This window comes from Flavobacterium sp. AK-301, from assembly GCF_058310215.1.
Map to the genome: position 1 here is coordinate 158,944 of NZ_JBZEES010000004.1, position 57,671 is coordinate 216,614.

Here is a 57,671-nt window from a genome sequence, read left to right on the forward strand (position 1 = left end):
GACTCGATAGCTCAGTTGGTAGAGCACATCACTTTTAATGATGGGGTCCTGGGTTCGAGCCCCAGTCGGGTCACAAAAAGTTATTTGCCTCAGCGAATAACTTTTTTTTGTTTAAGGCTACGTGGAGAAATGGTAGACTTGCCACCTTGAGGTGGTGGTGTTCGAAAGAACGTGCTGGTTCGAGTCCAGTCGTAGTCACTTCTCAAGACAAATCGGAAAATTTCTGATTTGTCTTTTTTATTTTATATCCACCCTGTTCTTTTAAATCAAACCAATCAGAACTCCCCTACTTTACAGGAATAAACGACTCTTTTATTCAATTAATTTTCCAAAATAAGAAAATACTGTATTTCTTATCATAGATCAAGTGCCACGAGATCTCTGCTACTTAATTTTACACTACTTAAACGTCATGAAACACTTATTATAACAACTGTCTCTCTTTAAGTTTTAAAAAATAAATAATAATCTGTAAAACAAAAAATTATGAGTAGTTTACCTATCCGCAATCAGAAAAATGATCACTTATTAACACCTGAAAATGCAGCATTGATAATCATAGATTATCAGAAAGTACAAGTCAATTCTATTGCTTCAATGGACAGACAACAATTAGTAAACAATATTGTCGGATTAGCTAAAATGGCTAAATTATACAATTTGCCGATTATACTTTCTACTGTTAATGTTGAAACGGGATTCAATACAGAAACCATACCTCAACTAAAAAGGGAACTGGACGGAGTACCTTCTTATGACAGAACAACAATCAATTCCTGGGAAGACAAGGAATTTGTGGAAGCTGTTAAAGCAACGGGAAGAAAAAAATTAATTATGACTGCTTTATGGACGGAAGCATGTCTTTCTTTTCCTGCTCTTGATGCATTAAAGGAAGGTTATGAAGTATATCCTGTAGTGGATGCTGTTGGTGGAACATCATTGGCTGCTCATGATGCGGCATTACGCAGAATGGAACAAGCAGGTGCTCAACCAGTAAGTGTTGTACAGTTATTCTGTGAGCTACAACGTGACTGGAATCGTGCTGAAACATCTGAAGAATTTATGAAATTATTTATTCATACTGGTGGAACAGCAGGAATCCAATTTGGATATGATGTAGCGGAATAAATTTGTTCATCATATATTAAAAAAACAGTGTTACTATTCATAGATAGTAACACTGTTTTTTTAATATATGATGTTTTTTTTATAAAGTCAATCTGTCATATCATTAATCTTTACATCTGCAACACAATCTTTTGACATTTTTTAAAGTCATAAAATCTGTCAGATTAGGTAAAAACGAGATCTGGAATGCTTTTTGTAATTTTCAAACATTCTGAAATTTCCTAATTATAAAATAAATGAAAAAAATAATAAAACGAATAATGACTATACTACTTTCACTAATCCTTATACTATCTATTGCTGTATTTGTATTCGTTCAGCAACCTAAGTTTGGGAAAACTCCGGGTAAAGAACGTTTAGAAATAATAAAAAAATCACCTAATTATAAAAATGGAAAGTTTCAAAATTTAAGCCCTACCCCCAGCCTCACGGAAGGAGCTAATCCTTTATCGGTTCTTAAAGAATTTCTTTTTACCAAAAAAGAAAGAATGAAACCCATTGATACTATTCCTTCTGTAAAAACAAATCTATTGGACTTAAGTCCGGACAAGGATATATTGGTCTGGTTTGGGCACTCTTCTTATTTTATCCAAATTGATGGAAAAAAAATCTTAGTTGATCCTGTTTTCAGTAATTCTGCTTCACCTGTTTCTTTTACGACTAAAGCTTTTAACGGAACCAATGCTTATACAACGGATGATATTCCGGAAATCGATTATCTTTTTATTTCTCATGACCACTGGGATCATCTGGATTATGAAACAGTCCTGAAATTAAAATCAAAAATTAAAAAAATAATATGCTCTTTAGGCACAGGAGAACATTTTGAATACTGGGGTTTTGATAAAAATAATATTATTGAGAAAGACTGGAATGAGGAGGTTTTACTAGAATCCGGTTTTACTGTTTATACTGTTCCTGCAAGGCATTTTTCCGGAAGAGGTTTTTCAAGAAATGTATCTCTATGGACTTCTTTTGTTTTAGAGACTCCTACAACTAAGTTATTCATAGGTGGTGATAGCGGATATGATAAACACTTTGCTGAAGCAGGGGAAAAGTTTGGTCCTTTTGATTTAGCTATCTTAGAGAATGGTCAATATGACAAAAGCTGGAAATACATCCATATGCAGCCTGAGGAAGTAGTACAGGCAGCAAAAGATCTGAAAACCAAAAAACTATTTCCGGTTCATTCTTCAAAATTTTCATTAGCAAATCACTCTTGGGATGAACCACTGAACAGAATAACGGATTTAAGTAAAAATGAAGCTATTCAGCTGCTGACTCCTATGATCGGAGAGCCTGTAAGCTTAAAAGAGGAAAATCAGGTTTTTTCAGAATGGTGGAAAGAGGTAAAATAATCTTAAAAAATAATCCAATGAAAATCGCATATATCATTTTTAACGGAATAACCTGGCTTGATTTCATAGGTGTTTATGATCCGATAAGCCGACTTAAAACTTTAAACTATTTACCTAATTTGACCTGGGATATTTGTTCTTTTACTGATACAGTTACTGATAATTTTGGTCTTAAAATCATACCGGATAAAATCCGAAATCCTCTGACTGGTTATGATGTTATAATTATTCCGGGTGGTTTTGGAACAAGGGAGTTACAATTTAACAACGAATTTATTTCATGGATTAAAACCGCTGAAAACACTGAGTATAAAATTTCTGTTTGTACAGGAAGTCTTATCCTTGGCGCTTCGGGATTCTTGAAAAACAAAAAAGCAACTACGAATCATCAGGAATATAAAGCTTTGGAGCCTTATTGTGCTCAGGTTATAAAAGAAAGAATTGTAGAGGATAATAATGTGATCACATCAGGAACAGTGACTTCTTCTATTGATCTGGGACTTTATTTATGTGAAAAATGGAGTGGAAAAGAGGCAGAAAATAAAATTAGAAAACAAATGGATTATCATGGATAAACTCCTGTAATAAAAAAATCCTACAAGGTTTTAAAACCTTGTAGGAAAACAACTTCTTCTCATTTTAAAAATATTGATTTATTTTTTTGAGGCTTTTTTTAGTTCATTACCTCCGGGTATATTCATTTTATCGGTTAGAACTGAAATCTCATTAATATCAAAGTTTCCTGTTAATGACATTAATACAGTCTCATTTCCGTTTTCTCCTTCTACAAACATCAACAACTCTCTAATTTTTGTATCTGGTGTACCTGATTTAACATATATCTTTACGTTTTTCCCTCCGTCATTTACACGCATCAACTCTTCTAGTGCGTTTGAAGATAAATATTTATCTACTGTAGATCTCATATCTCCGGCAACTTTAGTGCTTGTGGTTACAAATACTTTTAAATTATCCAGCTTTTTAAGTAAGTTCAGATATTGTTGAGCTTCTTTGTCATTTTTATTCATTTCGACTTTACCCATCATCTCAAACATTTTTTTACTCACTACAACTGCAGTTACATTATCCTGCCCATCGAATTTATCAAAGGCTGTTTGCGAGAAAAACAAACTTGGGATTACTGTTAACACTATTGTGATTATAAACTTCTTCATTTTTGTCTATTGTTTAAAAATTATTTTTTTTGTTTTTTGATATTCTTCAATATGCTGCATACTTTTTATACCGGTATTTATATTCTTGGACAACATAGATAAGGCTTTTTGTGTTTCTTTAAAAGCTACTTCGGGATCATTAAATGTACCCAATTTTTGTTGTTTATTGTTTACATAATATATATATGCTCCGGACAAAAATACAATTGTTACGCCAATTGATAACCATAGTACTCTGTGTTTTTTAGTTTTTAAAACATTCTCGTCGGCAATGTCGGCTGTTCCTTCAAAATGTTTTTCTTCTACTTCTGTTTTATCAGATTCCATAATTATGCTTTTTAATTATTGCTTCTCTTACTTGTTTTCTTCCTCCGAAAAGGGCTACCTGATCTATTTACTAATCTGAAAAGTTACTATAAATTATCCACAAATTCCCTGCCCTTTTTGATTTTAACTAATCTAAACAATGATTTTATGTTACGGCTATAACAAAATCTTCTACGTTATTATAGTTTTATAAAACTTGTTTTCTATTCCATAATTTCACGATTATATTTTCGGTCGCCCCCTGTACCTTAAGAAAATACAGTGTGATTTTTGTTACAAAAAAAAATGTTTTCTCATTAAAATCAATATATTTACGACTTTAACTAATCTTCAATTTATGAGAAAAATATTCCAATATCTTATAGTGTTATTTGTACCATTATTTCTTTTTCAGGCATGTTCTGATGATCTGGATGATAAAAAAATTCCTGTTCAGGATTTTATATGGAAAGGGCTTAATCTTTATTATTTATGGCAGGAGGATGTTCCTGACTTAACAGATGATAAATTTGCAACGCAACAGGATCTTAATCTTTATCTTGCCCGCTTTTCTGACCCTACTGAATTATTTAACAGTTTATTATATCAAAAGGGAACTACGGATCGTTTCAGTGTTATTTTTAGTGATTATACTGTATTGGAACAGGTTTTACAGGGAACTTCAAAAAATAATGGTGTAGATTATGGGCTGGTCTATAAAAATGGAAGTTCTTCGGACATTTTTGGCTGGGTAAGGTATATCCTGCCTAATTCTAATGCTTCGGATAAGGATATTAAGAGAGGTGATATTTTTTATGCGGTAAATGGTATTCCACTTACGGTAAATAATTATAATAATTTATTACAGGCTGATAGTTATATTCTGAATCTGGCGGATTATAATAATGGTGCTATTACTCCTAATGGAAAATCGGTTACGTTGACAAAAACAGCGTTTTCTGAAAATCCGGTTCTGATACATCAAACGTATACGGTTAATAATCACAAAATAGGTTATCTGGTATATAATGGTTTTTATGGAGAGTATGATGGTGAAATGAATGCTGCCTTTGGACAATTTGCTACTGATGGTGTTACGGATCTTGTTCTTGATCTTCGTTATAATTCCGGTGGATTAATTACTTCTTCTGCCCGACTGGCTAGTATGATTACGGGTCAGTTTACGGGTCAGGTATTTGCTAAACAGCAATGGAACAGTAAGGTTGAGGCTTATATTAATAAAACAAATCCGAATGCTCTGATCAATTCTTTTACGAATCAGTTACAGAACGGAGCTGCAATTAATAGTCTGAATTTAAACAGGGTATATATTCTGACCTCAGCGAGAACTGCTTCGGCAAGTGAATTATTAATTAATGGTTTAAAGCCTTATATTAGTGTTATTCAAATAGGTGATGTTACTGTTGGTAAAAATGTGGGCTCTATTACGTTATATGATTCTCCTACCTTTGGTGCTAATAATAAAAATTCAGGTCATAAATATGCTATGCAACCTCTTGTGCTGAAAACAATTAACAAAGACGGTTTTGGCGATTATCAGGATGGTATTATTCCTACTATTTCTTTAAAGGAGGATATAGGAAATCTGAGTCAGTTGGGAGATATTAACGAACCTTTGCTGAGTACGGCAATTAATCAGATCACAGGAAAGAGAATGCGTTTTGATTCCGGATCGGGTGCAAATTTCAGAACTTTCAGGGATGCGCGATTTATTGATAACAGAATTCAGAATGAAATGTATCTTGATGAGGTTCCTCAGGAAATTTTAAATATGATTACTCCTTTGCCTTAGTAGATCACATAATATTTTTATTATATATCAAAAAAACCTCAACAACGTTGAGGTTTTTGTTTTTATAACTATTGTTCTATTTACAGTTCGTCTAATGGAACGGTTACTGCTGATTCTTTTGACAGAACGTGTTTATTTCTTACTGCATCGATAAATTCTATTTCGAGAAAAGGTAATAGATTTTGTACTAACTGCAAGGTTTGGCTAATATGAAAAAAAATATCGTCTGTTTCGAGTCCTGACGCTCCTTGTTCGCCATATTTCGCGGCATATCTACTGGTTTGAACCAAAGAATTTGCTGTGGTTAATAAATGGGAATAATCACCAAACGGAACTTCTATTGTTTCGGTTCCTTTAGGGAAAACACTTCCTGCTTTTCTTGACAGGGTTAAATAATTGTCAAGGTTTTTCAAGACATCAAGGTTTATTGATGTTGGAGTGTTTTGGTCTTTTTGGTTGTTCATAATGTAGTAATTTAAAGAATAAAACCCTTATACTTTAGTCGTCTTAATGCTTACTACGGCATTTGCGGTCGTTTCCAAAACCGCCTAACATGGTATAAGGGCAATATGTAATCTCTTAATGTAGTAATTTTAAGAATTGTAAATGTAGAAACTATTTCCGATAAAAAAGGTGTTTTTTTTAGATAATCGGATATCATGAAATACAAATCTTAATAACAGAAAACCCGGAAGTCTTTGAAACACTACTGCAAGATCTTACGTATTAAAAACATATTCTCCTCTATACCTCTGACAGTCAAATAAAAAAACCTTTGGCTTATCTTTTTTTCGATACAAATAAGATTTTGTAAATATAAAACAGCTTTGTTTTTATTGTTTTATTTTCATACATTATGTTTATTGTTTGCTTCTGTTACATTATATTAGCATTTTTACATATATTTTTATACTAAAATAACATTAAAACAAACAATTATCTAACAATACAAAATATGATGGAATTTCAAAGAAAGAACATTGAAAAAAGAGTAGTAATACGTATCCCTATGTATGATAAATTTGTGCATTACTCCGACTTGGAAATACATCAGGAGATACTTCAGCACAGTCGATTTCAGTTTTTATGGCGCATATCGGGAAGTTTAGAGACTAAGCCTCTGGAAGACTTTGGTTATTTCAGAAATAATATGGATAATCAAATTTCTTTTTGTTTTTATACCACCTCGGGAAAAGAAATTCTGTATAAAGGACTAATTACGGGACTGAAAATGATAAACAGAGATGGTGTAACTCAAGGATTCATGGTCACAGGAACCAGCCATACCATCGCTATGGAGGATCTGAAACATCATCGACTACATCTCAATAAAAATTTAGCCACAATTGCTAAGGATAGTATGGCAGGACACATGTGCGGTTTATGGGAACCGGAAAATATGACACCGGTTTATCGGGACAAAATCCCGAGCTCTATGCAGGCAAATGAAACGGACTGGGAATATATGACCCGTTTAGCAAAACAATATGGGGAATGGTTTTACTGGGACGGAGTCCGCTTACAGTTTGGACAAATAATGGATTCTAAAATGACACTGGTCAACGGTGTAGATATTCGAAGTCTGGGTATGGAAATCGGATTAGTGAGTAATAAATCGGGATTATCGGGCTATGATAAACGGGAGGCTCTTTCTGTAAAATCAGAACTGGAACAGACTAAAAACCATACTTCGGACGATCTGATGAAAAGTGCTATTGATGCTCAGAGTTCGCAATACAGACGAACAATGAATGATATGATTCCTTTTCAGGCTTACAGCCCTCTGGTAAATAATCAAAAGGATGTTGATCGTATGAGCCAACTGGACACTGCGGGAAAAGCGGCGCAAATGGTATTCTATACTGTGGAAACCCGAGAACCGATCAATGTGGGTACTATTGTAACGATTGTAAACAAAACGGTAACGCATTATATTATTATAACGAAATGCAGTTTTTATAGTGTGGGAAAAGGGAATCTGCGCAATGAATTTACAGGGATTCCGGCAGATTGTATTCATCCTCCGTATACGGATTCGCAAGCCAGGGGTTTTGTTTATGATCAGCCTGCCCGGGTACTTGATAATAATGATCCTCTGGGTATGGGACGTGTACGTGTTAAATACTTTTGGGGCGAACGCTCGGGCGAAAATGAAAGCGACTGGATCAACGTGCAAACGCCTTATGCCGGAAGTGACAGAGGACAGTATTTTATACCGGAAATTGGAGACGAGGTATTCGTTTCGTTTCAGGGCAATAATCCGGATGCGCCTTATGTGTCGGGGGCAAATTATAACGGAAAAGCAATTTCCGGAGCGGCGCATCCCAATAATGATTTTAAAATCATAAAAACCCGATCAGGGCATTATCTGGAATTTGAAGAGTTAAAGAATATTAAACTGGGGGACAAAAAAGGAAATCTACTGCATATTGACAGCACAGAAAACGCTTTTAATATAGAAGCCTTAAAAACAGTCACTATCAAAGCTCCGAATATTAACCTGATCGCAACGGAAAATGTTACTACTACGGCAGGAAAAAATATTACTGAAAAAGCAGGACAGGACATTATACAAATTGCCGATGGTGAATTACAAGAAATCACAAATGCTAAAACCGAAATAATAGAGGGTAAAAGCTCGACTTATATTAACAAACAAAAACGGGAAGTAGCACAAAAAATAAGTATTACCGCCACGGAAGAGGATTTATTATTAAACAGTGCTAAAGATATTAAAGTAAACAGTGGAGAAAAATCGAGTATGAAATAAAAATAAAAAAATATGGCAATTATAAAAAAATCAGGGACTAAAACAACCCATATCAAAACGAATTATACTATTGTGGCAAAGGAAATAGAAACCGTTGCGGCTTCTGTAAAACTGACTGCAACTAACGGAACGCTACAACTAAACAGTACTAAAAAAGTAATATTAAACAGCGAAAAATCATGATAACAGCAGCTATTATATATGGGGATTATATCCCGCCAACAATAACGGAACCGTGGGAAAAACACCCTTACAGAGATCTTTCCTGGGCTTATTATACCCAGAGTATCAATAAAAAAATAAATGGTCTAAAACATTGTGTTACCGCTGTAACCAGCCTGCAAAAACATGCTTGTTATGATGCACCAAAAAAAAAAGAGCGGAATAATATGCAAGAAAAAATCTATTATATCAGTGCTTTAACGTTTTATATTAATAATATAGGGCAAATTATAAGTGGTGAACGCCAAATTACCACATATAAAATACTGGCTATCGAGCAAGGAGGTTCCATTATTTATACCTTAGATCAGAAATATAAGATAACAACAAAAGTGACTAAAATGATTGATGCTTCTACCGGATTGCATGCTAAAGTAATAGAACAAAATAAAGCACAGCTAGCAAATGGACTGATATATGATCTGGGCACACTGGGCGATTATGTAAAGGAAGCCTGTAAAGTAAACCGAACATTAGATATTAACTATACTTATGCTCTGGTAACAGAGGCTAGAAATGAAATAAAAGGCGTTTTAGATAAAATTGCAATAGCCGGAGGTATTACCAGTTTTATACCGCTTTCTACCGGTGCTCCTGCAATATTGATAGCACAAGAAGCAATAAACTTATTTTGTTTTTTATTGGGATTTGAAAGTCAAATAAATAAAACAGATGATGTTTTCCCTATAAAAGGACCGTATCAAATAAAAGGAACTACCTATAATCAGCGTTATGAGGCTGATCATGGTCAGGACGGAGAACGCTATCAACGAAAGCAAGGAAAAAGAACGGTTAGTAACGAAGATATTTTAAAACAAATTAAAAAGTTTCAAATCAATTTTATCCAGTCTAATCAAATTAAAACAACAGCACAATGAAAGTATTGTTTTTAACCTTTATAAGTCCCTTTTTATTTTCCTGTGGAAAAACAGATCGAATCAATCATTATAGTAATACTCCGATAACTGAACAAGAATTACTGGAAAATGGGTTTTATAAATACAGTTCAGAGCCATGGATAAATCATTATGGTGACAGTATACAAGAAACCGCTTATTCTAATGTTATGCCCAGAAAAGATATTCCGACTCCTCTTCCTTATTTTGGTGAAGAAAAATGGACACAACAAATGAAAAATTATCTGGAAAACACCTTAAAAGACAGAATGATAACCTATCTCTATAGAAATGATACACTGATATATAAAGAGATTTGTATGCCCCCCCCCCCTAAAGATGGCAATAAACCGGCTCTTTTTAAAAACAAAGAGGATATTAATCATTACTATGATAGTTTAAAAATTCCATATCAGGAAATATCAACAGAAAAATTATGGAATAAAGAATATAAGGATAGTACTAATCTTTATATAACTTATACTATTAATAATTATAAAACTTATTTTTTTATAGATAATAAATCTAATTGCAATATAATACAGATTTGTTATTTAAAAGATGACAATCCTAGACGAATAGCTTATTGGGTAAGTAGAGTCTATGAACAATACTCTCCTTATCGATATGTAAAGCCATGAAACACCTGTATTTAGCACTTATAAGTATATTTTTGTTTTCCTGTAGAAAAACAGATACTATAAACCATTATAGTAATGCACCGATAACCGAAAAAGAATTACTGGAAAACGGATTTTATAAATATACGAGGGAACAGATTACATTTCAACGAAAAAGAGATACTTCCTATAAAATAGGTGCTTTTAGAACTATGGCTTATTCTAATGTTATGCCTAGAAAGGATATTGCATCTCCTCTCCTTTTTTTTAGCGAAAAAAAATGGACACAGCAAATGCTAAACTATATGAAAAATAGATTAAAAAACAAAATGGTAACCTATCTTTATATAAATGATACGTTAGTCTATAAAGAGATTTATTCTTACCCCCCCCTACAAAAAACAGTAAACAAATCTACTTTAATCGAAAGGAAGATATTAACCGTTATTATGATAGTTTAAAAATTCCGTATAAGGAAATATCAACTGAAAAATTATGGAATCGAATAGAAAAGGATAGTACTAATCTTTATATAATCTATACTATTAATAAGTATAAAACTTGTTTTTTTATAAGCAATAACGATCACAATATAATACAGGTCTATTATTTAAAAGAGAAGGATCCTAATTTAATAGCTATTTTGAATAGTAGAATCTATGAACAATACTCACCTTATAGATATGTAAAGCCATGATGAAATATCTCTATTTAATATTTATAAGCATATCCTTGTTTTCCTGTAGAAAAACAGATACCATAAACCATTATAGCAATGCACCAATAACGGAAAAAGAATTACTGGAAAACGGATTTTATAAATATACCTGGGAATGGGTTGCACTCCGTCGTGGAAGAGATACTACCTATGAAAGAGGTCCTTTTAGAGATGTTGTCTACTCTAATGTTATGCCCAGAAAAGATATTCCGGCTCCTCTTCCTTATTTTGGTGAAAAAAAATGGACACAACAAATGGAAAATTACCTGGAAAACAAATTAAAAGACAGAATGATAACCTATCTCTATAGAAATGACACACTGGTATATAAAGATATTTGTACCCCCCCCCACCTAAAAACGGCAATAAACCGGCTCTTTTTAAAAACAAAGAGGATATTAATCATTACTATGATAGTTTAAAAATTCCATATCAGGAAATATCAACTGAAAAATTATGGAATAAAGAATATAAGGATAGTACTGATATTTATATAACCTATACAATTAATAATTATAAAACCTATTTTTTTATAGATAATAAATCTAATTGCAATATAATACGGGTATGTTATTTAAAAGATGATGTTCCTGACAACACTTGGATAAGCAGAGTCTATGCTCAATACTCACCTTATCGATATGTAAAACCATGAGATTAAGTGTTTTTATCAAAAAAACTAATTTTAATAACCAAATAAGATTTCAACAATGACTAAATTATATAAAAATAAAATTATGAAAACAATTTATATTATTATGGTTTTTCTTTTACCTGTAATGCTCCATGCTCAAAAAAAAACAGGAAAAACTATAAACGGATTAAAAGAAGGGGAATGGATTTATTATAATTCATATAATGAAATAGCCTCAAAAGGAAACTATAAAAACGAAAAAAAAGAAGATGAATGGATAACCTATGAATATAGTGGAAATTACAAAATAGAGAATTACAAAAATGGAGAAAAAGAAGGTAAATGGATTTCTTATTATAAAAATGGTAATATAAATTTAGAAGGGTATTATAAAAACGAGAAAAAAAATGGTGAATGGATTTGCTATTATAAAAACGGAAATATGTTTTTTAAAAAGAATTTCAAAAAAGGAATAGAAGATGGTAAATGGGTTTCTTATTACCAGAACGGAAATTTAAAATTAAAAGGGAATTATAAGAACGGAAAAAAAGATGGTGAATGGGTTCAATATTATGAAAATGGGAATTTTATAAAAGGAAATTATAAAAATGGAGAAAAAGAGAACAAATGGACTGCTTATTTTAATGATGGAACTATATTTTCGCAAGACAATTATATAAACGGAATTGAAGAGGGCACATGGACTTCTTATTATAATGATGGCACTTTAAAATCAAAAGGAAATTTTGAGAAGGGATTAAAAGAAGACGACTGGATTTTTTATTTTAAAAATGGCGATATCAAAGAAATCAGAAGGTATAAGAATGATAAAAAAGAAGGAGAATGGGTTGTTCATCATGAAAGTGGGTACATTCTAAAAGGATCTTATAAAAACGATGAAATAGTAGAAGACTGGAAAACATACACTAAAAATGGTCAGTTGAGAGGGGAAGAACCTGCTAGGGAAGAAACTCTTATTTCTGAATAAAAAACATTATAAATATAACTTCTTTTATAATCCGAAAAAGAAATTTATAAACTAAATCAACATGGATAAAATAGAAGTAATTTATATTAACAACGTAATAATTAATCCGAAAACCAGGATTTTTTTAGAGTTCTTAGAGGATAAAGGTATTATCTACTATAATATACCTGACTATGAAATTATTGTTTTTAATGATAAAACAACCGATATAACAATAAACAATATAACGTATTCAATTGAGGCACACTCGATAAGGATAATTAAGAGATTTAAAGTTTATAATATGTGTTTTTTTGACCTGTCCTGTATTACCGATTTAAAAATAAAAGAAGCTTTTATAAGGATACAAGCGGAAAAAGAATGCTCGTCAGCAGACAAAAATAACGCTTCTTATTCTCTTTTGAATAATTTGTTTCTAAACACAAAATGGAATTAAATATTAAAATAAGTTTTATACGGTGATTTTGCATTAGTGATAGAATCTGTAAATGCCATAGGTGCATATCTTGTACCGCCTAAATTTGAGGAGCCAAAATGGCTCCTCAAATTATCAAACTCTTGTTGACTGAGCTCAAACATAAAATCTTCGGGCAAGTCTTCACTGTTCTAATTTAATATATTATTTTTTTAAATACCATTCCTTGTCTCATGGTGTAGATCTTGATTATCAGAACCTGATTAACGGGTGTAAAATTATGAATTGCCACTGCATTTGTATTTAATTTTTTTTGTCTGTAGACTTCTTCTCCTCCGAGATTAAAAATAGCAACTTCTCTGATTGTATCTTTTTTTGCTTCAATATTTAAAATTCCGTCCTGATTATAAATAATTATCCTTTTATTTTCTGAAGGAGTTTTTTCTGTTTCTGCTGTATTATACAGAATCTCAAATCTTTGATTGAATACTCCGTTTTCTGAACTGAAATTATAAGCTTTACTTCCTAAATTATGTATTCGGTTTGTTTTATTGTCTTTTAAATAAACAGACTGACCGTTATTAAATATTCCTTCTGCTTTGTCTAAGGTTATTGTATACTCACCAGACTTTAAAACTTTATAGCCTATTGTTATTGTATCAGAGTCATTAAACGGGAGGGGTCTTCCCTGAACTGCGTATTGCTCTTTATTGATTAATGTATAGAAACTACTTTCGGGACTTTTAAAAATCCGGCCGTCAATTCCTTTATCAACACCGTTTGTTGCGTCTGTTCTGTAAGCGATTACGAGTTGACTGAAAATGCCTTCGTCATTGGTCAGATTTAGATGAAATTGCTGTTTTTCTGGTTTATCAGATTGGGCAAGGGTTTCTTCAACTGTAGAGAAAAAGGGGTTTTGGTGGTTTGCAAGCCGCATTTGGTTTGTAAAAACCACCTCAGCATTATCAGTAAGTGTATTTATAAAAAAGCCTTGTCCGGGCTGAACAACTGCTTCTGGAGAAATCCCGTCAGATCGGGTTGAGGTACTTCCGGCTTGTGTGTAAACGGCATAATTACCTGCTTTATAACTTCTGTCATTATTCATTGAATGATTTGGTATCCAGAAATAAACAGTTCCATCCATGGCTCTTTGGTTTTGTTCTATGAACTTATCTATGCTTATGGGTGACGGATAAGGATTGCCTATTAAATTATATCCTGATTGTTGTAAGGAAATGGTTTTTATTCCATTATTGGGCACTCCTGTGAAATCTCCAAAGTAAGGGGATTTAATCTTTCTTGACCATAAAGCGGGGGTTTGTATCAGGTATCCTCTGGCTGTTTCAAAATCGTTCTCTGAATCTGTTATTTCTTTTGTTCCTGAAACAGGATCGAAAACATGAAAGGTATTTGGATAGGTTTCGGGAGAGAAATCAAATAGCTTTTGCTTCTCGACAGGTGATGACCAACAACTATAATCGAAACGCAACATGGGTTCGCTTTCTGTCTGTACCAGAATCTCTCCTTGATTATCACTATCTTCTATTTGTAACAGACTGCCTTTGTTTTCGACAAAAACGGTGCCTCCTTCTACTTTCATCTCTTTTTCTATTATAACGGATGTACCGGAAGCAATGGTAAATTCTCCTGATTTTATGATCAGATTTCGAGCCGTGATCGGAGCCGACAAGGTGGTGTAATCTCCTTTGATAATGGCATCGAACGTTATGTCGGGACCTGTTATATTTGACCAGTTTTCTCCATTCCAAACAGGCGTTTTTACTTTGGCAGGTACATAAATCACATTAGAAGAGGAAGAAATACTGTTTGAACCTACTGCGCGAACTCTGTAGTAATATTCTTTTTCTTTTTGCAAATCGGTTATTTTACAGGAATTTACTTCTCCAATATTCAAATCTTCATATATGGTAACAAAGAAGGGGTCATACTGCCCTGAAATATGCTTCCCAAGATTATCAAATGTGTCTGTTTTAAATAACTCCCAGTCTTTAATAGAAAAATCTTTTGTAGGGTGTATCTTCCGGGGCTTTCTTACCAGAGTAACGTCTTTACCCCAATCTGATTTCTGGTTTATAATTCCTACTATATCTATTGGTAAGGAATCTTTATATAATGCTATTGCATCATTTCCTGTAAAGGTCATAACACTACTGTTTGTTTCTATATCTGCATAACTTTTAAGGGCTGTACTGGCTCTGGCATGAACAATAACATAGGTAGTGTTTTTTTCTATACTTCCTTTGAGTTTCAGTTTACTTGTAAAAGCTCCTTTTCCGTTGGTTTGCTTTTTTACTGAATAACGGGATAAATCTATTGTCCTGCCTGTATTATTATATATTTCAATTGCTTTATTGTTTGAACTTCCTTCGATATATTCTGATAGTATCAGATCTGAGGAAGGAACGGGAATACCAAAATTGGGAAATTCACTTACATCTAATCTATAGCTGACTGCGTCTTTAATCTTTGTCCAGTTTGCTGTAAAAGATATTCCTTCTTCTTCTGAGGCTTCCAGACTTACGGGTATATCGATTTTTAAAGTGATAAGACTGTCTGAATTACTGTAAACTACTCTATTAGACCCAACAACATAGGTTCTGTAAAAATAAAGGGTATTATCTGTCAGATTTTCTATGGTTGCCTGAAAAGTATTTTGTTCTGTAAACGTTGCTTTTACTGTACTATTCGTCCCGCTGTCAAAATCATTATTCTTATTGTATTCAAATCCTGCTTCTGTTATAACTAAACAGCCCTGATCTACAATACTACCTGTGAGTACGCCTCTATTATTTGTAATGGAATCTACTTGCTTATTGTTTACTGTCGGATTAGTATCGACCCCGTTTCCTGAAACAGAAATTCTTATCTCTGATGTCTTTTGGTATTGTATTATAACGGGATCATTATACGATTTAACCGAATCTGGGGTGAATTTTACATAAATTTTCTTCTCTTGTATTGTTCCTCTAATAGGTTCAATCTGTAAGGAAGTGTAATAACTCCCTTCTTTGATTTCACTAAAAGTAAATCCTTCCAGTTCGTTTATTTGTATTAATGAGGTCAATAAAGAACCTTTGATAGTGAGACTGTCTATCGACTCCGCTCCGATACATACTTCTCCAAAAGGAGCCGGGTCTGAAACAAATAAAAACGGGGATGTTGCCTGAGAAATAAGTATATTATCTATGAAAGCTCTTTTTGAAGTGGTTTCAATTGTTATGACTGAATTGGGTTTTCCTCCTGTCAGATCCACTTCTTTTGTTTCAAAAGGGTCATCTATTTTTGCCTTGTAGGATATAATCTGCTCGGAAAGTTCATCAACCGTAATTTTTATATCTCCTTCTACACTACTCCATCCTTTTACATCCAGTTTTAAGGTAAATATCCCTCCGTTTCTGCTTAAATCCAGTGCGTTAATCTTAATTGCTCCTGAACTGGAAGCAATTCCCAATTTTATAGCTTTACCTGCCTTATAAACATTATTGAGCACGGAGATTTTGTCATTACCGCTCCATTTGGTTTTTGATCCTGATGAAGTGGTATTGCCTGTTATTACTGAAGAAAAATCTTCTGAAAAAACAACAGTCTGCCCCCGAAAAGATGAAACTGAAATAAGAAAACAGAAAATAATTAATGGAGTGAAAATATACTTACATGAAGTTATACGCATTATGATTTCGCTTTAGTTTAAATAAAAAACAGAATTGATGTTTTTTTCTGAAAAAAACACAAACATAAGCGTTAATTATAAAACATTAACTCTAAAATAAATATTATCCCCCTTTATTAACTCAAATGGTTCTATAACAAAAAAAGCATCTGTTTACTTCATAAACACATGCTTTTACTAAATATTTTTTTGATCGTTTCTTCTACTTCTGAAGATAAACCCAGCCCACTTTTGCTTTGCTTCCATCTCCAAGATCCAGAATATAATAATAGGTTCCGTCCGGTAATGTTTCTCCTTTATCAACAACATTACTTACATTCGCCACGCCATCCCAATCATTCTGATACCCTTTTTTTGAATATACTAAACTACCGTATCTGTTATATACTTCTACCTTATTATTCGGATAGTTTTCTATACAATCAATTCTGAAAAAATTATTCAAATTGTCTCCATTAGGGGAAAACCCATTGTAAATAATGATACATTCCGGTTTAACCAAAACTTCTGAATGATTATTTATCAAGTCTATATCTGATGGATTTGAAGATTCTATATTTACTTTATTAAAATAATTATTGTTATCTTCTTCTTTATCATTGAGAACTTCGGTTTTTACAGTAAGTGTTGCTGTCTGGTTTTCTGCTAATATCGGTATATTCCATAATCCGGATATATTATCATAATCACCAATAGATACTTTTGAATTTACAAAAGCAAAACCTTCTGGTAAATTTTCACTTACAATAATATCTTTAAACATATCAGATCCTCTGTTCTCTACAGTAATTGTAAACGTAATTACATCTCCTATAAGCGGAGTAATATTATCTACTGTTTTACTAATGATAAGATCTGAACATACATTAACCACAACTTCTAATGTTCCGACACCATCTTTATTACACATTTTGTCATCTGTGTAAGAAACACTTACTGTTCCCTGACCTTTGTTATCCCATAGAATTTTTACAAAAGAATCGTTTTGTTTTCCACCTTCTGTTATTTTTCCGCCTTCTACTAACCAGCTATAATCTGACATTCCTTCTGCTGTTGTATAGACCACTTCTTCGCCGATACAAACCGTATTTTTACCGGAAACCATTATTGGTGCCGATTCATCATTAACTATTACGGTAACAGCCAGTCGTGTTGCACTCTCACAACTAATAACTCCCATCTCTGTTTTTGCTGCATAATAAACTGTTCCGGTCTTTAAAGGTGTGGTAATGGAAATAACATTACCTCCTGTTTGCTGATCATACCATTTAACATTGGAATCATTTATCTGAATATCTGAAACTACAGGGCTATTTCTGCTACAAAATTGTTGTATTACATAATTTGTTGTGGGAGGCTGAACAGAAATAATTTGTACTAACACCAGAATACCTGCAACACTTTCTTCTCCTGCAATGGTTTGAGTCGCATAATACTTTTTATTGTTTATAAGAGGCGTAGTGCTCGGGAGAGGTATTCTTAATACCGGATCATACCATTTTATATTTTGTCCTTGTATTGATAAATCAGCAACTGTTGGTATTGGGTTGTCACAAAAAGCCTGTGTATTGCCATATATTGGAGGCTGAATTTTTGTAAAAATAACTTTAACTTCCGACGACATCGGAGAAGGACAACCCTGAGCATTAAAAGCCACTACAGTATAAACACCCTGTAACTTTGCCAAATATTGTACTGCTGTGGCATCTTTAATCATCATATTATTATGAAACCATTGGTAGCTTACTCCATCAGTCGCATTTGCAGTAAGGGTTACTGTACTTCCCGGAGAAACTACAATTTCCTGATTACCGATTTGTGACCATAGAGATCCTTGCCAAAAAATCAGCATAAAAATGATGAAGATAAATGCTCTAATTTTCATAAGCATAGATTATAATTACCTATTAAAGGGTTTACTTTAATAAATAATTAAAACAACTTGATTCTGAATTAGTCTGTTACTCCAGTAATCGTAATTGTTGGTGCACCCGGAGCCGGAGAAACAACAACGGTAACAGGGTTTGCTCCATCCATTACTTGTCCTTTATAAGTAACATAAGTTCTTGCTCCTTTGTCTTTAATTGTGTTGATATATTCTACTTCTACAAAGAAAGTATAGGTACCTGCATCCGGAAAAATTGTAGCTGCTGCTGTAGCTGCTGTTCCCAAATCAATAGGTGCCGCGGTATTTCCGTCTTTTAAAGCATACCATTTGTAGGTCAATGTAAAGTCTGATGCCGCCGGATTTGAAAATCCAGAACTATATAACGGGTAAGTCGCGTCATACACGACAGACGAGTTAAAAGTAAGAGCTGTATTAGCCGCAGGAAGATCATTAGTACAATACGCTACAGATGTACCTCCGGCTACTCCTGCTGTCGTTGTTAATGGTGGTAATACAAACAGTATAATATCCTCATAGGCAGACTGACAAGTAACACCGGTATTAGCAACATTACCATATACTCTGTATTTATGGTAACCCGGTTCCAGTCCGTCTAAAGCTGTTCCTAAAGTCAAAGTCTGAGCTGATCCTAAAGAAGCTCCTTCATTCTCATTTCCTGCTGACTTTGTTACTTCATGCCAGGAATAACTTGTAAAAGTTTGTTGTGGCGTACCACTATCTGTTAAACTTGCGGACAAAGTCAATGTCGGACCAGTCGTTGCGGGATTATAGAAAAGAACTGCTCCATCTACTATCGTAACCGTCGGGGTACCTGAAACCTGTGTACCTACCTGTAAATTTGTCGGTGTTGAAATTGGAGACTGAAAAACAGGTGTCTGTGCAAAAATATGCAAAGAGCCTAATAACATAAATATCATTATGCTATTTTTAAAGGAGGTAATTAATGTTTTCATGGGTCATTTTATTTAATGTGATTATTTATTTGAGTTTGTTGTTTCCTGTTTTATTAATCAACAGCTAAAATACTCAGATCCGGATAACCCGGATTGGGATAAATAGTGATCGTAAATGCATAATCAATACTCTCACATGTGCTGCTTTTTACTCGAACAATACCATTATAAGTACCTGCGGATATTCCTGCCGGAACGGTTATTTCTATTGTTGCCGATAATGAATTATTATTTATATTAACTAATCCTGCTGTTATTGCAACGCTATCCCATTGTATACTATATGTTATCGGATTTCCTGTTGTCATTCCATAGGATAAAACAGCAAAAATTACTCCTCTGCAAATTCTTGGATTTGTTCCTAAAATAATTGTTGGTAAAGGATTTACGGTTATCGTTACTGCATTACTTGTTACGGTACACGCAACACTATTTAATGTTGAAGTAACAACGCATTGATAAGAAGTCGTTACCGTTAGACTTGGTGGACTATAAGTTGCAGAAGTAGCTCCGCTAATATTGCTATAACCTCCTCCGGTACTGCTTTGCCATTGATAACTCAATGTACCGGAACCGGTAGCTCCGGTACTAAAGGTTAAACCTGTCGGAGTACTTCCGGAACAGATCGTCTGAGAACCACTGATAACGCCCGAAGTGACACTATTGACCGTTATTGTTACTGCATTACTCGTAGCACTACACGCAACACTATTTAACGTCGAAGTAACAACGCACTGATAAGAAGTCGTTACCGTTAAACTTGGTGGACTGTAAGTTGCAGAAGTAGCTCCACTAATATTGCTATAACCTCCTCCGGTACTGCTTTGCCATTGATAACTCAATGTACCGGAACCGGTAGCTCCGGTACTAAAGGTTAAGCCTGTCGGAGTTCCGCCGGAACAAATGGTCTGATTACTGCCGATAACGCCGGATGTAACACTATTTACCGTTATTGTTACTGCATTACTTGTTGCGGTACACGCAACGCTATTTAATGTCGAAGTTACGATTCGCTGATAAGACGTAGTCACAGTTAAACTCGGTGGGCTGTAGGTTGCCGAAGTGGCGCCTACAATATTGGTATAACCGGAACCTGTGTTACTCTGCCACTGATATGTTAATGTTCCTGAACCGGTAGCTGCTGTACTAACCGTTAATCCCGAAGGAGTACTTCCGGAACAGATCGTCTGAGAACCACTGATAGCACCGGCAGTGACATTATTTACAGTAACAGTAACAGCAGTACGTCCACAACTGATATCAGAACTGGAAGCTCCTACATAAAATGTCTGAGTACTACTTAAAGCTCCTGTATTAAAAGTTGTTCCTGTTCCTAAAGCAGTTCCTCCTGATGCTACATTATACCAGCTATAGACCGTACACGAAGTATCGGGATTCGTAATACTCAGAGAAGCACTGCTTCCTGAACAAATTGGTGCAGGAGTGGGTATTGTAATTGTCGGGCAATTATAATAAGCATCATATATTCTCAAATCTGCACTGGATAATAAACCTAACAATCCACCACTTGTTATTGCAAAACGTACTGCATTAAAACATTGTGTTGGAGTTATTCTTATATATTGCTGCCCTCCAATTGTCATCGTTACAACATCAGCAGCATTTAAAGTAACTGCCGTACCTCCTGTAGAATTTGTAGTTGTATTTGCTGAAGGTGCATCTTTATAAGCTGTTACGGTACCATTACTGGCTCCTAATAATCCCAGAAGCCCTGCGTTTATAGAATTATCCAGACGAACATAAACAGAAGTTCCTGCTGGTAAATTTTGTGAACCATTAATAAATTTTAACTGATATTCTGCATAAGCATTACCTAACAAACCACCAATAGAAAGCTCTGCATAATTAACATCATTAACATTAGGTACAACCGCATTTCCCGGATTAGTAACCAACCCGGCTGAAAGAACTCCCAAAACCCCGGGTCCTGATTGTCTACTACCATAATTAGTAGCGTATACTTTTGTTTGCCCAAATGTTTTAACTGATAAAAAAAAGATAACCAGTAAAGTAAAACTTAGTTTTATAATAGAAAAGGACATTCTTACCTTACCCAAACTCATCTGAAGAGATTAAAATATATACTAAAATTACTTAAAACAATTTAACAAATATCAAGGAATAAAACACATTATAATCTTAATTAAATAAAAATAATTTCGTATAAAAACATACACACCTCCTTAAAAATAGTTAGAATGATGATATGTTTAAAAAAACACATCATCATTCTAACTAATTCAAAACAAAACAACATCAATACATTATTTCTCTATAATGATAAAATCTGATCTTCTGTTTACAGCATGTTCCGCTTCAGTACATTTTACTCCGTTACTACATCCATTTCTTAATACCGTTTCACCATAACCTATCGCACTTTCAATACGTCCCACATCAATACCTTTAGAAAGAATATATCTTTGGGTCGATTTAGCTCTGGCATCTGACAGTCTCAAATTATACTTGTCTGCACCACGACAATCAGTATGGGATTCAATTTTAATTTTTATGTTAGGAAACTTATCCATAACAAACACCACTTTATCTAATTCTTCCGCTGCCTGAGCAGTTATATCTGATTTATCATAATTAAAGAAAATAGGATTTACCTTTATTTTCTCCTTATTATCTTCTATAACAATCAGATCATTCAGATCCGTCAATTCAAAATCCACATCTTTTATCTCTTTAGAAGGTTCTTTTGTTGCGGTTACTTCTCGTTCTTCTGGTGTGTAATTTTCTTTTGAAGCAATGACTTTGTAAGTAGCGTTACAAGGAATCGTTAACTTATATGTTCCGTCACTATTTGTACTTACTTCATTTATTGTTTTCCCAAAAGCATCAAATACTTTAACAGTTGCTAATGCTATACCTATTTTTTTATTTTTATCTGTTACTTTTCCGGAAACAATCTGTTTACAAATTGGTTCCGATTTTGTAAAGTAATAAATATCATCATCTCCTTTACCCATAGTTCGATTTGATGATATATACCCATAAGTATTAGTCGGATCAATGATAAAAGCAAAATCATCAGCATTACTATTTATTACCGGACCTAAATTTTTAGGTTCAGAAAAATTCGATTGCCCTGTTAACTTACTTTCAAAAACATCAAGCCCTCCAAGCCCCTGATGCCCTTCTGAAGAAAAATACAAGATTCCTTCTGAAAAAAACGGAAACATTTCTCTCCCAATGGTATTGATTGTTGGTCCTAAATTTTTTGGAGCAGACATTTGTCCGTCTTCAAAAACCTCTACAACATAAATATCTGTTTCTCCATATCCTCCCGGCATATCTGAAACAAAGAACAACCATTTCCCATCAGCACTTAATGATGGATGTCCTACACTATACTCTTTACTGTTAAAAGGTAAACTCTCTTCTTTTACAATTTTACCATCTTTAATAGTCCCTTTTATTATCTGAAAGTTATTTATCCCTGATTTATCATTCAAAAGTTTATTTCTCTTTTTAAGAATGTTAGTAGCATAATAAATAGTTCCCAGATCTTTAGAAAAAGTTGTTGTTGCCTGATGATATCTGGATTCTATTTCTGGTAGAAAAATTTCTCCATTTGTAATTTCTCCATTGGCTCCGTTTTTTTCTGAAACATATAATTTCAAATAAGGCTGTCCATTCCAGGAATACAGTTTATTGCTAAACTTTGTAGTATCTCTGCTTGATGCATATACAATCTTATCACCATAGAAAGAAGCTCCAAAATCTGACTTATTACTATTAACACTTAAATTATATATTTTATATATTGGTGGTGCCGTTAATAAACTGTCTAAATTTTTCTTTTGAGCTACATAACGGGAAATATCTTTTTGAACACCTGTACTTTTTAAATATTGTTCCGTTAATAAATCTGCCTTCTCGTATTCTTTCTCTCCTTTTAAAGATTCAATATATCTCATTCTGTATAATGGAGAAATACTGTTTCCCTGAATATCATATAATTTCTGATACCATTTTAAGGCATTCTTACTATCATTAATATAATAATAAGAATCTCCTGCTTTCATTAAAGTCTGAACAGTCGGCTTGGTCTCATCAGCAAGATACATCTCATATGCTTTTGCTGCTTCTACATAAGAGAGATCTGTAAATAGTTTATCTGCTTTTTTTAGTTTTTGTTGTGCAAAACCAAATGTTAAACAAAAAAACAAACTAAGAGTAAATATTTTTTTCATAGGTTAGTTTTTTAGAAGAATCTTGGTGATTTAACGCGGTTTGATTTTGATGGCAATTGATATCTCAATATTATCTCATGTGACCCGTCATTATACTTATTGAAACGAGTAGTTGAATAATCATACGCATAACCCGCAAAAATACTTGGTGATATCTGAAAACCAACTAAACCACTTATAGCATTATCCCAACGATATGATAATCCTAAAGTGACTTTTTCCTGTATAAGAAAATTAGCTGAAATATCAACTGTAACAGGAGCTCCTGTAACTGCTTTCACCAAAAACGCCGGTTTAAATTTCAATGCATAGTTTAAATCAAATACGTATCCTCCCATTAAATAATAATGTAATCTTTCTGAAACTGTAGATTCTTCGACATCATCATAATAATCAGATCGAATAAAACTAGGTACAGAAGCCCCTACATACCATTTTTCAGTATACAAAAAAGCTCCTGCTCCTACTGTAGGTTTTATCTTATCACTTATATTCTGATTCAACAATGCGTCAGAACCGTCATAATATCTACCTTTTGACCAGTCAATATTTAACATTCTGGCTCCTCCTTTTATACCTAAAGCTAACTTTGTTTCGTATCCTAAAGGAAGTGTATATGAAAAGCTACCGTCAAAATACAATTCATTAGATGGTCCAAGTTTATCATTCACAACACTAAGACCTAAACCTACTTTTTCATTTCGCAAAGGAGTGTGAATTGTAAAAGCCTGCGTTTCCGGAGCCCCGTCAATACCAACCCATTGTGATCGGTGGAGCAATGTTGCTTCTAACGAACCAGTAGACCCGGCATAAGCCGGATTTACTGATAACGTATTATACATATATTGCGTGTATTGCGGATCCTGCTGAGCATTTGCCTGCACAACAGCCAGAATACATAACAATAAAAAGTATCTTTCTTTTAATATTTTACTAATTTCCATATATAAAGGTTTTAGTGTTAGTTGGAATAAAAAACTATTGCTTTTTAAATTCATAATTATCTAATAATATATAACCATCCTTTTTTAACCCCCTGGTCAGACCCAGTATCAAGCACATAGTAATAGGTTCCTACCGGCAACTGATCATTTCTGTCTATTGCTGAATTTTTATTCGCAATTCCAGTCCAGTCATTTTTATAACCCCTTGTCTCAAATACCAGAGTACCATATCTGTTATATACCTGTAAAGTATTATTTGGATAATTCTCAATACACTCTATTTTGAAATAATCATTAGAACCATCACCATTAGGAGAAAATTCATTATAAACGATTAAACATTGTGGAGCAACTGAGGCTTCCGCCTGATTATTAGTTACATTTAAATCTATCGGAGTTGAAACATCAACTCTAGCAATATTCAAATGATCTCCTGAACCCAACACTTTTGCAACAATCTGCAACGTTGCTGTTTCATCGATATTCAATGTTGGAATATTCCATAAACCACTAATATTATTATATACCCCATTTGAAGCTATTACTCTTACAAACTCATATCCGTTTGGTAAAAGATCATTAACTGTAACATTTTCAAATTTACCGGTTCCGACATTGTTTACTTTAACTGTAAAAGTGACATTATCTCCTACAAAAGGTGTCGCATTATCAACTGTTTTAGATATTGTTATATCTGAACACACACTAACTGTTAAATCCATTTTACCGGAACTAATAGCTGAAGTACTCGTTTCTTTATAACTAACAGAAACTGATGCTGCTCCCAGAGTTGTCCAGGAAACTTTTATAGAACTATCTGTAGTTGTTCCTCCTGAAATTACAGTACCTCCAACTATCACCCAAGTATAATCTAACATCCCTGCATCTGTTACATATGTCATTTCACTAAAAACACATGCTTTATTACCACCATTAATATCTACAATTCGAGTACAAGCTGTTACAAAAACTTTCACTGCTAAACGAGTTGTGCTTTCACAACCGGCAACTGTAGAAGTAGCATAATAAACATTTCCATCTGTTAAAGCTGTTGTAGACGGAACAACATTTCCTCCGGTTAATGCATCATACCAAATTATTCCGGTTCCGGTTACCTGAATATCTGCAACCGTTGGATTATCTCTTAAACAGAAATCCTGAGCCACTTCTGTTGTAGTTGGCATAGAAGGATTATTAACCGTTACAGTTACTGCTAAACGAGTTGCACTCTCACAACCTCCCATTACAGATACTGCATAATAAACTGTTCCATTTACTAAAGCAGTTGTAGCTGGAACCACTGTTCCTCCCGTTGCAGCATCATACCAAATCACTCCGGTTCCAGTTACCTGAATATCAGCAACCGTTGGATTATTCGCTAAACAGAAATCCGGTGTGGTATCTGTTGTAGTTGGTGTAGACGGCATATCAACGATTACAGTAACTGCTAAGCGAGTTCCACTTTCACAACCAGCAACTGTAGACACCGCATAATAAATTTTTCCATTTACTAATGCTGCTGTATTCGGAACTACTGCTCCTGCTGTAGCAGCATCATACCATACTACTCCTGTTCCTGTTACCTGAATATCTGCAACTGTCGGATTTTCCGCTAAACAAAACTCCTGTGTAGCACTTGTTGTTGTTGTTGGCGTAGATGGATTTGAAACCGTTACAGTTACTGCTAAACGAGTGGTACTTTGACAAGCTCCAATTACAGATACTGCATAATAAATTTTTCCATTTACTAATACTGTTGTATTCGGAACTACCGCTCCTGCTGTAGCAGCATCATACCAAACTATTCCCGTACCTGTTGCCTGAATATCGGCAACCGTTGGATTATTTGCTAAACAGAAAGTCTGAGCAGCACTTGTTGTAGTTGGTGTAGATGGATTTGAAACCGTTACAGTTACTGCTAAACGAGTTGCACTTTCACAACCGGCAATTACTGAAACTGCATAATAAATTTTTCCATTTACTAACGCTGTTGTAAACGGAACTATCGCTCCTGCTGTAGCAGCATCATACCAGATTACTCCCGTTCCCGTTACCTGAATATCGGCAACCGTTGGATTATTCGCTAAACAGAAAGCCTGAGCAGCACTTGTTGTAGTTGGTGTAGATGGATTTGAAACCGTTACAGTTACTGCTAAACGAGTTGCACTTTCACAACCTCCGATTACAGATACTGCATAATAAATTTTCCCATTCACTAATGCCGTTGTATTCGGAACTATCGCTCCTGCTGTAGCAGCATCATACCAAACTATTCCCGTACCTGTTGCTTGAATATTGGCAACTGTTGGATTATTTGCTAAACAGAAATCCTGAGTAGCACTCGTTGTTGTTGGCGTAGACGGATTTGAAACCGTTACAGTAACTGCTAAGCGGGTTGCACTCTCACAACCTGCAACTGTAGACACAGCATAATAGATTGTTCCATTTACTAATGCCGTTGTATTCGGAACCACTGTCCCTAAGGTAGCAGCATCATACCAAACCACTCCAATACCTGTTACCTGAATATCAGCAACCGTTGGATTATTTGCTAAACAGAAAGTCTGTGTAGCGCTTGTTGTAGTTGGTGTAGACGGATCATTAACAATAACCGTTACTGCTTTAAGCTCTCCTGCTTTATTAGGACAGGTTGTTGTACTTGAAACTGCAACGTAATATGTAAAAGGACTATTTACACTTGACAATCCTGAAATTGTCAGTTCCCCGGTAGTACTATTAATTGTATAAGTCACTCCTCCCACTGTTCCATTAGAAATAGCCTGTGTTTTATTGTTATCTAAATACCAAGAGAAAACAGGACTGGTCAAATTATTACTTGTTGGCGTTAATACAGCATTCTGATTTTGACATACCTGAGTATTATTAATTGTAATATCAGTTATTTGAGAAGAAGGCAAAATTGTAAAGGTTACAGCCTTTCTGTCCGCTTCCAGTGTTGGACAAAATTCATCAGAACTTACTCCTGCAAAATAAGTATAGGTTCCCGGAACTAATCCGGTTATTGCTAATGTAGAAGTTGTCTGACCAGTAATTAACTGACTGGTAGCTCCATTAAAACTATACCAATAATATATTGGATTCGTAAGTACCGGTGTTGGACTTAATGTCGCCTGTAACGTTACATTACCATCTTCTGAACATATTGTTGTATCATTGCCACCGTTAATTGAGATAGCATTGATCGCGCTTGCTGGTGCAGCAGGTCCCACTACTACAGTAGCTACACCTCTTGATAATACTTCACAACCATAACGAATCGGCTGAATATAATATTTATAAGTTCCTGCAGCTAATGTCGCCGGAACAGTAAAAGTTGGTCCGTTTGCCAGAACAACTCCTCCAATTGGTGAATCATACCATCTGAATGTTGTACAAGCATCTGTTTGACTTTCTAATACAACGACATCCCCTGGACAAGAAACTATTTTATTAGTAGGATCACTACCTATTACTTTTGTATTTGTAACACGTTCAACAGTATGAACTCTTAAGAAATCCAATACTGAAGCAACACCACCTAATCTAAATCGTACACGATCGTATGGTTCAGACTGTGGAGCCACAATCACTACCGCTAATGCCCCACCACTTAACAAGTCTACATTTAAAAAAGTACTTGTATTATCTATTGGCGCTCCTACAGGAGTATTCCCCATATAACGCTGAATTGTAAATCCTGTCAGTAAACTAACACCTAATACAGTACCTGGTTTTGATATCACTACTTTTAGCGTATCATTCACTGCTGTTGGTGTTTTAAAAATAACGGTCATTTCTGCTGCTGCTAACACCCCTGCTCCACTATACATAGTTGCATAAGTTGCAACATCTCCATCTGCAACGTTCCAGGCATCCGTAACACCTACAGTAGCAGTCAAAGCTCCTATACCCAAATCAACAGATCCATATAGAATATCTTCTATATCCCCCGGTGTACATGTAATTGAGGTAACTTCTTTTTCATAATGGGCCTCATAAACTTTAGCGTTCTGAGCAACACCCACTAAGGCTCCCACTGAAATTCTTACTCCATCGTATGCTTTAGGTCCTGTAATATCAGAAGGTACAAAAGTATACTCAAATGAATTATCTCCTGATAATAAATTCAGTAATGCTCCTGATACGGGCTGTATTGTACCTATATCTATAGGAGTACCTAATCCGTCACGTTTTGTCCCAACAACTGAAATAGCTCCGGCTAAAGCCACACCACTATATTCAGCTCCTAATTTTATAGTAACCGGTGTTCCGGCTGCAATGGTAGTATTCCATTCTAAAGTTTGCCAGGTTGTTCCAATTCCTAATAAACCAACTCCTGATGTAATGGTTGAATAGGTTTGCGGATTACCATCTATAGCTAAAGGTCCATTTGTAACTCCTCCTGTAATAATAGAACCTGAACTCTCTGTTTGAGCATAAACTCTTTCCTGTAACACAGGACAACTATTTGGGTCAATAACAGTTACGAAAACAGTCCCACTAACAGAACAGGTACCATTACTTGCAATGGCTGTAAATGTATAAGATCCTGCTGTAGCAAAAGGACCGGCAACATTAGAAGGTAGTGCATTTCCTGTAGCATCATACCAAACAATTGTTGCGTTAGAAGTAGCCTGTAAAGTAACTGACGCTCCTATATTAACTGCAACCGCCGGATTAGTAATTGTAAGTGTCGGTAAAGGATTTATAGTAACGACTACCGGAATTTTCCCTGAAGAACATGTCTGAGCTATATTCTGAGCTTCAATATAATAGGTTCCACTTGTCTGAATAGCATTGGCTGCTGTTAGAGTAATTGGATTATTTGAAGAATCAAAGAAATTGTATGTCGTATTTCCTGAAGAATCATAATTCACAATTGCATCTCCTAATCTTGCGGTACCACATGCTACTAATGGTGTTGTAACATTTAAAGTTGCAACTGTAGGATAATTTACAACTACTTCTTTTAATGTATTAACCTCGCTTTCACAAGCACCATTTGATAACGAAATATAATATGTATAGGGTGCATTTGCACTACTTAAACCACTGGCAGTAAGTGCTCCGGTTGTAACATCTTTAGTATAAGTAACTCCCGGATGTCCTGCAAAACCTGTTATGATTTCTGTTGTTTTATTCTGATCTGTATAATATCTGAATTGTCCTCCTGCTATTGTAGTAGTAGGCGATAACACAATTCCTCCTGCACAGGATGCTGTCAAAGGACTTGAAATTGTAATATCTGCCGCTATCGGAATAGCATTAACATTTACTTTTACCGGTAAACGGGAACTATCTGTACAACCACCACGAGTTACTTCAAGATAATAAGTTGTTGTTGCATTTAAAGTAGGTGTTGTATAACTTACATCACTATCTAGTAAATTACCTCCTACTGCTGCATCATACCAGGCTACTGCATCCCCTGCAATCGTTGCAGCGGTCAGTGTTGTTGACTCTCCTGCACAAATTGTAGCTCCTGCTCCTGTTACAGTCGGTTTAGCATATATATAAGAAGCTCCGTAAATATTTAACTCTGATACTAAAGTTGCTACTCCACCGTTAAGACGTACTTCTATACGATCAAATGGCTGTGTTGCTATAAAACGTACTGTAAAACGATTTCCTGCTAAAAGTTGGATATTCAATAATCCCGGATCAACCGCCACATCATCATTATTGTTTACTACTCCATTATAGGTACTTAAACTAATATTATTCAATAAACCTAAATCTAATAATCCTACAGGCAGTCCCAGTTCTACAACTATAGTATCTCCTACTTTTCCAGCATTACCAAAAATTAATGTTTGCTGATAAAAGGCACCTAATAAACCTACCGGAACAGATAATGTAGAAGCACTATTATCATTACCATCTACTGCATTTCCTGCATCTGTTATATTACATAATACACATACTCCACCCGGTCCGGACGTTTCACTTGAAGCCGCTAAACAACTACTGACAGGAGCCCCAATAAATACATTAATAGGAACACGTGTTGCACTAACGCAAGTACTTACAGTATTTCTTGCTTCTACATAATAGGTTGTATTAACCGTTAAGTTTGGTGTCGTATAAGTATTTGTTCCTACAGCTAAAGGAACACCACCCGTAGATGTACTATACCAATCCAAAACTACATTTGCTTCTGAAGTACTTGCCTGCAAAATAACGCTCTTACCTGATTGAATAGTTACATTTTGTGATGCTACAACAGGAAGTGCCGGTGCCGGCATTACAGTAACATTTACCGTTGTACGTGTCGGACTGGTACAATTTCCTATAACTGCTTCTATATAATAATTTGTATTTGTTGTTAAAACAGGTGTTGTATAACTACTCCCTGTAGATAATAACGTACCTCCTGTTGCGGCATCATACCAATTATATGTTGTTCCTGCAACCGGTGACACTATATTTAATGTTGTTGCTTGCCCGGAACAAATGGTTGTTCCTGAAGGATCTACTGTTGGAGCAACAGGATTATTAACTGTAACTATAACAGGTAATCTTTCACTGTTAATACAGGTTCCACGACTAATCTCAACATAATAAGTAGTATTGGCTGTCAAGGTTGGTGTTGTATAACTTGCATTACTACCTAATAATGAACCTCCTGTTGCAGCATCATACCAACGAACGGTTTCTCCAAGTCCGGCAGTAGCTGTCAAAGTAGTAGCAGTGCCTGTACAAATGGTTGTACTTCCTGATATAGCAGGCTGAACAAACTTATAAGAAGCTCCATAAATATCTACATTTGACAATAAAGATGCTAAACCTCCTAAACGTATTTCAACACGATCAAAGATTGCTCCTGCAGTAATACTTACCTGAATTCGACCACCTGGTGAAAGATTCACATTTAACAAAGTATTAACCCCTACACGATCATTATTATAAGTAGCCCCATTATAAGTAGCTAAACTGATATAATCCAATAACGTTATATCTGCCAACCCTAATATTCCCGGTATTCCTAACTCAACTGTTATAACATCTCCTACCCTTCCGGCATTATTGAATTGTAATGTTTGCTGAATATAACCATTTATTAAACCTAGAGGAACTGTTAACGTTGTAGCAGTATTATTATCTCCATCTACAGAGTTCTCAGGATTAGTTACTGAACATAGTAAACATAAACCATTTTGATTTGTTTGCTGACTATTTGCCTGTAAACAATCCCCGGTAACACTTCCTAATACAGTAACTGTAACAGCAGAACGAGTAGTACTTAAACAACCACTTACCGTATTACGTCCTTCGACATAATATGTTTTTGTAGCTGTTAAAATAGGAGTAGTATAACTTGTGCTGTTTTTTAATAAAGCAATACCGCCTGTTGGTACATCATACCAATCTAATACAGTATTAGCCTCTGAAGTAGAAGCTTGTAAAGTTGCATTCTGACCAGACTGAATAGTAACACTTTGTGTTAATATTGTCGGTAAAGCAGGTGTTGGAGATACTGTTACATCTACCTGAGTACGTGTTGAACTGGTACATGCCCCAATTACTCCTTCCACATAATAACTGGTTACCCCTACCGGAACAGTTGAAGTATAAGAGTTTCCCGTAGCCAACAAAGTACCTCCGGTAGCCGCACTATACCAATTATAAGTAGTTCCTGAAACAGGAGCCTGTACACTTAATGTAGTAGAAATCGTTGGAGTACTGGAACATAATGAAGTTCCTGATGTACTGATTATCGGAGCTATCGGATTAGTTACATTTACAGTAACCGGTGTACGCACAGCACTTTCACAACCAGCACCTCTTGTTACACTTATATAATAGGTAGTTGTTGCCGTTAAAGCAGGCGTTGTATATGTATTTCCTGTTGCCAGTGGTGTCGTGCTTGTAGTTGAACTATACCATGCAAGCGTTGTACCGGAAGCCGGTGTTGCAGCAAGAGCTATACTTTGTCCAGAACATATTGTTTTAGAAGCACCTCCGGTAACTGTTGGTGCAGCTAACTGTAATTGAACATCATATATTCTTAAATTCACTAATAGACTTAAAAGACCTCCTACTTGTATCTGTATCTGATTAGTATCCCCAGTTAGAACAAAAGTAGCGGAAGCAATAGTTCCATTAGGCAATAATGCTACGTTTAGAATAGGGTTATTTAAAGGAATAGCAGAACCGACATTAGTTCCATTGTTTTTTGCCTGAACGGTTACATTAGCCAGTAAGCTTACATCTAATAAACCATTTCCTGTAGCAAAATAGATAACAATCGCGTCTCCTGCTTTAGCCGTTTGGTTTAAAGTCATCGTCTCTTCTGCGAAACAAGCTAATCCTACCGCATTTGTTAATGAAGCATAAGTTGTTAATCCGGGATCAACGTCAAATGCATTCAACGGATTAGTCACATCCGTCCCAACACACAATAAACCCCCATCACTATTTGTCTGTGAAACAGGTCTACAAATGGTTTGAGCTGAAGATGTAGAAAAAACAAATAATAGGAAAATTAAAAATCCTAAAAATTTTAAACTTCCAATTCGATTTAAAAAGTAATGTATTTTCATATTATTGAGTGATTAGAAGATTGACAAGAAAAAACAAGTAATGAGAAATTATCTTTGTTATTAAAATCCATTAAAGTTTTTTGATTCTCACGAAAGACATTGCTTTGTGTGATATTAAAAGTTTTGAATATCCTTTTATCAGAAAGTCCATTATCCGGTATAATCAAATAATAGACATTATCACCTATTTCTTCTAACAAACTGAAGAGTTTGACAGAAATAAAACAGAGTAAATAAAAGTAATATTTGAAAAAAGTAATTTCGAAAGTAAAGTTCAATTTCATATGTTACATTTATTAGTTAATAATTCACGCAAATTGTCCATCATAATAATTATTTCTATTGTTTATAAAATATTGAGAAGAATTTATATATTTTTTATAATTTTATTTCAACAAATACCCTATTTTTGCAATTGTAATTTCTCGATACCGAATAATTACCCAAATTATCTTCTGTTTTTTAACACATATACATCAATATTCGTTTTAGTTAATAAAAAAACAGATAAATAATTATTTAACAAAATAAAAAAAAGACTATACAATAATTTTTATTTAATATCATTTTTTAATAAAAATAGCACCCTAGAAACAACCTATATTCTTACTTTGAGAATATTTAATTTTATTATAATACATAATAAACTAAAAGTTATTGCAATGGCGCTATTTTTAAAAGATATTGATATCGAAGATAAAAGTACAATACATTATGCGAATATGCAAGAAAATAATTCTCTAAACGCGAACTTAATCATTAAAAGATTAAAAAAAAGATTAAAAATTAAGACAGACATTGAACTGTCTAGTATTTTAAATATAAAACCGAACACAATATCTACTTGGAAAAAAAGAAATTCATTAGATTTTCCATCAATAATCACGATATGCGATCTATATGAAATTGATTTAAATGAAATTTTTTTAGGAAAAGAAGAGTTAAAAAGAGATACTACTGAAAATAAAGGAAACACTATTTTAATTTCTCGTGAAATGCAGTTTCAGTATACTACTGGAAATAATCCTGGCTTTTTAGAAGAACTTCCCAGATACAGTTTCCCTTTTATTGAAAATCATGAAAGCAGAGCCTTTCAGGTCATAGGAAATAACATGTATCCTACACTAGAAGAAAATTCTTATGCTATTTGTCAAAAAAGCAATATAAATGATCTTATTAACAACAAACTCTATGTAATAATAAACAGAGAGAAAGGATTATTCATCAATCGTATTAAACTAAACCCCAATTATTCTAAAAAAATAAAATTAGTTCATGATAACAAACCAATGTATAATGACATGGAAATGAATCTATCAGAGATAGATGAACTATGGGAAGTAAAAGCTTCTATATCTTATGATATAAATAATACAAATCAACCAAAAGAGATAAAGAATAAAATAAGCTCTTTTGAAAATTATCTGATAAAAAATAAAAAAAACTTATATTAAAAAAATATTTTACACAAAACAGAATAAAAAAACCCGAAATTTCTTTCGGGTTTTTTGTTGTTTATGCTTGTCCTGCGGGACCAAAATTAAAAGGAACAGGAGGTTCTTCTGCATCCTTAATTTCACCGTGAATTGCTTCAAAACGGCTAATATTCTCTCCAATAGCCTTCAACAGTCTTTTTGCATGTTGTGGCGTTAGAACAATCCTTGATTTCACTTTTGCCTTTGGAACGCCAGGCATAATATTTACAAAATCAAGAACAAACTCTGATCCTGAATGATTAATGATCGCTAAATTAGAATAAATTCCATCAGCTATATTTTCATCCAGTTCAATGTTGATCTGTTGTTGTTTAGATTCACTCATAATCTTAATAATTAAACTCCTCTTTAGAAGCTACTAGTTCATTGTATTCTTCTTTAGAACCAACTATAATATTTTCATAGTCTCTCATACCTGTACCGGCAGGAATTCTATGTCCAACAATTACATTTTCTTTCAATCCTTCTAATCCGTCTACTTTACCTGCTACGGCAGCTTCATTAAGAACCTTTGTCGTTTCCTGGAATGATGCCGCAGAAATAAATGATTTCGTCTGAAGAGAAGCTCTTGTAATACCTTGTAATACCGGAGTTGCTGTTGCTGTAATAACATCTCTGGCAACTACCTGATTTTTATCAGTACGTTTTAACAATGAGTTTTCATCACGTAATTCACGAGTAGTTATAATCTGACCTGCTTTTAAGTTTTCTGAATCTCCTGAGTCTTCAACTACTTTCATACCGTATAATTTATCGTTTTCAACGATAAAATCTCTTGTATGAACTAATTGATCTTCAAGGAATAAAGTATCTCCCGGATCTTCAATTCTAACTTTACGCATCATCTGACGAATAACCACTTCAAAGTGTTTATCATTAATTTTTACCCCTTGTAAACGATATACTTCCTGAATTTCATTAACCAAATACTGTTGAACAGCAGCCGGACCCTGAATTCTTAAAATATCATCCGGAGTAATTGCTCCGTCTGACAACGGCACACCTGCTCTTACGAAATCATTTTCCTGAACTAAGATCTGATTAGAAAGTTTAACTAAATATTTCTTTACTTCACCAAATTTAGATTCGATTACAATTTCACGGTTACCTCTTTTAATCTTACCAAAAGATACGACTCCATCAATTTCAGATACTACAGCCGGATTAGAAGGATTACGAGCTTCTAATAACTCAGTAATTCTTGGTAAACCTCCTGTAATATCCCCTGCTTTAGAAGAACGACGTGGAATTTTTACTAAAATCTTACCTGCTTTAATCTTCTCTCCATTATCAACCATAAGGTGAGCTCCCATCGGTAAGTTATAAGAACGAATCAACTCATCATCTTTACCGTAGATCAATAAAGTTGGAATTAATTTTTTATTTCTGGCTTCTGAAATTACTTTTTCCTGGAATCCAGTCTGCTCATCAATCTCAACCTGGAATGTTTGTCCCTGCTCGATATCTTCATAAGCAATTTTACCTGTAAACTCAGAAATAATTACTCCATTATACGGGTCCCATTTACAAATCACAGTTCCTTTTTCTACTACATCTTTATCTTTTACATAAATTGTAGACCCATAAGGAATATTATGTGTATTTAATACAATACCTGTATTTTCATCTACTAATTTTAATTCTGTAGATCGTGAAATAACAGTATTAATTGGGTTTCCATCACTATCTTCACCTTTAACAGTTTTCAAGTCTTCTATCTCTAATCTACCATTGAATTTCACAACAATGCTTGATTCTTCAGAGATATTACCTGCAGTACCTCCAACGTGGAAAGTACGAAGTGTTAACTGTGTACCCGGTTCCCCAATAGATTGTGCTGCAATTACACCAACTGCTTCACCTCTCTGAGTCATTTTACCTGTAGCTAAGTTTCTACCATAACATTTCGCACAAATACCTTTCTGTGCTTCACAAGTTAATGGAGATCTCACTTCTACTTTTTCAATTGGAGCCGCGTTAATTACTTTAACTAATGCCTCAGTAATTTCTTCACCTGCTTTAACTAAAACTTCAGAAGTCAACGGATTGATTACATCCTGTAAAGTTACACGACCTAAAATTCTTTCCCCTAAAGTTTCAACAACCTCTTCATTCTTTTTCAACGCAGATACTTCAACACCTCTTAATGTACCACAATCCTCGATGTTAACAATAACATCCTGAGAAACGTCATGCAATCTTCTTGTTAAATATCCAGCATCCGCAGTTTTCAAAGCAGTATCCGCAAGACCTTTACGAGCACCGTGAGTAGAAATAAAGTACTCAAGGATAGAAAGACCTTCTTTAAAGTTCGATAAAATCGGGTTTTCAATAATCTCACCACCACCGGCAGTTGATTTTTTAGGCTTAGCCATCAAACCACGCATACCTGTTAACTGACGTATCTGTTCTTTAGAACCCCTTGCTCCAGAATCAAGCATCATATACACAGAGTTAAAACCTTGCTGGTCCTCTCTAATGTTTTTCATCGCTAATTCTGTCAACATAGCATTCGTAGAAGTCCATACATCAATAACCTGGTTATAACGCTCATTATTGGTAATAAGACCCATGTTATAGTTCATTGAGATACCATCAACTTGTTCATTGGCATCTGCAATTAATTCTTGTTTTCTTTCCGGAATAATAATATCCCCTAAACTGAATGATAAACCTCCTTTGAAAGCGAACTTATAACCCATATCTTTCATATTATCAAGGAAAGCAGCAGTTGTCGGAACATCTGTTACATTTAAAATTCCACCAATAATATCTCTTAAAGATTTTTTAGTTAATACCTGGTTAATATACCCTGCTTTTTCAGGAACCACTTCATTAAATAATACACGTCCGGCAGTTGTCTGAATAATTTGATACACTAATTCTCCAGCTTCATTAAAATCTTTTGCTCTGATTCTTACACGAGCATTTAATTCAACTCTTCCTTCGTTTAAAGCAATATTAACTTCTTCCGCAGAATAAAAAGTAAGACCTTCACCTAAAATTTTATGTTCCGGAGTAGATAAACGTTCTTTGGTCATATAATACAGACCCAAAACCATATCCTGAGAAGGTACAGTAATAGGAGCTCCGTTTGCCGGATTCAGAATATTATGAGACGCCAACATTAATAATTGAGCTTCTAAAATAGCTTCTGGTCCTAACGGCAAGTGAACTGCCATCTGGTCACCATCGAAATCCGCATTAAACGCCGTACAAACTAATGGGTGCAACTGAATCGCTTTACCTTCAATCAATTTTGGCTGGAATGCCTGAATACCAAGTCTGTGCAAAGTAGGAGCACGATTCAGTAATACCGGATGTCCTTTAATTACATTTTCAAGGATATCCCATACAACCGGTTCTTTCTTATCTATGATCTTCTTGGCAGACTTAACCGTTTTTACAATTCCTCTTTCTATCAGTTTACGGATAACAAAAGGTTTGTAAAGTTCAGCAGCCATATCTTTTGGCAGACCACATTCAAATAATTTCAATTCAGGTCCAACAACAATTACCGAACGAGCAGAATAATCAACACGTTTACCTAAAAGGTTCTGACGGAAACGTCCTTGTTTACCTTTTAATGAATCTGATAATGATTTTAATGGTCTGTTAGATTCTGTTTTAACAGCAGAAGCTTTTCTTGTATTATCGAATAACGAATCTACAGATTCCTGTAGCATACGTTTTTCATTACGAAGAATAACTTCCGGAGCTTTGATTTCCATTAAACGTTTTAAACGATTGTTACGAATAATAACTCTTCTGTATAAATCATTTAAATCTGAAGTAGCAAAACGACCTCCGTCTAACGGAACAAGTGGACGTAATTCTGGTGGAATAACCGGAACTACTTTCATAATCATCCATTCCGGACGATTCTCTCTGTTCTCATTCGATTCACGGAAAGATTCTACTACCTGTAATCTTTTTAACGCTTCAGTTTTACGTTGTTTAGACGTTTCTGTATTAGCACTGTGTCTCAGATCGTATGATAACTGATCGAGATCAATTCTCGCTAATAAATCCATAATACATTCTGCTCCCATTTTGGCAACGAATTTATTTGGATCGAAATCATCAAGATACTGATTCTCTGCAGGAAGAGTATCTAATATATTTAAATATTCCTCTTCTGTTAAGAAATCAAGTCTGTTTAAAGCTTCTCCTTCAGGATTTTTAGCTATACCTGCCTGAATTACCACATATCTTTCATAATAGATAATCATATCTAATTTCTTAGATGGTAACCCAAGAATATAACCTATTTTATTAGGAAGTGAACGGAAATACCAGATATGAGCGATAGGCACAACTAAATTGATATGCCCTACTCTATCTCTACGTACTTTTTTCTCTGTTACTTCTACCCCACATCTGTCACAAACAATTCCTTTGTAACGGATTCTTTTATATTTACCACATGCACATTCAAAATCTTTTACAGGACCGAAGATTCTTTCGCAGAAAAGACCATCACGTTCAGGTTTGTGTGTACGATAGTTGATAGTTTCCGGTTTCAGCACTTCTCCTCTTGACTCAGCCAAGATAGATTCAGGCGAAGCTAATCCTATCGAAATTTTGTTAAACCTTTTTACAGTATTTTTATCTTTATTTCTATTCATCATAATCGTAGTATCGATTTATAAAAAACATTAAAAATCGGGAACAGCAGGACTGTTCCCAATTCTATTTTAATCCTCTAATCTAATGTCTAATCCAAGTCCTTTTAATTCATGCATTAATACATTGAATGACTCAGGTAATCCCGGTTCCGGCATAGTCTCACCCTTAACGATAGCTTCGTAAGTTTTAGCTCTACCAATAACATCATCAGATTTAACAGTCAAAATTTCTCTAAGTGTACTAGAAGCACCATAAGCTTCAAGAGCCCAAACCTCCATCTCTCCAAAACGCTGACCTCCAAATTGTGCTTTACCACCAAGCGGTTGTTGTGTAATTAATGAGTATGGACCTATAGAACGAGCATGCATCTTATCATCTACCATGTGTCCTAATTTCAGCATATAGATAACACCAACTGTTGCCGGCTGATGGAAACGCTCTCCTGTACCACCGTCATATAAATAAGTATGTCCAAATCTAGGAATTCCAGCCTCATCTGTAAATTCATTGATCTGTTCTAGTGAAGCACCATCAAAAATCGGAGTAGCAAATGTTTTGCCTAATTTTTGTCCGGCCCATCCAAGTACAGTTTCATAGATCTGTCCAATATTCATACGTGAAGGTACACCAAGTGGGTTCAATACAATATCTACCGGTGTTCCATCTTCTAAGAAAGGCATATCTTCATGACGAACGATTCTGGCAACGATACCTTTGTTACCGTGACGCCCTGCCATCTTATCACCTACTTTTAATTTACGTTTTTTAGCAATATAGACTTTCGCTAATTTCAGAATTCCTGAAGGTAACTCATCTCCTACTGTTATTGTAAATTTCTCTCTTCTAAGAGCCCCTTGAAGATCGTTCAGCTTAATTTTATAATTATGAATCAAATCATTAACCATTCTGTTGGTTTCATCATCTGTAGTCCACATTCCTTTATTTAAGTGAGCGAAATCCTCAACAGAGTTTAACATTTTCTGAGTGTATTTTTTACCTTTTGGTAAAACTTCTTCACCCAAATCATTCATTACTCCTTGAGATGTTTTTCCATTAACAATAGTAAATAACTTATCAACTAATCTGTCTTTAAGTTCGTCGAATTTCACTTGAAATTCAGTTTCTAATTTTGCTAAATCTTCTTTATCTTTAGAACGCTTACGCTTATCTTTTACTGCTCTGGCAAATAATTTTTTATCTAAAACAACACCATGTAAAGAAGGAGACGCTTTTAATGAAGCATCTTTAACATCACCTGCTTTATCTCCAAAGATCGCTCTTAACAACTTCTCTTCCGGTGTAGGATCTGATTCTCCTTTTGGAGTAATTTTACCAATTAAAATATCACCCGGTTTAACATCAGCACCTATTCTGATCATACCGTTTTCATCTAAATCTTTGGTAGCTTCTTCACTAACGTTTGGAATATCATTCGTTAATTCTTCATTACCTAATTTAGTATCCCTAACCTCTAATGAATAATCATCAACATGGATAGACGTAAAAATATCATCTCTTACTACTTTCTCAGAAATTACGATAGCATCCTCAAAGTTATATCCTTTCCATGGCATAAATGCAACTTTAAGGTTTCTACCTAAAGCTAACTCACCATTTTGTGTTGCATAACCTTCAGAAAGCACTTGTCCTTTTATCACTCTGTCTCCTTTTCTTACGATAGGTTTCAGGTTGATACTTGTACTCTGATTCGTTTTTCTGAATTTAATTAAATTATAAGTTTTCTCATCTGAATCAAAACTTACCATTCTTTCTTCTTCGGTTCTATCATATTTAATAGTAATGATATTAGCATCAACATACTCAACAACACCATCACCTTCAGCATTAATCAAAACTCTTGAATCTGAAGCTACCTGACGCTCTAAACCTGTACCAACGATAGGAGCCTCCGGTCTTAATAACGGAACTGCCTGACGCATCATGTTAGATCCCATCAATGCACGGTTCGCATCATCATGCTCTAGGAAAGGAATCAATGAAGCTGAAATCGAAGCAATCTGATTCGGGGCAACGTCTGTATAATCTATTTTAGCAGGATCAACTACCGGAAAATCTCCCTCCTCACGAGCGATAACTTTCTCATCAGTAATCTTTCCATCTGCATCCATAGCGATATTAGCCTGAGCAATCAATTTACCTTCTTCTTCTTCTGCACTTAAATATACAGGAGTTGAAACTAAATCAACTTTACCTTCAGTCACTTTACGGTAAGGAGTTTCAATAAAGCCCATACCGTTTACTTTCGCATAAACACCTAAAGAAGAAATCAAACCAATGTTTGGTCCCTCTGGTGTTTCAATAGGACATAAACGACCATAATGAGTATAGTGAACATCTCGCACCTCAAAACCGGCTCTTTCTCTTGAAAGACCTCCAGGTCCAAGTGCAGATAATCTTCTTTTGTGTGTAATCTCAGCTAAAGGATTCGTCTGATCCATAAATTGAGATAACTGGTTCGTTCCAAAGAAAGAGTTAATTACAGATGATAATGTTTTTGCATTGATCAAATCGATCGGTGTAAAAACTTCATTATCTCTAACATTCATACGCTCTCTAATGGTTCTTGCCATACGTGCTAAACCAACACCAAACTGTGCAGACAATTGTTCTCCAACTGTTCTTACACGTCTGTTAGATAAGTGATCAATATCATCAATCTCTGCTTTAGAGTTGATTAATTCGATCAAATATTTTACAATAGTAATAATATCCTCTTTGGTAAGCACCTGCTTTTCCATAGGGATATCTAAACCTAATTTTTTATTCATTCTGTAACGACCTACTTCACCTAAGTTATAACGTTGGTCAGAGAAGAATAATTTATCTATAATACCACGAGCAGTTTCTTCATCAGGCGGTTCTGCGTTACGCAATTGACGATAAATATGCTCAACAGCTTCTTTTTCAGAGTTTGTAGGGTCTTTTTGCAGCGTATTGTGGATAATGGCATAATCTGCCTGATTATTATCTTCTTTATGCAACAAAATAGTTTTAACGTTAGCATCAATGATTTCTTCCACATTATCTTTATCGATAACAGTATCTCTGTCAAGGATGATCTCGTTACGTTCGATAGAAACTACTTCACCAGTATCTTCATCTACGAAATCTTCATGCCATGTATTTAATACACGAGCAGCTAATTTTCTACCGATATATTTTTTAAGCCCTGTTTTTGAAACTTTGATTTCTTCTGCAAGATCAAATATTTCAAGGATATCTTTATCTCTTTCAAAACCAATTGCTCTGAAAAGAGTGGTCACTGGTAATTTTTTCTTTCTATCAATATAGGCATACATTACACTATTGATATCAGTAGCAAATTCTATCCAGGATCCTTTAAAAGGAATTACTCTGGCAGAATATAATTTTGTTCCATTTGCATGGAATGATTGTCCAAAGAAAACCCCTGGTGATCTGTGTAATTGTGAAACAACAACACGTTCAGCACCATTGATTACAAAAGTACCACTAGGTGTCATATAAGGAATTGTACCTAAATAAACATCCTGCACAATTGTTTCAAAATCTTCGTGTTCCGGATCTGTACAATATAGTTTCAACCTTGCTTTTAAAGGTACACTATACGTTAGACCTCTCTCTATACATTCCTGAATTGTATAACGTGGTGGATCAACAAAGTAATCAAGGAACTCCAATACAAATTGGTTTCTTGTATCTGTAATCGGAAAGTTTTCCATGAAGGTGTTATAAAGACCTTCGTTGCCTCTTTCATCGGATTTAGTTTCAAGTTGAAAAAAATCTTTAAAAGATTTAACCTGAATATCTAGAAAATCCGGATAAACAGGAATATTTTTTGTTGAGGCAAAATTTAATCTTTCAGTCTGATTTGTTATCATCAATGGACAAAATTTTGATTAAAAAAAAAGTAATAAAAACGTATAAAATATATTATACGAAAAATGGTTTAGGCCTTTGAGAGTCTCTTCTCAAGGCCTAAACCTAGTTCTATAAACTTAAGTGTAGCTTATTTAAGCTCAACTACAGCTCCAGCTTCTTCTAAAGATTTTTTAAGACCTTCAGCCTCTTCTTTAGAAACACCTTCTTTAACGTTTGCAGGAGCACCGTCAACTACTTCTTTAGCTTCTTTAAGACCTAAACCAGTTAGTTCTTTTACTAATTTCACAACAGCTAATTTAGAAGCACCAGCATCTTTTAATACAACTGTGAATTCAGTTTGAGCATCTTCTGCAGAAGCGTCTCCACCTCCAACAGCAGCTGGACCAGCAACTACAGCAGCAGCTGCAGGCTCAATACCATACTCATCTTTTAAAATAGTAGCTAATTCATTAACTTCTTTAACTGTTAAGTTAACTAATTGTTCTGCGAATTGTTTCAAATCTGCCATTTTTCTATCGTTTTTTAAATAGTTTGTAATATATAATTTATAAAGTGCGTACGCGCTTGATTATCCTTCTTTCTCGGATAATGTTTTAAGAATTCCTGCCAGTTTTCCACCACTTGATTTAAGAGCTGAAACAACATTTTTAGCAGGAGATTGAAGTAATCCAATGATTTCTCCAATAACTTCTTCTTTAGATTTAAGTGCAATTAATGCATCTAATTGATTGTCTCCAACAAATACAGCTTCACTGATGTAAGCTCCTTTTAATAAAGGCTTATCTGATTTTTTACGGAATTCTTTAATGATTTTTGCAGGAGCATTACCATTCTCTGCAATCATTATTGAAGTGTTTCCTTTCAATACTGATGGTAAATCACCATAATTATTGTCAGAAGCTTCCATAGCTTTTTCAAGCAATGTATTTTTAACTACTTCTAATTTAATATTAGCTTTAAAACAAGCTCTTCTTAAGTTTGAAGTCGTTTCTGCATTTAAACCAGAAATATCTGCTAAATAAACAACATTAGTTCCAGCCAACTGTGCAGTTAAATCTTCAATAACTCTTGATTTCTCTTCTCTAGTCATAATAAAATATTTTAACTACCAATTAAACCGCTTTAGGATCTAACGCAATACTAGGACTCATAGTACTAGAAATGTGTATACTCTTAATATAAGTACCTTTAGCTGCAGTTGGTTTTAATTTGATTAATGTTTGAATAATTTCGTGAGCATTTTCTACAATCTTATCAGCTTCGAAAGAAACTTTTCCAATCCCAGCATGCACTATACCGGTTTTATCAACTTTAAAGTCAATTTTACCTGCTTTTACTTCTTGAACAGCTTTTGCTACATCCATAGTAACTGTACCAGTTTTTGGGTTAGGCATTAAACCTCTAGGACCTAATATTCTTCCTAATGGACCTAATTTACCCATAACACTTGGCATAGTGATGATAACATCAACATCTGTCCAACCATCTTTTATTTTTTGTAAATAATCATCCAGACCTACATAATCAGCACCAGCAGCAGTAGCTTCCGCTTCTTTATCCGGTGTAACTAATGCAAGAACTTTTACATCTTTACCTGTACCGTGAGGTAATGTTACCACACCTCTAACCATTTGATTTGCTTTTCTTGGATCTACACCCAAACGAACAGCGATATCAACTGACTCATCAAATTTTGCAGAAGCAACTTCTTTAATTAATGCTGAAGCATCTTTTAAAGAATATAGTTTGTTCTTTTCAATTTTTGATACAGCCTCTTTTTGTTTTTTTGTTAATTTTGCCATGTCTTTTTCTTAAATTAAAAAGGAGCGTCTCCTGTTACAGTTATACCCATAGATCTAGCTGTTCCGGCAATCATACTCATAGCAGACTCAATAGTGAATGCGTTTAAGTCGTCCATCTTGTCAGTAGCAATAGCTCTAATTTGATCCCAAGTAACGTTAGCTACTTTTTTACGATTTGGTTCACCAGAACCAGACTTTGCTTTTGCTGCTTCTAATAATTGGATAGCAGCAGGTGGTGTTTTAACAATAAAATCAAAAGATTTATCTTTGTACACAGTAATTTGTACTGGTAACACTTTACCGGGTTTATCCTGAGTTCTGGCATTAAATTGCTTACAAAACTCCATGATATTAACTCCAGCAGCCCCCAAAGCAGGTCCAACCGGTGGCGATGGGTTCGCAGCACCTCCCTTAACTTGTAGTTTAACTACTTTACTAATTTCTTTAGCCATTTCTTAAAAAATTTAGCACATCGATCAATTGGAAGCGATTGATGTGGTTTATGTAACATTATTATTAATAATCAAATTGATTAGGTTCCATATCTCTACAGGAAAGTCGTGTATCTGTTTCTGTAACGGTAAGACCTAATTTTTTCATATATCGTCTAAAAAATTCAATTCTATCTAAAACCAAAGGATCTTTTGTCTTGTTCCCTAAACCACATTCCACACCTCCATTAATTACATTTATGGTTTTTGCAAACCCTCTATTGGTATGTATTACTTCATGACAACTTGGTTTTGATCCTGCCGGCATATTCCAAAATGAAATTGCAGTCATAAAGGCATTTTTTCCATTTGCCAAAACCGTTTCCGGGGAAACCAAAAGCACATTTTTATCACCATATATAATAAAACTTGCTGGTCCGTAATTGTAATTATAACTCAACTGTATTGGTCCTCTTCCATGATAAGTTTTACCCGGAGTTGGCGGAAATTCTTTATTAGTATTATCCGAATAACCGGTACAACCTCCTAACTCACAACCTACTTCTTGTTTAAAATATAAACCTTTATCTTTTACAGTATCATTTGTACCACCTCCTGTTGTTTCATGAGAAATATTAGCTAAAAAAGCACACAACTCTTTTTTATCTTTAGCAATATTCCCTGAGTTTAAAAAAGCTGAAAAATCAACTGTACCGGCTAAAACCTCCGGCTTTGAAATATTCCACTCGGCATCATAATCACCTCCTACTTTTAATTCCAAACTCGTATGTGTTAACAGATTTGTTCTTTTTATTTTATAGGTATAATTAATTAAACTTAGATCCGAATTTTGTCTTTTATAAATCTGGATTTTTATATTATTTAATTCTTTCAATGCATCTACTAAAGACTGATAAGAATAAAACTCGGGTCCGTTTTGCGTTAAAGTAAAATCCGCACGATATGGAAAAAGTGCATCAAATTCATCTTTTGTCATTAATTTTTCAAATCCAACACCAGTACCGGGCTTTTCAACTCCAGAATTGTCATCTTCTACTCCACCATTTTCTATTCCGGCATCATCTTTACTACAAGAACTCACCAAACTCACCAACATTAAAAAAAGAACGATTTTTCTCATCTACATTTTATATAATCTTATACTTTTTCAACCTGCATAAAGCTCAATTCTAAAGGTGTTTTTCTTCCGAAAATTTTCACCATTACTTCAAGTTTGCGTTTTTCTTCATTGATTTTCTCAACAGTTCCATTAAAACCATTGAAAGGTCCATCAATAACCTTCACTGTTTCACCTAAATTGAAAGGAATAGAAAGATTATCAGTTTTCACCGCTAACTCATCTACTTTACCTAACATCCTATTTACTTCTGATTGTCTTAAAGGTACAGGATCTCCCCCTTTAACTTCTCCCAAAAATCCGATAACACTAGTTATAGACTTGATAATGTGAGGAATTTCACCGGCAAGATTTGCTTCAATCATAACATAACCAGGAAAATAAACTTTTTCTTTACTAATTTTTTTCCCGTCTTTAATCTGCACTACTTTTTCAGTAGGCACAAGAACCTGAGAAACATAATCAGACATACCAAGTCTATTAATCTCTGTTTCGATGTAAGCTTTAACTTTGTTTTCTTGTCCGCTTACTGCTCTTACAACATACCACTTTTTCACATTATTGTCAGTCATTACAAAAAAATTAAGCTTTTAGCCAATTAAAGAATCCACCTAAAACCTTTGCGAAAACAACATCTACTCCCCATGTTGACAAAGCGAATAGAATTGAGAAAACGGCAACAACAATAGTTAAACGTTGTACTTCTGCCCATTCCGGCCAGGTAACATTTGACTTTAATTCCCCGAATGCCTCTGTTATGTAATTGATAACTTTTGTCATTATGATTTTGTTTTTGCACGGGCGGAGGGATTCGAACCCCCATCAACGGTTTTGGAGACCGCTATTCTACCCTTGAACTACGCCCGTATAAAAAGCCAGTAAAGTAAAACCTTTACTGGCTTTCAAATTTATTATGTTTCCTATAAAATTTCAGTAACCTGACCAGCACCAACTGTTCTACCACCTTCACGGATAGCAAAACGTAAACCTACGTTTAATGCAATTGGGCTTAATAAAGCAACGTCAATAGTTAAGTTATCTCCAGGCATAACCATTTCTACACCAGCTGGTAAAGAAATAATACCTGTTACGTCAGTTGTACGTACGTAGAACTGTGGACGATAATTATTATGGAATGGTGTATGACGTCCACCTTCTTCTTTTTTCAAGATATAAACCTCAGCTTTGAACTTATCGTGTGGTTTAACTGAACCTGGTTTACAGATAACCATACCTCTTTTGATATCTTCTTTTTGAATACCTCTTAAAAGGATACCTACGTTATCTCCAGCTTCACCTCTATCAAGGATTTTACGGAACATCTCAACACCTGTAATAGTAGATGTTAATTTTTCAGCTCCCATACCAATGATTTCAACAGCATCTCCTGTATTAGCAACACCTGTTTCGATACGTCCTGTAGCAACAGTTCCACGACCAGTAATTGAGAATACATCTTCAACCGGCATCAAGAAAGGTTTTGCAACATCACGCACTGGCTCTTCAATCCATGCATCAACTTCTTCCATTAATTTCAATACGGTATCAACCCATTTTTGCTCTCCATTTAAAGCACCAAGAGCAGACCCTTGAACTACTGGACCATTATCTCCATCATACTCATAGAAACTTAATAGGTCTCTAATTTCCATTTCAACAAGCTCTAATAACTCAGCATCATCTACCATATCCACTTTGTTCATGAATACAACGATTCTTGGAATACCTACCTGACGTCCTAAAAGGATGTGTTCACGAGTTTGTGGCATCGGACCATCTGTAGAAGCAACAACTAGAATAGCTCCATCCATTTGAGCAGCTCCAGTAACCATGTTTTTTACGTAATCCGCGTGACCTGGACAGTCAACGTGAGCGTAGTGACGGTTAGCAGTTTCATACTCTACGTGAGATGTATTAATAGTAATACCTCTTTCTTTCTCCTCTGGAGCGTTATCAATTGTATCAAAGCTTCTTGCCTGACAGTAACCAGCATCTGATAATACTTTCGTAATAGCAGCTGTTAAAGTAGTTTTTCCGTGATCTACGTGTCCAATTGTACCTATATTTAAGTGCGGTTTGGAACGGTTAAAATTCTCCTTTGCCATTTTACTTAATTTTTAATCTTAGTTATATATTAGTGTTCAAATTCTTACTTTACTTTGAGCCAATGACGGGAATTGAACCCGTGACCTCTTCCTTACCAAGGAAGCACTCTACCCCTGAGCTACACCGGCAAAGAAATTTTTGTTTAAGGTTTAATGTTCTGAAACCTGAACCTTATTAAACTTTATTTCGTGGGGAGAGCAGGATTCGAACCTGCGAAGGTTACCCAGCAGATTTACAGTCTGCCCTCGTTGGCCGCTTGAGTATCTCCCCTAAACCATATTTATTATCAATCTTAAAAAGAACTGAGCCGATAGAGGGACTCGAACCCACGACCTGCTGATTACAAATCAGCTGCTCTAGCCAACTGAGCTACATCGGCATATCAATAAAAAAAGTCCGCTATTTCTAACGGACTGCAAATGTATTAGATTTATTTTTTTAATCAAAACTTTTTTCGATAAAAAATCAACATTATATATGCGTTCTTATTTTTTCTTTTCTTTTAAGTAAAGTTCTCTCTAAAGAAGCTGAAGCCAGATCCATTCCTTCTTCAAATTTTTTACATTGTTTCTTAACTACAAACTCATCTCCAGGAACATGAATTTTAATTTCAACTATCTTATTTTCTTTATCGCTGGTGTTCTCTACTTTCAAAAAAACATCTGCGGAAATTACTCTATCATAAAACTTATCTAATTTATCCATTTTCTCCTGAATAAACTCTACCAATTTTGCATCAACATTAAAGTTAACCGCCTGAACATTTACTTTCATAATCAAATCTTTTATAGTTAAACACTAGAATCATCATTTATTCCTCGGATGGGCTTCTCCATAAACTTTTTTAAGTTCCGAAAGACTACTGTGTGTATAGACCTGCGTAGAAGCCAAACTTGAATGACCCAACAATTCTTTTACAGAATTTAAATCCGCCCCATTATTCAGCATATGAGTCGCAAACGTATGTCTTAATATGTGCGGACTCTTTTTTACCTTCTCTGAGACCCTACTAAAGTAAGCATTTATTAATCTATAAACAAAGGAATCATACAATTTATTCCCTTTTGAAGTCAGGAAAAAATAATCTTTATCTGTAATTTTACTCAAACCGGACCTCTCTGATAAATAAATCTGAAACTGCACTACAACAACAGGTAAAACCGGCAGAATTCTTTCTTTATTCCGTTTCCCGACTACTTTTAATGTATTAGTTTCAAAATTAACATTATACATTTTCAGATTAATCAACTCTGCTCTCCGTATGCCTGTAGCATAAAAAAGATCTATAATCAGTTTATCTCTAATTCCTTCAAAGGTATCGGGGAAATTTTCCGGAAGCAAAACTTCTGAAAGCTCGGATTCTGAAAAAGGAGTTTGTATTTTTTTAGGTGTTTTTAAAGACTTATGTTTTGATAAAGGGCTTACCTTTATTTGTTTTATTTTAAGCAAAAACTTATAGAAAGCTTTCAGAGAAGCTATCTTTCTGTTAACTGAAGTATTCGAGATTCCACAATCTATCAAATCTACAATCCAGCTTCTGATCTGATTATAATTAACCGATACCAAATCAGCCTGATCATAACGTAAAAAAAGAAAAGATTCGAAAGAAATAATATCTTTCAGATAGGCATTAAGCGTGAGAGGAGAATAATTTTTCTCCATCTCTAAATAAACATGAAAAGATCTCTTAATATCATCCATAAAAAAACCGCTAGCATACAAAGTTATTAAACTTTACAGACTAACGGTTTATATTTTTAGAAAATTATTTCCTAATTTTCTAGATTATCTTTCATATTTTGAATATAAGCTGCTTTTTGAATTTTCACTCTATTCAATACAGAAGGTTTCGTGAATTGTTGACGAGCTCTAAGTTGTCTAACAACTCCGGTTTTGTCAAATTTTCTCTTATAGCGTTTTAACGCTCTATCTATATTTTCTCCGTCTTTAATTGGTATAATCAACATAATATAACACCTCCTCTCGTTTACGGATGCAAAAGTAAACTATTATTTTGAATTATGAATTATAAGTTTTGAATTATTTTTATGATAAAAATAATTCTCTTATCCTACAAACTATTCTCTAAAAAACAGTCTACAAAAAAACGCTATAAAACCTTCGTTTTTCTATTGCAGAAAATCAGTCTTTCAATAAATTCCTGGAAATAACCACTTTCTGAATTTCTGTTGTACCTTCTCCTATCGTACAAAGCTTAGAATCCCTATAGAACTTCTCTACGGGATAATCTTTCGTATAACCATATCCTCCATGAATCTGTATTGCTTCTGTAGCTACTTTTACACATACCTCGGAAGAATACATTTTTGCCATAGCACCAAGTGTTGTTACGGGTTTATTATTGTTTTTAAGAAAAGCTGCTTTATGAAGCAACAGCTCTGAAGCTTCAATCTCTGTTGCCATATCTGCTAATTTAAAGGATATCCCCTGAAAGTTACTTATCGGTTGCCCAAACTGATATCTTTCTTTTGAATATTTCAATGCTGCTTCATAGGCTCCTTTTGCAATCCCTAACGAAAGTGCTCCAATCGAAATCCTCCCTCCATCAAGAACTTTCATAGCCTGAATAAAACCTTCGCCAACTTTACCCAATCGGTTTGCATCCGGAATACGGCAATTATCAAAAATCAATTCTGCTGTTTCACTGGCACGCATTCCTAATTTATTCTCCTTTTTACCACTTGAAAACCCTGGTGTTCCGTGTTCAATAACAAAAGCGGTCATTCCTCGTGAATCTCCTTTTTCTCCGGTACGTACAATAACTACTGCTACATTTCCTGACTTGGCATGGGTAATAAAATTTTTAGCTCCATTAATAACCCAGTGATCTCCTTCTTTTACAGCAACGGTATTCATTCCCCCAGCATCTGAACCGGTATTATGTTCTGTTAATCCCCAGGCACCAATCCATTCTGCTGTTGCTAATTTTGGTATCCATCTTTTCTTCTGTTCCTCGTTTCCAAAGGTCAGAATATGATTTGTACAAAGGGAGTTATGCGCTGCAACAGACAATCCTATAGATGGATCAACTTTTGAAATCTCTTCAATAATAGTAATATATTCATGATACCCTAATCCTGATCCTCCTAATTCTTCAGGAACCAGCACTCCCATAAACCCCATTTCTCCTAATTTTTTAAACAATTCTACCGGGAAAATCTGAGCTTCATCCCACTCCATAATATAGGGTCTGATATTTTTTTCTGCAAAATCTCTTATGGACTGAGCAATCAGCAATTGCGATTCATTATAATTAAAGTTCATTTTACTAGTGGTTTTTTTACAATTCCAAATATAAGGCAATAATTTTTATTTTATCAACAGGAAATCCGCTAATTTTTATTAAATCATCAACGCTCGATATTCTATTATTCATGCTTCGATAGGTAACAATCTCTTTTGCTAAAGCATATTTGAAATACGGGAATTTTGATAATTCTTTTATAGATGCGTTATTAATATTTATTTTCTTTATAATCGGCTCTTCTATAATATTAAAATATTTATTTAAATTATTAATAACCTCTGATGATAATCCCCAAATTTCCCTCATCTGCCCCATATCTACAAAAAAACCTAAAAGCTCTCTCTGTTTTAGTATTCTCTCTGACAAAGCAAATCCAATACCATGCACTTTAATCAAATCTTCCTGAGTAGCTTTATTAATATCTATAATTTCTATCTGCTTTTCTTTTTTTACTTCAGAAAAGGAAGAATTATACTTTTTATTTTCTTTTTTATTTACCCAGTCCGGAAATTTAAACTGAGGAGACAATACTTCTAAAAGAGAATCTGAAGCCTGTGTTATCTGCTGGAATTCTTTGGCAGAATTGATATATTTATCCTTTTTTCGAAACGCTAAAAGACGATCAATTTCAGACACGGTCATTCCTAATCTGTACCCTTTAAAATCTGTAATGAAATTAGGATTGAAAGTATGTATCTCTGAGTCTTTTTCCTCTTTAGCTAATTTGAGAGAATCTACTTCTTTCTGCAAAGAAAGCCACTCATTTTTTTCTAAAGTATCGGATTCTATTTCTGTAAAATCAACAAAAAAGTAAACAATCTGAATAATAACAATTATTATTAAAAACAAGAAAACACTACTTCGTTGTTGTGATGTAAATTTAAAATGAGATTTAAATGTTTCGAGAGCCATATGAGTTAGATTATTGGATTATTAGATCTTCAAACACCGGATAATCAGATTTCACAGAATAATCAACACACATTGCTTCAATACTTTTATGTATTTTCCAAATCTAAATATGTATTTAATTTCAATAGTTCACTTCAATTATTCCTACACTATAAATCAAAAACAGAACTGCGTTTTGCATAAAACATATCTTTTAACTTTATCCAAAAAGCCAATGTTAAATAGACACCAAACCATAATCCTACGGTAACAAATGATATATAAATAAAAAAGAGCCTTACACTACTGGCACGCATACCTAATTTATCTGCTAATCTGGATGAAACCTGAAAACCGTTTTTTTCAAAAAAATAACGCAAACGAATAATAAAAGACATTTTCAAAATATTTAAAAAAGTAAATTTAAGTAAAATCTATTAATATCCTAATTTAATAACAACAACAGACACCATCATCTATTATTTCAACAAAGAAGCACCTATAGTACATTCCAGGCAACGATTCATATTACAATATTCATTCTTTAATTGTAACAATGCCTGAGTATCAAAAGCATTTTCAGCCTTTATTCCATAGAATTTAAATTTATCGATAATTGTATTTTTTTCTGCTGGCACTTCAACGAGCATATCAATAAGAGCATCTGAATCTTCTGTTTCTAAACTTTCATTATAGGCAAACTTCAGAGGAATGATCGTATTTATCACAATTAAATCTATAAAAGAGCCTGACAGAGACTTTCTACTTCTCTTACTTTCTTTATCGAATTGATAATGTGTTTTCCAATAATCTGAAACGGAAACATCAAAAAGATCATATATTTGTTTTAAAGAACGACTCTTAATAATTTTAGAAAACAGATTTTTATGCTTACTATATAGCTGACTCAATTGTGAAAGTCTGATCGTTGGAAAATTACTTGGTCTGTGTTGAAAAAACTGAACGGAATCTATATGTACTTCTTCTAAATTATATTTATCACGAATAAAAAACCATCGTTTCTTAAGATCCTGAAAATAAACATCTTCTTTTTCAAAATCTAAAAGACCTAATCTTCCAAAAAATACAGCTTCTAAATTTTCAAATTCATTTTCTTTTTTAACAATTGAAAAAGGAATAGATCTTGCCATTTTTAAGAATAACTCTCCATTGATATTTAGACCGAAATTTTTTGCCAGACTATAAAACAAAACTGCTTCCCAGTCATTTACTGTTTCTTCTTTTAGCTCCTGAATCGGAATCGATTTTCGCTCCAATCGTTCAAAAAACAATTGTTCTTGCCACTTTTTTAAAATAAAAGAATCTATATCTACTAGATCTTTCTCACAATTTATCCAAGTTTTAGAAGTCATCAGCTGTTGATAATTTTCTACTATTTCTTTAGACACATATTCACTAAGCTCCAATACGGGAATTTCTGAATTGTCTTTTCTAAAAACAGCCATATCATGTTGCCAGACAACATGCAAAATCACATTTTCATAAGCCTTATCTGTTTCATGGTGATGAGCATACCAATCTGAAGATTTAGAATGAATCTCTACATTACCTGCCCACTTCTGATCCTCAATAACCACTTTAGCATTAAAAAAATCAGGACCCGATTTCTGAAGATATTGCCCTGAATCTAAGAGAATAATTGTATCTCCCTGAACAGTACACAAATCAGTTATTTCAAACTTCTTAAACTTCCATATATAATGTAAAAAATCTTCTCTCATATTCCAAAAAAGTTAACAGATTGCAATATAATTAAATCAAAACCAAATATCATATATATAAACTATAAATAAAAAGAAAAATATTACATATACATTTCAATAACACATGATAAATATCATTTTTTATTACACTAAGATTAACTAGATTTAACCAGATCTTTATTTAGAGACCTATTCTGGAAAAATTTAAGTCCAATAATTAAAATAATATATAATTTAAAAAGCATGAAACAACTTCTAATTTTAAGCTTACTATCCGTTTTTATTTCCTGTAAAAAGGAGAAGGATACCACTTTCAATAAAAAAGCCATTACTCCAAAATCAGAATTACTGGAAAAAGCATCTAATTATTTCAAATCATTATCGTCAAAACCTTATGAAGCTATAAACCCTGATGAAGCAGCTCTTGGACAAATACTTTATTTTGATACGCGTTTATCTAAAAAAGGAAATATTAGTTGTAATTCATGTCACAATTTAGATACTTATGGTGTAGATAATCTACCAACTTCTCCTGGAGACAATGGTATTTTTGGCGCCAGAAACTCTCCTACCGTAATTCATGCTTCTCTACACGGAATGCAATTCTGGGACGGGCGAGCAAAAGATGTTGAGGAACAGGCAGGAGGACCTATTCTAAATCCTGTTGAACACAATATCCCTAGTGAAGAGTATCTGGTTAACAAATTAAAAAGTGTAGAATTATACCAGGAATGGTTTAAAAAAGTATACCCAAATACTGAAGATCCTATAACATATAAAAACATTACAAAAGCAATAGGTGCATTTGAAAGAAAACTAAATCCGGAGACTCGTTTTGATAAGTATCTGGATGGAGATGAAACTGTTTTTAATGATCAGGAAAAAAGAGGTCTTACTACATTTATGGAAACAGGATGTATTACGTGTCATAATGGAATCGCTGTTGGAGGACATATCATGCAAAAATTTGGAGTATATAAAGACTATTGGTTATTAACCAACTGCGAAACAATTGATAATGGTTTATATGATCTTACTAAAAAGGAAGGAGATAAATTCATCTTTAAGGTTCCAGGCCTTAGGAATGTAGCGAATACTGCGCCTTATCTGCATGACGGCTCTGTTAAATCGCTGGAAGAAGTTATCAAAATTATGGGTAAAGCACAAACTAATATTGATCTGACTCCTGAACAGATTAGCGATATAGCTGCTTTCCTGAAAACTTTATCTGCTGATATTCCTGATGAGCATAAACAATCTCCTTTTTTAGCTTCTAACTAAAACTAATTCATAAATAACAAAGCCGTATTATAAGAAATATATAATACGGCTTTGTTATTTATGTAACCGATTGAAAGTTTACTTTATTGAGCTAATAATATCATGCTTTGTAATGATATGATATTTATTATTTCCCAGATCAACTAAAACAGCTTGATTATCTTTATTAATCAGCTTAGAAACTTCTTCAATAGGTGTATTTACTTTAACCATTGGATATGCAGCTCCCATAATTTCTTTGATCGGTTTTTCTGCAATATCTTTATCTTCTACATAACTGCGAAATAAATCTGTTTCGTCTACTGAGCCTACAAAACCTGTAGTATCAATTACCGGAATTTGTGATATCTTATATTTACGCATACGCTCAATCGCATGAGAAACCAGCTCTTCTGTACGCACTATAACTAATGGTTTATCCAGATGATCTTTAATTACATCTTCTGCCTTGGTAATATCTTCATCCAGAAACCCTCTTTCACGCATCCAGTCATCATTAAACATCTTACCTACATAACGGCTTCCACTATCGTGAAAAAGTACAACAACAACATCTTCTGGTTTAAAATGTTCTTTTAACTGCAACAATCCTTTAATTGCTGCTCCGGCTGAGTTACCAACAAAGATACCTTCTTCAAGAGCCAATTTACGGGTATAAACCGCAGCGTCTTTATCTGTTACCTTAGTGAACCCATCAATTAATGAAAAATCAACATTTTTAGGAAGAATATCTTCTCCGATACCTTCTGTTATATAAGAGTAGATCTCATTCTCATCAAATATACCGGTTTCATGATATTTTTTAAAAACTGACCCATAAGTATCTATTCCCCATATCTTAATATCAGGATTTTGTTCTTTTAAGTACTTCCCTACTCCTGAAATAGTCCCTCCTGTTCCTACTCCTGAAATAAAATGAGTTATTTTACCTGCTGTTTGTTTCCATATCTCCGGTCCTGTCTGTTCATAATGTGCAATTGTATTTGATGGATTATCATATTGGTTTACATACCATGCATTTGGAGTCTCTTCTGCTAATCTTTTAGAAACAGAATAATAAGATCTTGGATCTGTTGGCTCCACATCTGTAGGGCAAACAACAACTCTTGCTCCTACTGCACGAAGAATATCCATTTTTTCTTTTGACTGCTTGTCTGAAATCACACAAATCAGTTTATATCCTTTCACAATTGCTGCCAGAGCCAATCCCATTCCGGTATTTCCGGATGTACCTTCTATAATAGTTCCTCCCGGTTTTAAATTTCCATTTGCCTCTGCATCTTCAATCATTTTAACTGCCATCCTGTCTTTTACAGAATTACCAGGATTAAAGGTTTCGACTTTTGCTAAAACTAATGCCTGAATATCTTCAATAGTTTTATTTAATTGTACTAATGGAGTGTCTCCTATTGTTTCTAGTATATTTTTAGCGTATTTCATTTTAGTGATTGGCTGTTAAGTTGTTAGTTATTGGTTGTTGGTGTTAGAATAAAAACACTCACTCCTTAATTTTAAGAAAAGAAATTCCAAACTAAACCAAATCGGATTATAAAATCACGATATGGATAATTGGGAGCTGAATAATAGTCATATCCTGTAAAGCTTGAATTAAAATGTTCTGCTTTGAGATAAATTCTGGTCTGACGGATCTTAATATTTATAAAAACATCCATCAGAGGAAAATTCCCTATTTCTTTTTGTTGCTGTATATAAAACT

General features: G+C 34.2%; 45 protein-coding genes and 6 tRNA genes (1 of these 51 running past the window's edge). 16 read left to right on the top strand and 35 right to left on the bottom strand.

What is annotated here, in order from left to right:
- From AC4FQX_RS08680 to AC4FQX_RS08700, 5 genes are all read left to right on the top strand, one after another.
- A tRNA-Lys gene (locus AC4FQX_RS08680) sits at positions 1-73 on the top strand.
- A 42-nt stretch (positions 74-115) separates the two neighbouring features.
- Positions 116-198 (top strand) — tRNA-Leu (locus tag AC4FQX_RS08685).
- A 288-nt stretch (positions 199-486) separates the two neighbouring features.
- Positions 487-1,128: a hydrolase gene (locus tag AC4FQX_RS08690; protein WP_491167294.1), complete on the top strand. Its 642-nt coding sequence runs from the start codon at positions 487-489 to the stop codon at positions 1,126-1,128.
- A gap of 236 nt (positions 1,129-1,364) precedes the next feature.
- Positions 1,365-2,486 carry an MBL fold metallo-hydrolase gene (locus tag AC4FQX_RS08695; RefSeq protein ID WP_491167295.1) on the top strand — a complete coding sequence of 374 codons (1,122 nt, stop codon included), beginning with the start codon at positions 1,365-1,367 and terminating at the stop codon, positions 2,484-2,486.
- Positions 2,487-2,503: 17 nt separating this feature from the next.
- Positions 2,504-3,061, top strand: coding sequence for a DJ-1/PfpI family protein (locus AC4FQX_RS08700; RefSeq protein ID WP_491167296.1), 558 nt, complete (start codon positions 2,504-2,506; stop codon positions 3,059-3,061).
- 78 nt (positions 3,062-3,139) lie between these two features.
- Here the strand turns inward: AC4FQX_RS08700 and AC4FQX_RS08705 are convergent, their stop codons facing one another.
- Together AC4FQX_RS08705 and AC4FQX_RS08710 are read right to left on the bottom strand one after the other, a co-directional pair.
- Positions 3,140-3,661: a GFO_1090 family protein gene (locus tag AC4FQX_RS08705; RefSeq protein WP_491167297.1), complete on the bottom strand. Its 522-nt coding sequence runs from the start codon at positions 3,659-3,661 to the stop codon at positions 3,140-3,142.
- Between the two features lie 6 nt (positions 3,662-3,667).
- Positions 3,668-3,988 (bottom strand): hypothetical protein, encoded by a 321-nt coding sequence (locus tag AC4FQX_RS08710; RefSeq protein ID WP_491167298.1) that lies wholly within the window; start codon positions 3,986-3,988, stop codon positions 3,668-3,670.
- Positions 3,989-4,325: 337 nt separating this feature from the next.
- Here AC4FQX_RS08710 and AC4FQX_RS08715 point away from each other — a divergent pair, with 337 nt between their 5' ends.
- Complete coding sequence (locus AC4FQX_RS08715) at positions 4,326-5,780, top strand: GFO_1087 family putative carboxy terminal peptidase (protein ID WP_491167299.1); 1,455 nt, start codon at positions 4,326-4,328, stop codon at positions 5,778-5,780.
- A gap of 80 nt (positions 5,781-5,860) precedes the next feature.
- Here the strand turns inward: AC4FQX_RS08715 and AC4FQX_RS08720 are convergent, their stop codons facing one another.
- A complete protein-coding gene (locus AC4FQX_RS08720) occupies positions 5,861-6,244 on the bottom strand; it encodes a hypothetical protein (RefSeq protein WP_491167300.1) in 384 nt (127 codons plus the stop codon).
- 491 nt (positions 6,245-6,735) lie between these two features.
- On the opposite strand from AC4FQX_RS08720, the gene AC4FQX_RS08725 reads away from it, so the two are divergent.
- The 8 genes from AC4FQX_RS08725 to AC4FQX_RS08760 all read left to right on the top strand — a co-directional run bounded on the left by AC4FQX_RS08725 (position 6,736) and on the right by AC4FQX_RS08760 (position 13,064).
- The gene (locus AC4FQX_RS08725; RefSeq protein ID WP_491167301.1) at positions 6,736-8,550 is read left to right on the top strand and encodes a phage baseplate assembly protein V; all 1,815 of its coding nucleotides are present in this window, start codon (positions 6,736-6,738) and stop codon (positions 8,548-8,550) included.
- A gap of 12 nt (positions 8,551-8,562) precedes the next feature.
- Positions 8,563-8,733 (top strand): hypothetical protein, encoded by a 171-nt coding sequence (locus AC4FQX_RS08730; protein WP_491167302.1) that lies wholly within the window; start codon positions 8,563-8,565, stop codon positions 8,731-8,733.
- Positions 8,730-9,650: a hypothetical protein gene (locus AC4FQX_RS08735; RefSeq protein WP_491167303.1), complete on the top strand. Its 921-nt coding sequence runs from the start codon at positions 8,730-8,732 to the stop codon at positions 9,648-9,650. Before AC4FQX_RS08730 ends, AC4FQX_RS08735 begins: the two co-directional genes overlap by 4 nt.
- Positions 9,647-10,309, top strand: a complete 663-nt coding sequence (locus AC4FQX_RS08740; RefSeq protein ID WP_491167304.1) for a hypothetical protein — start codon at positions 9,647-9,649, stop codon at positions 10,307-10,309. Before AC4FQX_RS08735 ends, AC4FQX_RS08740 begins: the two co-directional genes overlap by 4 nt.
- Positions 10,306-10,749, top strand: coding sequence for a hypothetical protein (locus tag AC4FQX_RS08745; protein ID WP_491167305.1), 444 nt, complete (start codon positions 10,306-10,308; stop codon positions 10,747-10,749). Before AC4FQX_RS08740 ends, AC4FQX_RS08745 begins: the two co-directional genes overlap by 4 nt.
- 232 nt (positions 10,750-10,981) lie before the next feature.
- Positions 10,982-11,428, top strand: coding sequence for a hypothetical protein (locus AC4FQX_RS08750; RefSeq protein ID WP_491167306.1), 447 nt, complete (start codon positions 10,982-10,984; stop codon positions 11,426-11,428).
- Positions 11,429-11,743: 315 nt separating this feature from the next.
- Positions 11,744-12,628 carry a toxin-antitoxin system YwqK family antitoxin gene (locus tag AC4FQX_RS08755; protein ID WP_491167307.1) on the top strand — a complete coding sequence of 295 codons (885 nt, stop codon included), beginning with the start codon at positions 11,744-11,746 and terminating at the stop codon, positions 12,626-12,628.
- 61 nt (positions 12,629-12,689) lie between these two features.
- Positions 12,690-13,064 (top strand): hypothetical protein, encoded by a 375-nt coding sequence (locus AC4FQX_RS08760; RefSeq protein WP_491167308.1) that lies wholly within the window; start codon positions 12,690-12,692, stop codon positions 13,062-13,064.
- On the opposite strand, the gene AC4FQX_RS08765 is transcribed toward AC4FQX_RS08760, so the two are convergent.
- The 8 genes from AC4FQX_RS08765 to AC4FQX_RS08800 all read right to left on the bottom strand — a co-directional run bounded on the left by AC4FQX_RS08765 (position 13,061) and on the right by AC4FQX_RS08800 (position 33,306).
- Entirely contained in the window at positions 13,061-13,222 is a 162-nt protein-coding gene (locus AC4FQX_RS08765; protein ID WP_491167309.1) for an ORF6N domain-containing protein, read from the bottom strand. The two genes, AC4FQX_RS08760 and AC4FQX_RS08765, sit on opposite strands and share 4 nt — an antisense overlap.
- A gap of 17 nt (positions 13,223-13,239) precedes the next feature.
- The gene (locus tag AC4FQX_RS08770; protein WP_491167310.1) at positions 13,240-16,734 is read right to left on the bottom strand and encodes a DUF8693 domain-containing protein; all 3,495 of its coding nucleotides are present in this window, start codon (positions 16,732-16,734) and stop codon (positions 13,240-13,242) included.
- A 202-nt stretch (positions 16,735-16,936) separates the two neighbouring features.
- A complete protein-coding gene (locus AC4FQX_RS08775) occupies positions 16,937-18,619 on the bottom strand; it encodes a T9SS type B sorting domain-containing protein (protein WP_491167311.1) in 1,683 nt (560 codons plus the stop codon).
- Between the two features lie 68 nt (positions 18,620-18,687).
- On the bottom strand, positions 18,688-19,596 hold the full coding sequence (locus AC4FQX_RS08780) for a hypothetical protein (protein ID WP_491167312.1): 909 nt from the start codon (positions 19,594-19,596) through the stop codon (positions 18,688-18,690).
- 53 nt (positions 19,597-19,649) lie between these two features.
- Entirely contained in the window at positions 19,650-21,680 is a 2,031-nt protein-coding gene (locus tag AC4FQX_RS08785; RefSeq protein WP_491167313.1) for a DUF8696 domain-containing protein, read from the bottom strand.
- A 201-nt stretch (positions 21,681-21,881) separates the two neighbouring features.
- Entirely contained in the window at positions 21,882-23,819 is a 1,938-nt protein-coding gene (locus AC4FQX_RS08790; protein WP_491167314.1) for an OmpA family protein, read from the bottom strand.
- 11 nt (positions 23,820-23,830) lie between these two features.
- Positions 23,831-24,763: a PorP/SprF family type IX secretion system membrane protein gene (locus AC4FQX_RS08795; protein WP_491167315.1), complete on the bottom strand. Its 933-nt coding sequence runs from the start codon at positions 24,761-24,763 to the stop codon at positions 23,831-23,833.
- Between the two features lie 56 nt (positions 24,764-24,819).
- Positions 24,820-33,306 (bottom strand): Ig-like domain-containing protein, encoded by an 8,487-nt coding sequence (locus AC4FQX_RS08800; RefSeq protein ID WP_491167316.1) that lies wholly within the window; start codon positions 33,304-33,306, stop codon positions 24,820-24,822.
- A 662-nt stretch (positions 33,307-33,968) separates the two neighbouring features.
- Between AC4FQX_RS08800 and AC4FQX_RS08805 the strand changes: the two genes are divergently transcribed.
- Positions 33,969-34,760, top strand: coding sequence for a LexA family transcriptional regulator (locus AC4FQX_RS08805; RefSeq protein WP_491167317.1), 792 nt, complete (start codon positions 33,969-33,971; stop codon positions 34,758-34,760).
- 61 nt (positions 34,761-34,821) lie between these two features.
- Here the strand turns inward: AC4FQX_RS08805 and AC4FQX_RS08810 are convergent, their stop codons facing one another.
- From AC4FQX_RS08810 to AC4FQX_RS08915, 22 genes are all read right to left on the bottom strand, one after another.
- Positions 34,822-35,127 (bottom strand): DUF3467 domain-containing protein, encoded by a 306-nt coding sequence (locus AC4FQX_RS08810; protein ID WP_491167318.1) that lies wholly within the window; start codon positions 35,125-35,127, stop codon positions 34,822-34,824.
- A 4-nt stretch (positions 35,128-35,131) separates the two neighbouring features.
- Positions 35,132-39,433, bottom strand: coding sequence for a DNA-directed RNA polymerase subunit beta' (gene rpoC, locus AC4FQX_RS08815; protein WP_491167319.1), 4,302 nt, complete (start codon positions 39,431-39,433; stop codon positions 35,132-35,134).
- A 66-nt stretch (positions 39,434-39,499) separates the two neighbouring features.
- On the bottom strand, positions 39,500-43,312 hold the full coding sequence (gene rpoB / locus AC4FQX_RS08820; protein WP_491167320.1) for a DNA-directed RNA polymerase subunit beta: 3,813 nt from the start codon (positions 43,310-43,312) through the stop codon (positions 39,500-39,502).
- 128 nt (positions 43,313-43,440) lie between these two features.
- Positions 43,441-43,821: a 50S ribosomal protein L7/L12 gene (rplL, locus tag AC4FQX_RS08825; RefSeq protein WP_491167321.1), complete on the bottom strand. Its 381-nt coding sequence runs from the start codon at positions 43,819-43,821 to the stop codon at positions 43,441-43,443.
- A gap of 60 nt (positions 43,822-43,881) precedes the next feature.
- Positions 43,882-44,403, bottom strand: coding sequence for a 50S ribosomal protein L10 (gene rplJ / locus AC4FQX_RS08830; protein WP_491167322.1), 522 nt, complete (start codon positions 44,401-44,403; stop codon positions 43,882-43,884).
- Between the two features lie 22 nt (positions 44,404-44,425).
- Positions 44,426-45,115, bottom strand: a complete 690-nt coding sequence (rplA, locus tag AC4FQX_RS08835) for a 50S ribosomal protein L1 (protein WP_491167323.1) — start codon at positions 45,113-45,115, stop codon at positions 44,426-44,428.
- Positions 45,116-45,129: 14 nt separating this feature from the next.
- Positions 45,130-45,567 (bottom strand): 50S ribosomal protein L11, encoded by a 438-nt coding sequence (gene rplK / locus AC4FQX_RS08840; protein WP_491167324.1) that lies wholly within the window; start codon positions 45,565-45,567, stop codon positions 45,130-45,132.
- Positions 45,568-45,631: 64 nt separating this feature from the next.
- Positions 45,632-46,687 (bottom strand): chitinase, encoded by a 1,056-nt coding sequence (locus AC4FQX_RS08845; RefSeq protein WP_491167325.1) that lies wholly within the window; start codon positions 46,685-46,687, stop codon positions 45,632-45,634.
- Positions 46,688-46,704: 17 nt separating this feature from the next.
- Positions 46,705-47,256 (bottom strand): transcription termination/antitermination protein NusG, encoded by a 552-nt coding sequence (nusG, locus tag AC4FQX_RS08850; RefSeq protein WP_491167326.1) that lies wholly within the window; start codon positions 47,254-47,256, stop codon positions 46,705-46,707.
- A gap of 10 nt (positions 47,257-47,266) precedes the next feature.
- Positions 47,267-47,464 carry a preprotein translocase subunit SecE gene (secE, locus tag AC4FQX_RS08855; RefSeq protein ID WP_491167327.1) on the bottom strand — a complete coding sequence of 66 codons (198 nt, stop codon included), beginning with the start codon at positions 47,462-47,464 and terminating at the stop codon, positions 47,267-47,269.
- Between the two features lie 16 nt (positions 47,465-47,480).
- A tRNA-Trp gene (locus AC4FQX_RS08860) sits at positions 47,481-47,551 on the bottom strand.
- Positions 47,552-47,604: 53 nt separating this feature from the next.
- Complete coding sequence (tuf, locus tag AC4FQX_RS08865; protein WP_491167328.1) at positions 47,605-48,789, bottom strand: elongation factor Tu; 1,185 nt, start codon at positions 48,787-48,789, stop codon at positions 47,605-47,607.
- 57 nt (positions 48,790-48,846) lie between these two features.
- Positions 48,847-48,918, bottom strand: a tRNA-Thr gene (locus tag AC4FQX_RS08870).
- A 61-nt stretch (positions 48,919-48,979) separates the two neighbouring features.
- Positions 48,980-49,060 (bottom strand) — tRNA-Tyr (locus AC4FQX_RS08875).
- A gap of 35 nt (positions 49,061-49,095) precedes the next feature.
- Positions 49,096-49,169, bottom strand: a tRNA-Thr gene (locus AC4FQX_RS08880).
- Between the two features lie 92 nt (positions 49,170-49,261).
- Positions 49,262-49,564, bottom strand: a complete 303-nt coding sequence (gene hpf, locus AC4FQX_RS08885; RefSeq protein ID WP_491167329.1) for a ribosome hibernation-promoting factor, HPF/YfiA family — start codon at positions 49,562-49,564, stop codon at positions 49,262-49,264.
- Positions 49,565-49,597: 33 nt separating this feature from the next.
- Positions 49,598-50,491: a tyrosine-type recombinase/integrase gene (locus AC4FQX_RS08890; protein WP_491167330.1), complete on the bottom strand. Its 894-nt coding sequence runs from the start codon at positions 50,489-50,491 to the stop codon at positions 49,598-49,600.
- Between the two features lie 71 nt (positions 50,492-50,562).
- Complete coding sequence (rpsU, locus tag AC4FQX_RS08895; protein ID WP_491167331.1) at positions 50,563-50,757, bottom strand: 30S ribosomal protein S21; 195 nt, start codon at positions 50,755-50,757, stop codon at positions 50,563-50,565.
- A 175-nt stretch (positions 50,758-50,932) separates the two neighbouring features.
- Positions 50,933-52,075, bottom strand: a complete 1,143-nt coding sequence (locus AC4FQX_RS08900) for an acyl-CoA dehydrogenase family protein (RefSeq protein WP_491167332.1) — start codon at positions 52,073-52,075, stop codon at positions 50,933-50,935.
- Positions 52,076-52,091: 16 nt separating this feature from the next.
- The gene (locus AC4FQX_RS08905; RefSeq protein ID WP_491167333.1) at positions 52,092-52,970 is read right to left on the bottom strand and encodes a ComEA family DNA-binding protein; all 879 of its coding nucleotides are present in this window, start codon (positions 52,968-52,970) and stop codon (positions 52,092-52,094) included.
- A 149-nt stretch (positions 52,971-53,119) separates the two neighbouring features.
- Positions 53,120-53,347, bottom strand: coding sequence for a PspC domain-containing protein (locus tag AC4FQX_RS08910; protein WP_491167334.1), 228 nt, complete (start codon positions 53,345-53,347; stop codon positions 53,120-53,122).
- Between the two features lie 81 nt (positions 53,348-53,428).
- Entirely contained in the window at positions 53,429-54,691 is a 1,263-nt protein-coding gene (locus AC4FQX_RS08915; RefSeq protein WP_491167335.1) for a DUF2851 family protein, read from the bottom strand.
- A gap of 225 nt (positions 54,692-54,916) precedes the next feature.
- On the opposite strand from AC4FQX_RS08915, the gene AC4FQX_RS08920 reads away from it, so the two are divergent.
- Positions 54,917-55,954: a cytochrome-c peroxidase gene (locus AC4FQX_RS08920; protein ID WP_491167336.1), complete on the top strand. Its 1,038-nt coding sequence runs from the start codon at positions 54,917-54,919 to the stop codon at positions 55,952-55,954.
- 78 nt (positions 55,955-56,032) lie between these two features.
- Here AC4FQX_RS08920 and AC4FQX_RS08925 read toward each other — a convergent pair whose 3' ends face one another.
- The gene (locus AC4FQX_RS08925) at positions 56,033-57,394 is read right to left on the bottom strand and encodes a pyridoxal-phosphate dependent enzyme (RefSeq protein ID WP_491167337.1); all 1,362 of its coding nucleotides are present in this window, start codon (positions 57,392-57,394) and stop codon (positions 56,033-56,035) included.
- A gap of 71 nt (positions 57,395-57,465) precedes the next feature.
- Positions 57,466-57,671 carry the 3' portion of a putative porin gene (locus tag AC4FQX_RS08930; RefSeq protein ID WP_491167383.1) on the bottom strand. The gene runs 1,735 nt beyond the window's last position, so only the last 206 of its 1,941 coding nucleotides appear in the window; its start codon lies beyond the right edge, outside the window; it ends in the stop codon at positions 57,466-57,468.

Bases quoted from the DNA above. Each gene is read 5' to 3' on its own strand.
- AC4FQX_RS08735 (WP_491167303.1), top strand. From the start codon at position 8,730: ATGATAACAGCAGCTATTATATATGGGGATTATATCCCGCCAACAATA.
- AC4FQX_RS08790 (WP_491167314.1), bottom strand. From the start codon at position 23,819: ATGAAAAAAATATTTACTCTTAGTTTGTTTTTTTGTTTAACATTTGGT.
- AC4FQX_RS08710 (WP_491167298.1), bottom strand. From the start codon at position 3,988: ATGGAATCTGATAAAACAGAAGTAGAAGAAAAACATTTTGAAGGAACA.
- AC4FQX_RS08780 (WP_491167312.1), bottom strand. From the start codon at position 19,596: ATGAAAACATTAATTACCTCCTTTAAAAATAGCATAATGATATTTATG.
- AC4FQX_RS08750 (WP_491167306.1), top strand. From the start codon at position 10,982: ATGATGAAATATCTCTATTTAATATTTATAAGCATATCCTTGTTTTCC.
- AC4FQX_RS08755 (WP_491167307.1), top strand. From the start codon at position 11,744: ATGAAAACAATTTATATTATTATGGTTTTTCTTTTACCTGTAATGCTC.
- AC4FQX_RS08690 (WP_491167294.1), top strand. From the start codon at position 487: ATGAGTAGTTTACCTATCCGCAATCAGAAAAATGATCACTTATTAACA.
- AC4FQX_RS08915 (WP_491167335.1), bottom strand. From the start codon at position 54,691: ATGAGAGAAGATTTTTTACATTATATATGGAAGTTTAAGAAGTTTGAA.
- AC4FQX_RS08695 (WP_491167295.1), top strand. From the start codon at position 1,365: ATGAAAAAAATAATAAAACGAATAATGACTATACTACTTTCACTAATC.
- AC4FQX_RS08800 (WP_491167316.1), bottom strand. From the start codon at position 33,306: ATGAAAATACATTACTTTTTAAATCGAATTGGAAGTTTAAAATTTTTA.
- AC4FQX_RS08760 (WP_491167308.1), top strand. From the start codon at position 12,690: ATGGATAAAATAGAAGTAATTTATATTAACAACGTAATAATTAATCCG.
- AC4FQX_RS08910 (WP_491167334.1), bottom strand. From the start codon at position 53,347: ATGTCTTTTATTATTCGTTTGCGTTATTTTTTTGAAAAAAACGGTTTT.
- AC4FQX_RS08795 (WP_491167315.1), bottom strand. From the start codon at position 24,763: ATGGAAATTAGTAAAATATTAAAAGAAAGATACTTTTTATTGTTATGT.
- AC4FQX_RS08810 (WP_491167318.1), bottom strand. From the start codon at position 35,127: ATGAGTGAATCTAAACAACAACAGATCAACATTGAACTGGATGAAAAT.
- rpoC (WP_491167319.1), bottom strand. From the start codon at position 39,433: ATGATGAATAGAAATAAAGATAAAAATACTGTAAAAAGGTTTAACAAA.
- AC4FQX_RS08785 (WP_491167313.1), bottom strand. From the start codon at position 21,680: ATGAGTTTGGGTAAGGTAAGAATGTCCTTTTCTATTATAAAACTAAGT.
- tuf (WP_491167328.1), bottom strand. From the start codon at position 48,789: ATGGCAAAGGAGAATTTTAACCGTTCCAAACCGCACTTAAATATAGGT.
- AC4FQX_RS08890 (WP_491167330.1), bottom strand. From the start codon at position 50,491: ATGGATGATATTAAGAGATCTTTTCATGTTTATTTAGAGATGGAGAAA.
- AC4FQX_RS08900 (WP_491167332.1), bottom strand. From the start codon at position 52,075: ATGAACTTTAATTATAATGAATCGCAATTGCTGATTGCTCAGTCCATA.
- AC4FQX_RS08925 (WP_491167337.1), bottom strand. From the start codon at position 57,394: ATGAAATACGCTAAAAATATACTAGAAACAATAGGAGACACTCCATTA.
- rplL (WP_491167321.1), bottom strand. From the start codon at position 43,821: ATGGCAGATTTGAAACAATTCGCAGAACAATTAGTTAACTTAACAGTT.
- AC4FQX_RS08730 (WP_491167302.1), top strand. From the start codon at position 8,563: ATGGCAATTATAAAAAAATCAGGGACTAAAACAACCCATATCAAAACG.
- nusG (WP_491167326.1), bottom strand. From the start codon at position 47,256: ATGACTGACAATAATGTGAAAAAGTGGTATGTTGTAAGAGCAGTAAGC.
- AC4FQX_RS08905 (WP_491167333.1), bottom strand. From the start codon at position 52,970: ATGGCTCTCGAAACATTTAAATCTCATTTTAAATTTACATCACAACAA.
- hpf (WP_491167329.1), bottom strand. From the start codon at position 49,564: ATGAAAGTAAATGTTCAGGCGGTTAACTTTAATGTTGATGCAAAATTG.
- AC4FQX_RS08740 (WP_491167304.1), top strand. From the start codon at position 9,647: ATGAAAGTATTGTTTTTAACCTTTATAAGTCCCTTTTTATTTTCCTGT.
- AC4FQX_RS08700 (WP_491167296.1), top strand. From the start codon at position 2,504: ATGAAAATCGCATATATCATTTTTAACGGAATAACCTGGCTTGATTTC.
- rplK (WP_491167324.1), bottom strand. From the start codon at position 45,567: ATGGCTAAAGAAATTAGTAAAGTAGTTAAACTACAAGTTAAGGGAGGT.
- AC4FQX_RS08775 (WP_491167311.1), bottom strand. From the start codon at position 18,619: ATGAAAATTAGAGCATTTATCTTCATCATTTTTATGCTGATTTTTTGG.
- AC4FQX_RS08745 (WP_491167305.1), top strand. From the start codon at position 10,306: ATGAAACACCTGTATTTAGCACTTATAAGTATATTTTTGTTTTCCTGT.
- secE (WP_491167327.1), bottom strand. From the start codon at position 47,464: ATGACAAAAGTTATCAATTACATAACAGAGGCATTCGGGGAATTAAAG.
- AC4FQX_RS08805 (WP_491167317.1), top strand. From the start codon at position 33,969: ATGGCGCTATTTTTAAAAGATATTGATATCGAAGATAAAAGTACAATA.
- AC4FQX_RS08720 (WP_491167300.1), bottom strand. From the start codon at position 6,244: ATGAACAACCAAAAAGACCAAAACACTCCAACATCAATAAACCTTGAT.
- AC4FQX_RS08715 (WP_491167299.1), top strand. From the start codon at position 4,326: ATGAGAAAAATATTCCAATATCTTATAGTGTTATTTGTACCATTATTT.
- rpoB (WP_491167320.1), bottom strand. From the start codon at position 43,312: ATGATAACAAATCAGACTGAAAGATTAAATTTTGCCTCAACAAAAAAT.
- AC4FQX_RS08770 (WP_491167310.1), bottom strand. From the start codon at position 16,734: ATGCGTATAACTTCATGTAAGTATATTTTCACTCCATTAATTATTTTC.
- rpsU (WP_491167331.1), bottom strand. From the start codon at position 50,757: ATGTTGATTATACCAATTAAAGACGGAGAAAATATAGATAGAGCGTTA.
- AC4FQX_RS08845 (WP_491167325.1), bottom strand. From the start codon at position 46,687: ATGAGAAAAATCGTTCTTTTTTTAATGTTGGTGAGTTTGGTGAGTTCT.
- AC4FQX_RS08705 (WP_491167297.1), bottom strand. From the start codon at position 3,661: ATGAAGAAGTTTATAATCACAATAGTGTTAACAGTAATCCCAAGTTTG.
- rplJ (WP_491167322.1), bottom strand. From the start codon at position 44,403: ATGACTAGAGAAGAGAAATCAAGAGTTATTGAAGATTTAACTGCACAG.
- AC4FQX_RS08920 (WP_491167336.1), top strand. From the start codon at position 54,917: ATGAAACAACTTCTAATTTTAAGCTTACTATCCGTTTTTATTTCCTGT.
- rplA (WP_491167323.1), bottom strand. From the start codon at position 45,115: ATGGCAAAATTAACAAAAAAACAAAAAGAGGCTGTATCAAAAATTGAA.
- AC4FQX_RS08725 (WP_491167301.1), top strand. From the start codon at position 6,736: ATGATGGAATTTCAAAGAAAGAACATTGAAAAAAGAGTAGTAATACGT.